Annotated in this window: 48 protein-coding genes, 1 pseudogene and 1 other annotated feature; of the genes and pseudogenes, 9 read left to right on the forward strand and 40 right to left on the reverse strand. The window is 29.6% G+C overall.

All coding sequences use genetic code 11. The features are described from left to right. On the forward strand, window positions 1-131 hold a 131-nt coding region (locus tag QMG30_RS19220), incomplete at its 5' end, for a transposase (protein WP_281818449.1). 168 nt (window positions 132-299) lie between these two features. On the opposite strand, the gene QMG30_RS19225 is transcribed toward QMG30_RS19220, so the two are convergent. The 4 genes from QMG30_RS19225 to QMG30_RS19240 all read right to left on the reverse strand — a co-directional run bounded on the left by QMG30_RS19225 (window position 300) and on the right by QMG30_RS19240 (window position 2834). Then, entirely contained in the window at window positions 300-1001 is a 702-nt protein-coding gene (locus QMG30_RS19225) for a DUF4332 domain-containing protein (RefSeq protein ID WP_281818255.1), read from the reverse strand. A 196-nt stretch (window positions 1002-1197) separates the two neighbouring features. After that, window positions 1198-1719, reverse strand: a complete 522-nt coding sequence (locus QMG30_RS19230) for an SMI1/KNR4 family protein (protein WP_281818256.1) — start codon at window positions 1717-1719, stop codon at window positions 1198-1200. Window positions 1720-1831: 112 nt separating this feature from the next. Next, a complete protein-coding gene (locus QMG30_RS19235; protein WP_281818258.1) occupies window positions 1832-2308 on the reverse strand; it encodes a pyridoxamine 5'-phosphate oxidase family protein in 477 nt (158 codons plus the stop codon). A gap of 121 nt (window positions 2309-2429) precedes the next feature. Beyond that, a complete protein-coding gene (locus QMG30_RS19240) occupies window positions 2430-2834 on the reverse strand; it encodes a hypothetical protein (RefSeq protein ID WP_281818259.1) in 405 nt (134 codons plus the stop codon). Between the two features lie 752 nt (window positions 2835-3586). Between QMG30_RS19240 and QMG30_RS19245 the strand changes: the two genes are divergently transcribed. Further along, the gene (locus QMG30_RS19245; RefSeq protein WP_281818261.1) at window positions 3587-4027 is read left to right on the forward strand and encodes a helix-turn-helix domain-containing protein; all 441 of its coding nucleotides are present in this window, start codon (window positions 3587-3589) and stop codon (window positions 4025-4027) included. Between the two features lie 503 nt (window positions 4028-4530). Here the strand turns inward: QMG30_RS19245 and QMG30_RS25175 are convergent. The 8 genes and pseudogenes from QMG30_RS25175 to QMG30_RS19285 form a co-directional block, all read right to left on the reverse strand. Further along, window positions 4531-4755, reverse strand: coding sequence for a hypothetical protein (locus QMG30_RS25175; RefSeq protein ID WP_309298658.1), 225 nt, complete (start codon window positions 4753-4755; stop codon window positions 4531-4533). Between the two features lie 279 nt (window positions 4756-5034). After that, window positions 5035-6314: pseudogene (locus tag QMG30_RS25180) on the reverse strand (alanine--tRNA ligase); the annotation flags it as partial. A gap of 42 nt (window positions 6315-6356) precedes the next feature. Continuing rightward, window positions 6357-6603, reverse strand: a binding site (T-box leader). Between the two features lie 488 nt (window positions 6604-7091). After that, window positions 7092-8363, reverse strand: a complete 1272-nt coding sequence (locus QMG30_RS19260; protein ID WP_281818263.1) for a site-specific integrase — start codon at window positions 8361-8363, stop codon at window positions 7092-7094. Between the two features lie 93 nt (window positions 8364-8456). Further along, the gene (locus tag QMG30_RS19265) at window positions 8457-8651 is read right to left on the reverse strand and encodes an excisionase (RefSeq protein WP_281818264.1); all 195 of its coding nucleotides are present in this window, start codon (window positions 8649-8651) and stop codon (window positions 8457-8459) included. A gap of 224 nt (window positions 8652-8875) precedes the next feature. Continuing rightward, window positions 8876-9418, reverse strand: coding sequence for a hypothetical protein (locus QMG30_RS19270; protein ID WP_281818266.1), 543 nt, complete (start codon window positions 9416-9418; stop codon window positions 8876-8878). A gap of 63 nt (window positions 9419-9481) precedes the next feature. After that, window positions 9482-10054, reverse strand: a complete 573-nt coding sequence (locus QMG30_RS19275) for a hypothetical protein (RefSeq protein WP_281818267.1) — start codon at window positions 10052-10054, stop codon at window positions 9482-9484. A 136-nt stretch (window positions 10055-10190) separates the two neighbouring features. After that, window positions 10191-10592: a hypothetical protein gene (locus tag QMG30_RS19280; protein WP_281818269.1), complete on the reverse strand. Its 402-nt coding sequence runs from the start codon at window positions 10590-10592 to the stop codon at window positions 10191-10193. 260 nt (window positions 10593-10852) lie between these two features. After that, entirely contained in the window at window positions 10853-10957 is a 105-nt protein-coding gene (locus QMG30_RS19285; RefSeq protein ID WP_281818271.1) for a helicase C-terminal domain-containing protein, read from the reverse strand. A 197-nt stretch (window positions 10958-11154) separates the two neighbouring features. Between QMG30_RS19285 and QMG30_RS19290 the strand changes: the two genes are divergently transcribed. The 3 genes from QMG30_RS19290 (at window position 11155) to QMG30_RS19300 (ending at window position 12828) form a co-directional block, all read left to right on the forward strand. After that, entirely contained in the window at window positions 11155-11355 is a 201-nt protein-coding gene (locus QMG30_RS19290; RefSeq protein WP_281818272.1) for a hypothetical protein, read from the forward strand. Between the two features lie 53 nt (window positions 11356-11408). Then, window positions 11409-12053 carry a hypothetical protein gene (locus tag QMG30_RS19295; RefSeq protein WP_281818275.1) on the forward strand — a complete coding sequence of 215 codons (645 nt, stop codon included), beginning with the start codon at window positions 11409-11411 and terminating at the stop codon, window positions 12051-12053. 262 nt (window positions 12054-12315) lie between these two features. Further along, window positions 12316-12828 (forward strand): hypothetical protein, encoded by a 513-nt coding sequence (locus QMG30_RS19300; RefSeq protein ID WP_281818278.1) that lies wholly within the window; start codon window positions 12316-12318, stop codon window positions 12826-12828. Between the two features lie 163 nt (window positions 12829-12991). Here the strand turns inward: QMG30_RS19300 and QMG30_RS19305 are convergent, their stop codons facing one another. The 3 genes from QMG30_RS19305 to QMG30_RS19315 form a co-directional block, all read right to left on the reverse strand. After that, a complete protein-coding gene (locus QMG30_RS19305) occupies window positions 12992-14212 on the reverse strand; it encodes an IS256 family transposase (protein ID WP_281818279.1) in 1221 nt (406 codons plus the stop codon). 88 nt (window positions 14213-14300) lie between these two features. Next, a complete protein-coding gene (locus QMG30_RS19310) occupies window positions 14301-15170 on the reverse strand; it encodes a hypothetical protein (RefSeq protein ID WP_281818280.1) in 870 nt (289 codons plus the stop codon). A 53-nt stretch (window positions 15171-15223) separates the two neighbouring features. Next, window positions 15224-16483: a hypothetical protein gene (locus QMG30_RS19315; RefSeq protein WP_281818283.1), complete on the reverse strand. Its 1260-nt coding sequence runs from the start codon at window positions 16481-16483 to the stop codon at window positions 15224-15226. A 556-nt stretch (window positions 16484-17039) separates the two neighbouring features. On the opposite strand from QMG30_RS19315, the gene QMG30_RS19320 reads away from it, so the two are divergent. Beyond that, window positions 17040-17519, forward strand: a complete 480-nt coding sequence (locus QMG30_RS19320) for a hypothetical protein (RefSeq protein ID WP_281818284.1) — start codon at window positions 17040-17042, stop codon at window positions 17517-17519. Between the two features lie 205 nt (window positions 17520-17724). Here the strand turns inward: QMG30_RS19320 and QMG30_RS19325 are convergent, their stop codons facing one another. From QMG30_RS19325 to QMG30_RS19350, 7 genes are all read right to left on the reverse strand, one after another. Further along, window positions 17725-18057, reverse strand: a complete 333-nt coding sequence (locus QMG30_RS19325) for a hypothetical protein (protein WP_281818287.1) — start codon at window positions 18055-18057, stop codon at window positions 17725-17727. Window positions 18058-18135: 78 nt separating this feature from the next. Further along, window positions 18136-18675, reverse strand: a complete 540-nt coding sequence (gene ybiA, locus QMG30_RS25015; RefSeq protein WP_309298656.1) for a riboflavin biosynthesis intermediates N-glycosidase — start codon at window positions 18673-18675, stop codon at window positions 18136-18138. A 123-nt stretch (window positions 18676-18798) separates the two neighbouring features. Beyond that, the gene (locus tag QMG30_RS25020) at window positions 18799-19002 is read right to left on the reverse strand and encodes a hypothetical protein (protein ID WP_309298657.1); all 204 of its coding nucleotides are present in this window, start codon (window positions 19000-19002) and stop codon (window positions 18799-18801) included. A gap of 143 nt (window positions 19003-19145) precedes the next feature. After that, the gene (locus QMG30_RS19335) at window positions 19146-19589 is read right to left on the reverse strand and encodes a DUF6678 family protein (protein WP_309298659.1); all 444 of its coding nucleotides are present in this window, start codon (window positions 19587-19589) and stop codon (window positions 19146-19148) included. Window positions 19590-19869: 280 nt separating this feature from the next. Next, on the reverse strand, window positions 19870-22194 hold the full coding sequence (locus QMG30_RS19340) for an ATP-dependent DNA helicase (RefSeq protein WP_281818291.1): 2325 nt from the start codon (window positions 22192-22194) through the stop codon (window positions 19870-19872). A gap of 488 nt (window positions 22195-22682) precedes the next feature. Continuing rightward, window positions 22683-23084 (reverse strand): hypothetical protein, encoded by a 402-nt coding sequence (locus QMG30_RS19345; RefSeq protein WP_281818293.1) that lies wholly within the window; start codon window positions 23082-23084, stop codon window positions 22683-22685. Between the two features lie 344 nt (window positions 23085-23428). Further along, window positions 23429-23971 (reverse strand): DUF1492 domain-containing protein, encoded by a 543-nt coding sequence (locus QMG30_RS19350; protein ID WP_281818295.1) that lies wholly within the window; start codon window positions 23969-23971, stop codon window positions 23429-23431. A gap of 165 nt (window positions 23972-24136) precedes the next feature. Between QMG30_RS19350 and QMG30_RS19355 the strand changes: the two genes are divergently transcribed. From QMG30_RS19355 to QMG30_RS25330, 3 genes are read left to right on the forward strand one after another with little or no spacing between them, the layout of a single operon-like run. Further along, window positions 24137-24568, forward strand: a complete 432-nt coding sequence (locus QMG30_RS19355) for a helix-turn-helix domain-containing protein (protein ID WP_281818296.1) — start codon at window positions 24137-24139, stop codon at window positions 24566-24568. A 30-nt stretch (window positions 24569-24598) separates the two neighbouring features. After that, window positions 24599-24886 (forward strand): ImmA/IrrE family metallo-endopeptidase, encoded by a 288-nt coding sequence (locus QMG30_RS25325; RefSeq protein ID WP_281818298.1) that lies wholly within the window; start codon window positions 24599-24601, stop codon window positions 24884-24886. Window positions 24887-24916: 30 nt separating this feature from the next. Next, window positions 24917-25108, forward strand: coding sequence for a hypothetical protein (locus QMG30_RS25330; RefSeq protein ID WP_434784577.1), 192 nt, complete (start codon window positions 24917-24919; stop codon window positions 25106-25108). Window positions 25109-25325: 217 nt separating this feature from the next. On the opposite strand, the gene QMG30_RS19370 is transcribed toward QMG30_RS25330, so the two are convergent. The 18 genes from QMG30_RS19370 to QMG30_RS19455 form a co-directional block, all read right to left on the reverse strand. Further along, window positions 25326-28409 carry a type I restriction endonuclease subunit R gene (locus tag QMG30_RS19370; protein ID WP_281818300.1) on the reverse strand — a complete coding sequence of 1028 codons (3084 nt, stop codon included), beginning with the start codon at window positions 28407-28409 and terminating at the stop codon, window positions 25326-25328. A gap of 15 nt (window positions 28410-28424) precedes the next feature. Then, window positions 28425-29624, reverse strand: a complete 1200-nt coding sequence (locus QMG30_RS19375; protein WP_281818302.1) for a restriction endonuclease subunit S — start codon at window positions 29622-29624, stop codon at window positions 28425-28427. A 2-nt stretch (window positions 29625-29626) separates the two neighbouring features. Then, window positions 29627-32200, reverse strand: coding sequence for a type I restriction-modification system subunit M (locus tag QMG30_RS19380; protein ID WP_281818304.1), 2574 nt, complete (start codon window positions 32198-32200; stop codon window positions 29627-29629). A gap of 873 nt (window positions 32201-33073) precedes the next feature. After that, complete coding sequence (locus QMG30_RS19385; RefSeq protein ID WP_281818305.1) at window positions 33074-34072, reverse strand: TIR domain-containing protein; 999 nt, start codon at window positions 34070-34072, stop codon at window positions 33074-33076. Next, window positions 34072-37170 (reverse strand): ATP-binding protein, encoded by a 3099-nt coding sequence (locus tag QMG30_RS19390; protein WP_281818308.1) that lies wholly within the window; start codon window positions 37168-37170, stop codon window positions 34072-34074. The genes QMG30_RS19385 and QMG30_RS19390 overlap by 1 nt, the downstream gene beginning before the upstream one ends. A gap of 55 nt (window positions 37171-37225) precedes the next feature. Continuing rightward, the gene (locus QMG30_RS19395) at window positions 37226-38191 is read right to left on the reverse strand and encodes a hypothetical protein (protein ID WP_281818311.1); all 966 of its coding nucleotides are present in this window, start codon (window positions 38189-38191) and stop codon (window positions 37226-37228) included. Window positions 38192-38314: 123 nt separating this feature from the next. Next, the gene (locus QMG30_RS19400; RefSeq protein ID WP_281818314.1) at window positions 38315-42055 is read right to left on the reverse strand and encodes an AAA domain-containing protein; all 3741 of its coding nucleotides are present in this window, start codon (window positions 42053-42055) and stop codon (window positions 38315-38317) included. 186 nt (window positions 42056-42241) lie between these two features. Next, complete coding sequence (locus tag QMG30_RS19405) at window positions 42242-42427, reverse strand: hypothetical protein (RefSeq protein WP_281818316.1); 186 nt, start codon at window positions 42425-42427, stop codon at window positions 42242-42244. A 329-nt stretch (window positions 42428-42756) separates the two neighbouring features. Next, entirely contained in the window at window positions 42757-42951 is a 195-nt protein-coding gene (locus QMG30_RS19410) for a hypothetical protein (RefSeq protein WP_281818319.1), read from the reverse strand. Window positions 42952-43057: 106 nt separating this feature from the next. Continuing rightward, window positions 43058-43321 carry a hypothetical protein gene (locus QMG30_RS19415; protein ID WP_281818321.1) on the reverse strand — a complete coding sequence of 88 codons (264 nt, stop codon included), beginning with the start codon at window positions 43319-43321 and terminating at the stop codon, window positions 43058-43060. 520 nt (window positions 43322-43841) lie between these two features. Beyond that, the gene (locus QMG30_RS19420; RefSeq protein ID WP_281818323.1) at window positions 43842-44033 is read right to left on the reverse strand and encodes a hypothetical protein; all 192 of its coding nucleotides are present in this window, start codon (window positions 44031-44033) and stop codon (window positions 43842-43844) included. A 370-nt stretch (window positions 44034-44403) separates the two neighbouring features. Beyond that, window positions 44404-44625, reverse strand: a complete 222-nt coding sequence (locus QMG30_RS19425; protein WP_281818326.1) for a KTSC domain-containing protein — start codon at window positions 44623-44625, stop codon at window positions 44404-44406. Between the two features lie 17 nt (window positions 44626-44642). Further along, window positions 44643-46409, reverse strand: a complete 1767-nt coding sequence (locus QMG30_RS19430; RefSeq protein ID WP_281818329.1) for an ATP-binding protein — start codon at window positions 46407-46409, stop codon at window positions 44643-44645. Further along, window positions 46399-47586: an SIR2 family protein gene (locus tag QMG30_RS19435; RefSeq protein WP_281818332.1), complete on the reverse strand. Its 1188-nt coding sequence runs from the start codon at window positions 47584-47586 to the stop codon at window positions 46399-46401. The genes QMG30_RS19430 and QMG30_RS19435 overlap by 11 nt, the downstream gene beginning before the upstream one ends. Window positions 47587-47794: 208 nt before the next feature. Continuing rightward, window positions 47795-53077 carry a DEAD/DEAH box helicase gene (locus tag QMG30_RS19440; RefSeq protein WP_281818334.1) on the reverse strand — a complete coding sequence of 1761 codons (5283 nt, stop codon included), beginning with the start codon at window positions 53075-53077 and terminating at the stop codon, window positions 47795-47797. Window positions 53078-53098: 21 nt separating this feature from the next. After that, a complete protein-coding gene (locus tag QMG30_RS19445; protein ID WP_281818336.1) occupies window positions 53099-54142 on the reverse strand; it encodes a hypothetical protein in 1044 nt (347 codons plus the stop codon). A 1-nt stretch (window position 54143) separates the two neighbouring features. Continuing rightward, window positions 54144-56084, reverse strand: a complete 1941-nt coding sequence (locus QMG30_RS19450) for a hypothetical protein (protein WP_281818339.1) — start codon at window positions 56082-56084, stop codon at window positions 54144-54146. Then, window positions 56077-57645 carry a competence protein CoiA family protein gene (locus tag QMG30_RS19455; RefSeq protein ID WP_281818341.1) on the reverse strand — a complete coding sequence of 523 codons (1569 nt, stop codon included), beginning with the start codon at window positions 57643-57645 and terminating at the stop codon, window positions 56077-56079. Before QMG30_RS19455 ends, QMG30_RS19450 begins: the two co-directional genes overlap by 8 nt. Window positions 57646-57671 lie beyond the last annotated feature (26 nt).

A 57671-nucleotide genomic window follows, 5' to 3' on the forward strand; every position in this document is an offset into this window, starting at 1 on the left:
GTGAATATTTAAAAGAATATTACTGTAAACCCGTATTTTGGAGTAGAAGTTATTGCATTTTAACAACTGGAGGAGCAACAATAGAAATGATTGAGAAATATATTCGCTCTCAAGCAGGAGTTAAAGAATAAAAACCGTTCCGATTCATCTCCCTCCTAGTTAGAGGAGGGAGTTTTCTCGAAATATCTAGATAAAAGTATATTAACATGAAAAGATGATTTAGTCATTAATTTATATTTTTATTATAACATTATGGATTTCCTCTAATGGTATTTCCTTTCTGTACGATATCTTACCTCTTATTCAAACTCAACTTGAATAGGATATATTTGTGACCACATAATATGGGTTGCTAACTCTTTCTTTAATGGTGCCATCTTAGCAACATGCGTATCCTTTACAAAAGCTGTTAGATACTCTCTTGTTTTATCCAAATCTAATCCTATAAATTTTTGCACATAATCAAGTCCTGCTTCATAATAGAGATTTGCTCTAATATACTTGACTCCTGGTAATCTCATAAGATCTGCCATTTTTATGAGCTTTGTTACACAATCTACTGGAACTCCAACTTCTTTCGCTACCTTTTTTCTATCTTCTTTTGTTTTCCCTATTAGAAGAATCTGATCTGATTTTTTATAACCCTTATTCAAAAACTTATTAATCTCTTTCTTACTTAAACTCTCTATTTTCTTTATAGGAAATGGTTTGTATTGATTAAAAGCTAGTAATTTTATTAATGATTGTAGATAAGTGAATTGAATGCTAGTCTTTTGGCATAATTCTTCTAATCTGTTATGGTTGTTTTGAATCTCTAATAATTGATTGGTATATTTATAGCCTAATTCATCAAGTTTATTACAGTAAATTACTGCGTTATCTATTAAATGATAATAACTTTGAGGTATTGTAAGTTCTGTCAATACTATGGGAATCTCTTTGATTGAAAAGTTATTAATAATCATACTATACTTGTATGATGTATTTAGTGACAAATACATCAATACGTTCCTCCTTATCATATTTAAATCAGGACATACATATAAGAAACCAACTCACTTTTATGCCATTATTTCTACTAACTCCATCTTAATATATAATCTGCTATATTGAAATATTTCTCGTCATGTGTTATACCTCTCATTATATTAAAAAAACTAAATTTCTACTTCTTAGATCTGATGAAATGTATAACTCTCAATAAAGAATTTCAGCAAAATCATATAGTTTTGGATTTAGTGAATATCTCCAATAGTTTTGATAATTTAAAGAAATATAATACTCTAAGAAAGTTGAAAAATCATATTCAAAACACATAAATTCATTTAGTGAATATTGATCTCCTACATATAGATATTTTTGGGTTTTTATTTCATTACTATTGACTATGATATAATCATCTAAAATAACTCCAATCGTAAATATTCCTTCCCTATAATTATTTGCTCCTATAAGATCTTTCATTTCTTCAAGACTTAGCAAGTCAAGTTCCCCATTAATTAAAAAAGCCATACCATCAGAAAACAATAGCAGCTCTTTATAATCTTGGGGCAATAGACAACCTGTATCATTTTCAAAAGTTTCTATATCTTCTATCCTTGCAGGTTTCCTAAATTCACAGTTATAATTTTTATATTTTCCTCCGTTGTATACTACCTCTTTTTCTAGTTTCATTTTTTTTAATAGTTGAGTTATTGATGATATATTATTAGAATTCAATAGAAACCCTCCAAATCACAAATAATATTTTATAGTTAATCCAAGTTACGCAACATTTTCTTTGTTTATGAACAAGGTAGTAATACAACTGGCTTTTATTGCTGGACATAACTTAGGTTACCACTTTATTAATAAAATCAATTTCATACTTCTGTTCACCGTATTTTCTTTCATTGTCAATAATGGTACCTTCTGTAAGTGTGACACGCAAGACGATTGAGTCCGGATTGTCCTCATCGCCAACCTCATCAAACCAATCAAAGATTTTTTTGAACTCTGCTCTGATTTTCGCATTCTTCTCGTCCTTTACCCAACCGAGATTTTCAGCCGTGCCCTGGAAAGCATACCAATCCAACCCGCCTACAGAAACCTCGTTGTTCTTCTCAATTTGCAAAGTTTTATTTTTTTTTACGTCTGTGGAAACATAAAATACACCGTCTTCATAATAAGCGCAAACCATGCGGACAGCAGGACGGGGATTACCGGCAGCGTTCGTAGATAATGATATTGTCGCAAGTGCAATAATTACTTCTTTACCATTTCCACAACGCTCTTCCATTAGTTTGATTGCATCATCGTATTTACTCATTTTTTTAAATTCCTCCCATTTTATTGTTTTTCCTTTATCCTAAATTCAACCTCATATTAAAATCACCTTCTTTGAGGTTAACTTATGGAGAATTTAGCAAACAATCTTCTATTCAATCCTTTTATTCTTCAAGTAGTTTATTTAAATAATTTTTTAAATAAGAATATTTAATACTTAACTTATAATATCGATTTTTAAACTTGCAATATGCTATCTCTTCGTCTTCTAAAAACCCTAGTATAGATTCATTATTATCTGAATAATGCAGTATCATATAAAATGATGGAGCTAATTCTAAACGCCAATTTTTAACAGTTTTCCACTCTTTAATATCTAAGTAATCAATTATATCTTTTATTACACTTTTATCTCCAGCAGTAAATGATTCTGGTCCGTGTTCTATAGTTATTTTTTGAATTTCATCACTTTTAATTATTTGTTCATCATTTTTTATATTATGAAAATATACTAATGCTAGTATAATTATTAATACCAAGACTCCTACATAAATATGAATATTTTTCATCTTATACCTCACCAAACCTATAATTTATAAACTCTTTATTAATAAACTATTATTAAAAGATAAAGATAGATTAAAATTTCCTGACACAAAATTACTAGCTTTTATTCTATTAAAACTAAAATTGTATGTATAATGTTAGTTAATATGTAAATAAGCTCTCAATCTACTTATTGTTGAATCATATCCTACCTATAAAGATTTTCATTAGCTTACTTCTTTACAATTACAATTATTATAATCTTAATCATATCAGTTTCGTTTAAAATACTCAATGTCTTTTATTATCTTGTATAAATTTTTTCTTATCTAATATATTATTAGTAACTTTACAATAAAAGTAAAAACAACCAATTGTTTGACATCTCTGTAACATTGGATGCAACAGAGACTAAATCTAGTCTCATTCTAGTATGTTATTAATTAAACTTTTTTAAATTCTTATATAATTAAGTTATTAAATAACCCCATTATATTATTTCAAATAAATTTACTGTATCTTTTTTCACGAAAATATGTTGACCTAGATATTGCTAAATAATCTATCATTTTCTTATTACCTCACTCTAGTATATTTGTATGATTTTGACGATATATACGCGTCATATGAATATCTCCGTTTCTAGTGCTTTATCTTGACAGAAACTAATTTCTATTATACTATAAAATAAGAATCATATTTCTAATTTTGAAATAATGATTCTTGTTTATCAAGGATAAATAAGAAATTAATTGCTATGAACGGAGGAATATATATGAGTTTTGGCAATAAAGTCAGAAACCTAAGAGCAGAAAATAAATTAACACAATCAGATTTAGCTTCGAAACTTGGAGTCTCTACAAGAACAATATATAATTATGAAAAAGGTAATCTATTTCCTAAAGATATTAAAGTTATTAAGGGATTAGCCGAAATATTTAATGTAACCACTGATTATATAATGGACGAAATTGACGTAAAAATTATGCCTGAAGAAGAAAGTACTATCATAAATTATGCTAAAGACAATTTTGGATACAAAGGAAAAAAAGAAGCTGAACAACTTATTGAAAAAACTGCTGCTATTTTTGCAGGTGGTACATTATCAGAAGAAGATCAGGATAAATTTTTTGAATCTATAACCAAATTATATTTCAATGCTAAAAGAAAAGCAAGGAATAAGTACGGTAGACAAAGTAATAAATATAAATTATGATGATCTAGGAATATCAATGAGGTCTGTTAGTCATGTAAGAATACAAATCTCATCATAAACGTCAAATAATATTTTGTAAATTGTTGTGTAAAGTACTATAATATAGGCGTAAATGCAAAGATTCTTCACCATTTAGTCATTATTAAAGACAAATTTATTCTGAGCTAGAATCTAGGTATAGTAAGCATTAGAAGTTTTGGGATATTTTTAATTAAAGAACAAAAAAGGAGAATGTATAATGAGTAAAAAATTTCTCGGGAATAGGCCAATGATTTATGTGCATTTTTAATGCAACTATATTTTTCTATACGGTATATCTGATTTTTTTATATTATCACCTTCATTATAAATAAGTATCCATTTATAATTTGTTTCATTAGCTTTTTGCCTACATCATCACATTTTAAAACAAAAGCCCATGAGTGTAAATAAATTCCTCAAGAGCTTTTTTTGACAGTTTATTTATAAATTCCTTACGTATTTATTCTCCTTCAGTTATTACCTTAATCCAAATCAACAATAGCTTTTATTCTTCTTACACCTAAAGAAGAACTTTGCTCTTTAATTATTTTAAAATACCCAAGTTCAGCTGTATTAGAAACATGTGGTCCACCACATATTTCTAATGAATATCCTGGAATATCATAAACTTTAACAATGTCACCATATTTTGATTCAAAGATTCCTATTGCTCCACTTTCTTTAGCATCTTTTACATTCATTTCCATACAATTAATATCAATACTCTCATTAATCGCCTTATTAACAATGATTTCTACCTGACCTATCTCTTCTTCAGATAACTTTCTATGAAAAGAAAAATCAAATCTTAGTCGTTCAGAATTGATGTGGCTTCCTCTTTGAAAAACCGAATCTCCTAGAACTTGACGAAGAGCACTATTGAGCAAATGCGTTGCTGTGTGTAGTCTAACACTGTTACGATTATGTTCTGCCAACCCTCCTTTGAATTTCCCTGCAGCTCCACTTCTGGATTTCTCCTGGTGCTCTTCAAACTTTGCTTTAAACCCCTCTACGTCAACAATGATTTCTTTTTCCCCTGCTAGTTCTAATGTAAATTCAATAGGGAAACCATAGGTATCGTATAATTTAAAAGCTTGTTGACCGTTCAAACATTCACCAACTTGTAATTTCCCAAAATATTTGTTTGCCATTTTCAATCCACTTTGAAGAGTTTTATTGAATTTATCATATTCCTTTTTTAACTCTTCAATGATAGTTTCTCTGCATAACTTAACCTCAGTATATGCTTCTCCATATATTTCAATAACTTCTTGCGCTAATTCAGGTAATATATTCTTTTTAACACCTAACTTATGAATCATGCGAATAGTACGTCGAATAAGTCGTCTAAGTATATAACCTTGCTCTGAATTTGATGGAACAATATTCTTTGGATCAGCAAGAATAAATACAGCAGCCCTAGTATGTTCACATATGATTCTATAAGTCTTTTCATTGCTTTTATCATATGATACCTCACTTATTTCTTCCATTTATTGATTAATGGAACAAATAAATCTGTTTCATATACATTTTGTAGATTATTTGCTAGGATCAATAATCTTTCAAATCCTAAACCCACATCAACGTTCTTTTGCTTTAATTCAGTAAGATTTCCATCTTTATCTTTGTTATATGCCATAAAAACATTATTCCCCAATTCAACATACTTTCCACAACTACAGGCTGGTCCACACTCCTCACTACAATCAGGTAAATCATTTACATAGAACATTTCTGAATCAGGACCACATGGACCTGTTTCTCCAGCCGGTCCCCACCAGTTTTCATCATCTCCATAATAAAAAATCTGTTCTTTACTTAATCCTAGCTCTAACCATGTCTGAGTAGCTTCAGCATCATATGGCACTTTATCATTTCCTTTGTAAACAGTTACTGCAAGGCTAGAAACAGGTATATTAAGTTTCTCTGTAAGAAATTCAAAACTCATAGTAATTGCCTCTTTTTTAAAATAATCACCTAAAGACCAGTTTCCTAGCATTTCAAAGACAGTTAAGTGATAATCATCACCTACCTCCTCTATATCTCCTGTTCTTACACATCTTTGTACATTCACAAGACGTTTCCCTAATGGATGCTCTTTTTCTAAAAGATAAGGAACAAGTGGTTGCATGCCAGCTGTTGTATATAATACACTTGCATCATTTTCAGGCACTAAAGATGTAGCTGCGGCTAACTTATGTCCCCTTTCTTTGTAATATGATACATAAAGTTTTCTTAATTCATTTGCTGTCATAACCATCATCCTTTCTTATAAGATTACATTAAAAAACCCTAAGCTTTAATAGCTTAGGGCGAATTCTTAATTCGTGGTACCACCTAAATTCAGAGATAATCTCTACACTCATCAAGTACAGGCAACTCATATTACCGATACTCTATCCTATGATAACGGTGGATTTCCGTTGAAGCCTACTATTATTTCGGTTCAAGGCTCCGAGACTGCTTCAATATATTGATTGTGAAGATTCGCACCACCCATCTTCTCTCTGAACAATACAAGTATATTTACTACTTCTCTTCTTCGCCTTTATTGTTTATTTCCATAATTTTATCACTGCATATCATTTTTGTCAAATAAAAATATTCTGAGAATTTTTGCTATGGATTTTCATGACAATTTATAATAATAAAAAAAACTAGAGTAACTGATAATTACCAGAGTTCTCGTTTTTCACATCAATTTTCACTATAATTATATAACCATTATAGTTCGATATCATAAAATATTAATCAAATATATTAAAATTTTTGACACCAAATGGCATCAATTCAACACCACAAGCTACGATAACTTACGATACTTTACGAGTTTCAATAATCGCTGTAACCCTCGTAAAACCTAGCTTTCCTCACCAATCTCATCCATAAGGTATGGTGTTTGCTGATAAACATAATAAGAATGTAGAAATTCAAAATTTCTAAAACTCTATCCCTTGTAATTAAAGGCTTTCAAGTCACACGACACCAAAATATGGTTACCTGACACCAATTTTGACACCAACACTATTTTAGACACCAACTAATTTGCCTTAAACAGATAAACACAGTTGTTTTGCTCTTCTTTCTCAGTGAATTTTTTGTACTGATCATCAATCATAGATTCGGAGACATCCATTGTATCATCTAGAACTTTTTCAAGTTTTATCATCTCTTCTTGAGAATGCTCTACTAACACATGAGTATATAAATCCATCGTCATTTGTAGTGTTGCATGTCCAAGGTATTTCTGAACTGTTTTAGGTTTAATCCCTGCTTCAAAACACCTTGTTGCAAAAGAATGTCTAAAGCAGTGAGGTGAAAAGTAATCCATTTGTTCAAGTTCATCACGTAGCAAATTAATTTCGTCAATAATCTTTCGAACAGCTTGACCATAAACCTGTGCATTAAGAGGTGTACCAAACTTTGTTGTAAATAATAGTTTTTCAAAACCTTTTACTGGCTTTGTTGTTCGTCTTGCCATAATCACATTTCTTTGCATAATTTGTTTCTTTAAAGCAAGAGCACACTTTTGATTCATTGGAACTTGCCTTTTACTAGACTTGGTTTTGGGAGGATCAAAGTGAAACATCTTCTTTTTATCTCCTTCAAATTTTTGATAAACCAATGTCTTATTAACATCAATAAGCATTTCATCAAAGTCAATGTCATCAAGTGTCAGACCACAGGCTTCACCAGGTCTTAATCCAGTGGATATCGCTACCGTAAATAGATTGTCATAAAATGATCCCTTACTGCATTCAAAAAAACTTGCCTGTTCTTCAGGAGTTAATACTTTTGGTTCTGCCTTTTCCTTGGTTTTCATTTTGATACCTTTTGCTGGATTTTTTGAAACAATTTCATTAATCATAGCTTTATCAAACATATCCTGTAACAGAATTCTTACCTTATTACGTGTCTCATACTGATATCCTTTAGAATCTAAATTATTCAAGATCTCTAATATCTTAAGTTGTGTAATATTAAGCATTTTCTTTTTTCCTAAGGGTGATGAAATATGCTTTTCATAAATTGATATGTAGTGGCTTTTAGTGTTAGCACAAATAGTTTGATTTTTATAGTTCTTCATCCACTTCTCAAACCATTCATCCAAAGTCATCTTATCATCAGCATGATTCAATTTATTTAAATCTTCATATATAGCAGCATTAAGAAGAACCTTAAGTTCTTTTAAACTTCTGCTTTTCACCTCTGGTCTTCTACCAAAACGATTGGTAAAACGTCCAACATATCTACCGTCTTTTCTTTGGCTAATACCAGTCCCTAGTTCTTTACCATTTATATCTTTACCCATAATAAGCTCCTTCCAAAAAGAACTTTTAATGGGTTATATAATTTATTTTTCTATTATAACCCACTACCAGCTCAGATTTCAATGTTTCGTCAATTACAAATTACCAGAATTTATATCAATCCATTTGTCCAATTTTCTTTTATTTGCATACAGTCTATTTCCAATCCGTATTACATAAGTACACATAGGATTTTTTAATAATTCTCTAGCCTTGGTTTTACCTATTCCTAAATATGTACAGAATTCTTCTAAATTTAACAATGCTTTGTCAGTTTCTTTTATCTTCATCTTCTCCACCCTCTTCATTCAAGTCACAGTCACGATTTATTATAAAGATTGGTACAATAAATAGTCCTGCTACGATAGCATGATAACTGATAATTTTATATATGTTTACTCATCTTCTGATTATAAGTAATTGGAATAACAACTATTATTATTGATTATAGGCGTAAAAAAACCTCAGCTTGTCTGGCTGAAGTTTTTTATTATACTTTATTTAATCTTGCTATTTAGTCTATTTGTTTCCCCTTTTGGAAATATACTATTTTAGGTTCGCTATACCTATTTTGATTGACATAAAATTTGATGAATATACCGTATTCATAGTGAAGATTATTTTCAGTATTTGTATACGCCTTTAATTTCTCAAAGTCATAGTTTTCATTTACTCTGCTGGAAGACTTTTTTATCTCAATTGCAATGAGATTCTTATCGTTTCTTCCTCTTTTATGTACAATAATATCAGGTATAACACTTTTTTCTATTAGAATATCCGCATCCTCTATTATATCTTCATTACTGTTAATGCTTTTGTGATATTCTCTCCATATATCTTCAAGTATCATTATTTTTTTGCCACCACTTACTTGTTCAATATCTTTGTTATATTCACAATCTACATTAAACTCTTTTCCAAATGTATTCTCTAGGTATAGTGCTAATCTATGAGCTATACTTCTTTCACTGACATCATTTTTAAGAAGGTAATTATCATTTACCCTAAGAGTATCCAGTGCTATTTTTATACGTCTTTTTATTTGGTATTTTTTCATGATTTACTCCAATCTGTTGAAAAATATCTTTTTAATTATGTGAGCTTAATTTTATAACAACAATTACCTATTATCATCAAATATCCATCTATCCAATTCATTCTTACATCCTGTCAGTACTATTTTTTCTTCAACAATTAACTCTATTGTATTCTCAATATACACTTTTACCTCTGGATAAAAACTATCAATGATTTCTTCTTTTTCAGTATCATTTAATTCATCCCAATAATCTGAATTAAATTTACTTGGTGGTACAACGCATGTTACTCCATAAGTTATAGCTAACTCATCTAAGAAAGTATATCCTTTGCAATACATATAATAAAATTCTTGGTATATATGAGCTAACTGACCAAAGTTCAAATTTTTATCTAAGCATTTTCCTAGCAATCTTATTAAGTTAATTGATTCAAAAACTCCATAATCTACATATTGGTCAATAATCCTAAGTAGATTTTCTCTAGCATACTTATCTTCATAGTTTATAGATATCAAATCTATATAGTCCTCATAAGATACATATGTCATTATATTATCGTTATAGTAAATCCAATCTTCAAATTTATAAATACTGTTATTATTATAAATAAGATCGTATATCCATTGCTGAAGTTCATTTAGTTCTAATTTCATAGTTGGTCTCCGTTAAATATAAATTTTTGTTGTATTATCATAGAATTAATGGTTTATAGTCCATAGCTATATCATATATTTGTTCTGCTGTTAAATCTCTATCATCCCAGAAAAGATTAACACACATATAATAAATTTATTCTTCAAGTATTTTATTTAAATAATTGTTTAAATCAGAGTATTTAATACTTAGCTTATAATATCTATTTTTAAACTTGCAATAAGTTATATCTTCGTCTTCTAAGAACCCTAGTATAAATTCATTATTATCTGAATAATACAGTGACATATAAAACGATGGTGCTAATTCTAAACACCAGTTTCTAACAATTTTCCACTCTTTAATATTTAAGTAATCAATTATATCTTTTATTACACTTTTATCTCCAATAGTAAATGATTCTGGTCCGTATTCTATAGTTATTTCTTGAATTTCATCACTTTTTATTTGTCTGTTATTTTTTATATTTTGAAAATATAATAATACTAGTATAATTATTAATAACAAGACTCCTACATAAATATGTTTAATTTTCATATTCCACCTCACCTAACCTATAATTTATAAACTCTTTATTTACTATACTATATAAAAAGATAGAAAGTTCCCTGACACAAAATTACTACCTTTCATTCTATTTTAAAAGTAAAATTGAAGTCTAAGTGCTAGTTAATATGTAAATAAGCTCCCAATCTACTTATTGTTGAATATATCCTACCTATAAAAATTTTCATCAGCTTACTTCTTTATAATTACAATTATTATAATCTTAATCATATCAGCTTAATTTAAAATATTCAATGCTTTTCAACATTCATTCTACTGTCTAATATTGATGTAACCCCTGTATCTGTTTCACTTCTTATAAGTCTACCAACACCTTGTTTTAACTTGATAATCATTTCAGGTAATATAACCCATCAATAATAAAGTTTATTCATTTACACAAATAAATTCAATATTTCATCCTTATACCTAGATTCTACATCTCTAAGTTCAAATATAATTAATAAATATTTTTTAAGCTATTACATATTTCGACAGATAAACATGAAGCTGTTTGTTATAATAAAAAAAAATATTAGCAATTATTTTATACTTGACAATGATTTTTGCAAATACTGTATTAGCTATGGAATCAACTGATACCAAATCTGATGAAATAGTTAAAGACGATAAGTTACTTAAAGAATATATTCAACTCGGTAAAAACTTCTTAAATCAATACTATAGTTCTATAGCTGAAAAGAAAGCATTCGACAAATTAAGCTATATACATAAAAATGAATTAAAAAAATAATGTAACCTTACTATTGATGTATTTATTAGTTATAACACATCAGGAGGAAAAAAATGAAAAAAAATAAAAGTGTCTGGATATTACTTATTGTTATCCTATTCATATCAATTGTTTTTATATTAAATAACCAGCATAATAAATTAACTATAAATCAAATAGATTCAAATGATTTAAAAAATCAAATGATTGGTTCTGAGTTGCCAAGGTTGCTATTTTCTGATGAAAATAAAGTGATTTTTGAAAGTGGAGGTATATATATTTATGATTTAATTGATAAGAACGTTACTTTATCATTGGATATAATCTCCTTCAAAAACAAATATTTTTCAGACAAAACATTTAAAGATATTAAACCTTGGGCATATGCAACCAAAGACGGGAATGAAATACTTCTTACATTTATCAATTACGCTAGTGAACCTTTTGAAAAGTATTATAGTTTTAATGTACCAGATAAAGTAATTAAAGAAATTAGTGTAGAAGCTTTTGAAGCTAAAAAGGCAAATATATTTTTATGTGAGTATTTAGATGATAATAATGAATTTTATAGTAAATCGACTAGTATGATAAGTCGTATTGATGATAAGCGATTCGTTTATTTAACATATGATAATTACAAAGTAAACTCAATAAAGATTGTTTTAGTTAATAATAATAAGCCAACAATCTACAATGTATTTAGTGAAAAAAGTAAATAGAGTGTGTAAAAAAAGCTCTCTAAATATGAAAAAAATTGCTTTCTATGATAAGATAAAAATATATGAGGCTATTTTTTATAGCGAAAAAGGGACTTAAAAATAAATCAACTGAAATAATATGCTCATAAATAGTAAAATTATTGGGTACCTAGCTTATCTAAGAAAGTATATGAATATATATTTATATGAATGTAATATACAGTAAATATACATTAAAAAAATAATATATTTAAACTTAATATTTGTTTATGGAGGTATGTCAATGAAAAAATATATAAAATATATTCTAAGTAGCATAGTTATAATATTAATTATATTATATATTAATTGCTTTGCTCCCCAAAATTATAGTAAAGTTTATAATGGTATAATGTATAGGGCTGGAAATTCAAAATATGAAGAGTCTATAACTGTTAAGTTAGAAGGACAATACAATAAGAACTGGTTTGCAAAGAATAAGTTTAAAGGGACAATATATATTAATGATAGCAAACTTCCTAATGTTAAAATTATATGGGATAAAAGCGGAAAAGGATCTATAGATTATTGGATAAATAATTATTTCTATTCATATGGTTTAATTTATATAAGTAAAAATTTAGAGAAAATAATTATTTGTGTTTATGAAACTGATAATATTAATAAATCTACTACACATTGGAATACTGTAGATGGATTAATAATATCAGCACCAGCAAATAATAGGAAAGAAGCATTAATAATTTCTAATGATTTAATTAATCAGGAACAGGAAAATAATATTGTTATATATTGAAGTAGGGGTAACCGAGGGTATAAAATAATTTCTGTAAATTCGCTTTCTATGATAAGTTTTAGATATGGGTACTATAACACTGTACTCATATCTTTTATTTTACTATATGATATATTTTTGAACATGTCAACAAAACCCTAAACATTTAGGATTTTAAATTGACTTATAAACGTCCCTCAAACATAATTGAGAGTTCTCCATAAACTTTTCCCCAATACCTGATTGGCATATTCCATTTTTTAGTTGCTTCAAATGTTGCTAAATACAGAGCTTTCAACAATGCTTTATCACTAGGAAAAACACTTCTTGAACGGTTAAGTCTACGATATGTACTGTTTAGACTTTCAATAGCATTTGTTGTATATATAACTTTACGTACATCAGCTGAAAATTTAAATATTGGGCTGATCACATCCCAATTGGCTGACCAACTTTTCATTGAATTAGGATAGCTTTTCTCCCAGAATTCTGTAACTTCAAGCATTCTTTCATGAGCTATTGATTCTGATGGTGCCTGATATATGGTTTTTAAATCGGTTGCAAATTTCTTTTTATCTTTGTACGATACGTATTTTAATGTGTTTCTTACTTGATGGACTATACATCTTTGGTATTCTGTTTCCGGAAAGGCTACGTTTATTGCTTCTTTTATCCCAGATAAACCATCAGCACAAAGAACTAATATATCCGCTACTCCTCTGTTTTTCAATTCATTTAATGTTCCAAGCCAATATTTGCTACTTTCATTTTGTCCTATTTGAAGACTTATAACTTCTTTCATTCCATCTTCATATATTCCTAAAATCAAATATGCAGCAAGCTTTTTTATTACATTATTATCTCTAACAGAAAAATGAACAGCGTCTATATACACAATAGGATAAACCCTTGATAAAGGTCTGTGTTGCCAATCTTCAATCTCTGGCAGAAGTTTATTGGTTATATTAGATACCATACCTTCACTTACCTCAAAACCATAAATATCATCTATTTGGTCTGATATTTGCCTGGTTGAAAGTCCTCTAGCATACATAGCTATGATTTTATCTTCTATTGAATTTATTTCCTTCTGACGTTTCTTTACTATTTGTGGTTCAAAAGAAGAATCTCTATCTTGAGGTACCCTAATATTCATTTCTCCATATTTACTACGAATATTTTTGGATTTATGTCCATTACGAGAGTTGGTATTATTTGTTCTTTCATAGGGGTCGTAGCCTAAATGATTGTCTAATTCCGCTTCTAACATGCTTTGGATTGTACCACCAAGTAAGTCTTTTAATGCATCTTGAATGTCCTCTGCTGACTTGATATCATACTCTTGTAAAAGAGCAGCAATGATATTTTGTTTTCCTTCAGATAATGTGTTTTTTCTTTTACCCATAAAAATAGCCTCCTATATATTTATTTTATCATAGAAAGCTATTTTTTCCATGTTTTACAGAGTTTTTTTCACACACTCTTATCAATAATTATGCTTCCACTTCATATGTACGATATATAATATTCGTTATTTCGTTATTAATATCATAATGCAAAATAATATAATAACTCGAACTGTCTTCAATTATTACGTAATTATCTTCTTCATTATCACGATAACTTTTATTAAGTGAAGTTACAGATTCATATACATTATCTCCAACATGAAACAATCCATTAATTGTAATATTTTTATCTGATGTTGATATATAATTAATAACCATATATGTTGGATCAAAAAACACCCTTGTCTCTCCTTCGTCCCCGTTCCTAAATGTAGCAATTAGATCCCTAGAATATTCACCTGATTCACTGACGGTATAATCATATCCCATGATATTAATAACATTACTTAATGGTTCACCAATTCTAAAACCATTAATATCCCATTCTGATTCTTTATAGTATCCACTATATTCAACATTATCAATGTATCTGCTATCGATTAATCCAAATACATGCTCTTTATTATACTTGACTAGAACCCATTCCTTATTATTAGAATCGATAAAAATATCTATTATCTGCACTATCTCATTTTCTTGAATAATGTATTCACTACTAGGATTAGTAATAATAATTGATTGCATATTCACTTCTTTATTGATTATCCCTATGCCATATAACTCTTTATCTTCTTTTAAGGACATATTTGTACTAGTTACAGGTATAATCTCATTATCAATAATTTTATCATTATCTTCAATAGTGTTTGATTCTATAATTCTAACTAATTCCTCTTTTGTTTCAGTCACCTGCTCTAATTCCGATTTTAACTCTTTGACCTCAATTGAATTATGGATATATAAAACTAAAATTATTGTTAGTATGATTATAGAAAATATAGTTTTTTTTTTCATTATTCACCTCCCTTTATCTGAACTGTTAATTAGTCACAATTCGTATATGTAATCTAGTAAAGATGATAATACACAAAAGAATAAATATTATCTGAATCTAATGTTTTGTCATACACATCCCAAGTTGTATCATCACCTTTTCTTATGGAAATATGTGTATGTGAGGCAAAATCGTAAGGGTCAGAATTTGCCCCGTATCCACTTTCAGAACCAATAGGGTCATCATATGAGATAGGACCAGATGTGATACGATCGCCTACATGTTGTAAAGAAACTGTATATTTATATGAACCAGTACCACATACGTATACAATTCTACCATAATATGCTTTAGAAATTTTCAAAGTAGCATCTCCTGATATTGAAGGATCGTCACTAAAGGTTGCGTAAACGGTTGAACCCCTACCATAATCAAAATCAATAGCTTCATGAGGCCACTTTCTGCTATTTGAATAAGACCCCCACATGCTTTCTGAAGAATATGATTCAGTTGTATTATATAATTTTTGAAATAAAACATTAGCTCTAGCTCCATATGTAATATTATTGTCACCCCTATGCGTGTTTGTGTCTTCCAAGAACCAATCACATTTATATCCTGAAACATTACACCAATAATATTTTAAATACGTAACACCATCTCCACCTACTTTCATTGTATAAGTAGTTGAGTTGTCAGGAGGATCATTAATTGGTCCTCTTGAATTAAATTTGGATATAATAAGTGGTTCTTGTACTACTAAATTTTTTGCTGATTCCAAGTCACTTAAATAAATTTGCTCTAAAGCATCTTTTATTTCATCATTACTTCTATCTAATATAGCCTTATATGACCCATAGGTAGATTTTAATCTTTGAGCATCATCTACTTTTAACCCTTTTTGGGATAATTCAATTATTTCTTTATCCGTTGGCAAATATTTTTTCATTGATTGCTCTGTGTCATATTCATAATATTTTCCATAAGTCCAATTATCCAAATCACAAACATCTAATTCTGGATACAATTTTAATATTTCACTAATTGTATCTTTTCTCAATAATTGATTATTTTTAATATTTCCTTTCGTATTAATTTCTTCTTGTTTACTTCTTATATATGCTTCCATATTAATTTTAGGAACACTAATGTCCATGGATGATTCTTGTAATAAATAATCTTCCCCTTCAGTACCTAATTCATCTAAAATACTATTAGCTCTTTCAATCAATAATTTATCATCATTGTTGTAATCTTTTGCATTAATATTTATTACAGTATAACTACATATTAAAATAATAGATAACATCACACTAATGATAGTTTTTCTCATTTCTATTTCCTCCTTTTTTAATTATAATATTATTTAAATATTGTTTTTATATTAATACTGCAGCATCAATAGCAAATTATTTTATTCACCAAAACTTTTTCCACTTTTTCTATTTATTATACACCATTTTCTTCTAAAATTAAATATTTTTTCTAATTTATTGCTAAATTAATTTAATATTTTATAATATATAAATTTATAAATTAAATATATTTAAAACTTTATTTTGTAATATATATGATTTTTTAAATCATGTATATTTCTATCAATATGACTAATCGTATTATAATCTTATACTAACATATATTATATTTTTTAATTTGAAATTACAAAAAAAATTATACTTAAATGATTTTTGTAAAATATCCTATTCTATATATACTTAGTTAGCACAAAATATTTAAAATTATTATACTATTTATATGGACTTTAAATTGAATGGAATATCAAGTGATGTGCTAACACTCATACTTTCTATCAACTTATAATGATGCACTTTTTTAAAAATTTATATTTACAGGTTAGAATAAAATAAAATTCGCCTACAAAAATTAAGATGAAAACTTTTAAATCCGATACAGATAATTGTGTTTACAATAGTAGTGGAGATTCAATTGAAGAGTTAATTAGTAAAGCAGATGCATGCATTATAGGAACTGTTACAGATGAATATGATTTAAGCGATTTTTCAGTAATTCAAATAATTAATGTAGATCAGACTATTAAAGGTAATAATATTGATAGTCAAATTAACCTGTTAAGAATGAAAGGGCACCAATTAGAAGAAGATATAACATACACTCTTCTTATCGCAGAACGTGGATTATCAGAAACTGATGATATTTACTATGTTCTAGGAGGTTATGAAAGTCTTATTTTCAAAGAAGAAAATGGAACTCTCACTGCTATGAATAATAGAATAGATCAAGATTTAAAAGAGGTATTACAACAGAATAATATAAATACATTTAATCTTGATACTAAAGAAATATCAGATACAGAAAAACTTATTAATTATATACAAGGACTAAATTAATTTTAATAAGAATAAAGTATAGAAGACAGGTATATTAAGGGAATTTTTCCATCTTAGCAATTATAAGCTTGGGTGGTTTTTTATGTTTCCAGCATTTATTCTACCATTTTTTTCTATTACAAAACATATTTTATTTTCGTCAAGATTTATTGAAATTATATTGTAAAAGATATAGTATAAAAATCATTCAAAAATACTATATAACTTATCCTTTACAATACATATAATAAAATTCTTGGTATATATGAGCTAACTGGTCAAAATTCAATTTTTTATCTAAGCATTTTTCTAGCAATCTTATTAAGTTAATTGATTCAAAAACTCCATAATCTACATATTGGTCAATAATCCTAAGTAGATTTTCTCTAGCATACTTATCTTCATAGTTTATAGATATCAAATCTATATAGTCATCATAAGATACATATGTCATTATAGTATCGTTATAGTAAATCCAATCTTCAAATTTATAAATACTGTTATTATTATAAATAAGATCGTATATCCATTGCTGAAGTTCAATTAGTTCTAATTTCATAGTTGGTCTCCGTTAAATATAAATTTTTGTTGTATTATCATAGAATTAATGGTTTATCGTGATTTTTTTCTACTTCAATTAATCAAATTGCTTATGCAATTTTTCATAATCTATTTTATTCTCATTTTCACATATCCTAATAAGTTCATCCCTTACTTCCATTAAGGCAAAACCTAATAAATTTTGTCCCTTCCATAACACAGGATTATTTGCATTATCATGATCTGCTGATAGACCTATCCCCCATATCTTATCATATGGACTTGCTTCTACAAGAATCTTATCCTTTGTTTCCATTAAAAATTGTTTTAAATTTTCATCTTGTATAAACTTTGCTAGGTTACCATTTAATATAATACTTGGACTGTATTTTTCCCATTTGGTATTATCAAATCCCCTTACTTGTCTTCCAAGTTCTTTTATTTGCTTAGGACTTTTATCTTTTAATATCTTATCTAATATTTCGTGGTCATTAAATAATCTAGCCTTTTCTGCCATCATATATTGCTCCATACAACAATATGTATCTGTTTCAATCGCAAATGAACTTTTCCACCATTGGCTCATGCAACTTTTTATAATTCCATCTGTAGCGGGCTGATGCCCCCAAAAAAACATATATTTAAGCTTTTTACCTTTTCTAAAATCTTTCTGTATTCGCTCAAGATTATATTTTAATTTACAATCCTTATTCCATAAAAGTATGTTGTTTTCATAAACATCTTCATGTGTATCATTGTACTACCCAAGCCATCCCTTTGGTTCTGGAAACATACTTTCATAATTATTTTGTTCAATATCACTTAAGCTTGTATACCACTGATAAAAGTTATAAACATAATCTTCGCCATATCCCATACGCCATCCTATACTGTATCTGCTTATATGTGGATACATAAGCCATAGTGGTGGCATAGGGTTGTTTAAACTGTATGTTTGTTCCATTGTCTTGCACTCCTTTTCTCTACTAAAAGAGGACATATTGATTTCGCTTTGTCTATCTAATTATCGCTTTTACTCCATTGTATATCTGCATTGATTCTTCATCTAACTCAATCACAACAATTTTCCTATAAAATTTTAATAAATTAATTGATGTTTCTATCACTCGCACATCTATAGCCATATATTAGAAATGCCCCATCTTGTTCATGATAAAATATATTGAATTTATGTAATAACGCAATGAAATCTTTCGTTTCATCAATTATCTGATCCTCTACATATTTACCAATTTTCTTAATATATCTGGGTCTGACTTTTACCCATTCAATAGCGTAATATGGTCTCATTGTCTCTTCACTCCAGTCACCCCAATAACATACATCACTATTAAATCTACTATCTTGTGATTCTTCTAGAACATATTTCATCTCAAATGGCGGTGGAAATAATAATTCTCCAATACCTTTCCGTAATTCAGTCCATTTAGTATTATTCATATAAGAAATCATTTGCCTTCTATTAATTTCTTTTATTACTTTTTCCTTGTATTTACGGTTTTGGTCATTGATATACATTTTTTCTCCCATCACTAACACTAGTACCTTCTATAATGGATATAAGGTATTCGTATTTACTGAACTCCTTAAAATATCTATTATGCATTTCATTAATCTAACTGAAGATAATATTAATACTATATAACACAAGTAATCAATTGTATAATAGCACAAGGCAATATCCAATAAATATTATTATAATAGAACTGACTTGTTTACGCAATTCATCCTTCTGAATTTACTATTCACTAAAATTCCTCCAAATAATCACGTATAATTTATCATATGTATAAGTAATACTACTTTATCTTCATTTGAAATACTCAATGCTTTTATTATCTTGTATAAATTTTTTCACATCTTCTATATCATTAGTAACTTTACATTCAGGTAATGCATTTATTACTCTACTATAATAATCTTTTTTAACATTCATTCTACTGTCTAATATTGATATAACACCTGTATCTGTTTCACTTCTTATAAGTCTGCCAACACCTTGTTTTAACTTGATAATCATTTCAGGTAATATAACCTTATCTTTATATTCATGAAAATCCTTATAACATGTTTGTTCATATTCTGATAAAGGATCAGGTACAGCAAATGGAAGTTTAACTATTATAATCGACGATAAAATATCACCACTTATATCAATTCCTTCCCATGCTGCACCTGCTGCAAATATAACTCCATTTTTACTTATTTTAAATTTGTTTAAACAATTATTATATCCCTTTCCCATTTTGATCATTGAGTGCTTCTTCACTAATTTTGTTATTCTATTGTAGACTAATTCCATTGTTCTATATGAAGTGAATAAAACCATTGCATGACCATGAGTTGCTTTTATAATCCTTGCTATCTCACTAGTTATTGAATTAATATATTTTATATCTCTTGAATCAGGAAATGGTAATCTATCATTGATATACATTATGGTTTTTTCATTATAATTAAAAGGAGAGCTTTTACTTACTTCCTGTAACTTTGCTCTCCTTTGATTATTTGGTATACCAACTAAATCAATACCTGTTTTATGCTTAAAATATGTAAATGAACCTCTTTCTGATATTGTTCCAGATGTCAATATAATAGGTATTCTATTCATCCATAAATCACTATATATAATTTTATTAAGTTCTTTTGGCACCCAACATATACTTAATTTATTTTTATCTTTGTTTTCTAACTCCATCCAATATGTTATCTGGTTATTGTTAATTAATATATCTAGCTTTTCTTTTGTTTCCAGCAATAAATTAATTGTATATCTAGTTAATTCATTTTTATATTTTAATTCATTTTTATCAAGATTGTAGATAATGCTGTTAATGTTATAAATGATTCTTCTTATTAATTTTTCTGTACTTGTCTTAATTATAATCCTGTACCTTTCTGTTTCTTTTCCCTCATCATTTATGATAGTTCCTAATAGATCACTATATAGCCATTCAACTCTGCTCTTTAATTTTTTTGTATATTCTTTAACTATATGATCTTTTTCCTTATTGAATCTAATCTTAGTTATTAAATTAATTAGCCTATCAATTTTTGCTTTTTCTATTTTCATTCCATATATCTGTCTAGCTGCATTAATTATTTTATGACTTTCATCTATAATCACTATTGAATAGTCTGGAATTATTTCAGATTTATTTTCACTCCGTTTTTTAATATCAGCAAAATAATAATTATGATTACATATCTGGATATCATAATTGAATGATTTTGCATTTTTTAAAAATCTATTATATCTACAATATTGATATTGGGGACATCTGTTATTGCATTTATCTGTTACATTTATCCTGCTTTTAACGTATTTATTTATTTCATCATATCTATCAAGATCCATACCATTAACTCCAACATCTAATAATCTACTTAATATTTTAAATTCCTTTTTATCCTTTTTAAAAGGAATTGAATCTACACAATCTTTTAACCTCTTATCACATATATAATGACTTTTTCCTTTTCTAATAACAGCTGTTAAATCTCTATATAATATTCCCTCTGTTTTAAGAATTCTAGAAATAAGCGGTATGTAATCTTCTTTTATTGCCTTTTGCAGTGTAATACTTGATGTTGATATAACTATAGGTAATACATTGGTTACATAACTGGAAAATCTACTTATTATAGCTGCTATTAAATATGAAAAAGTTTTGCCAGTTCCAACTTCTGCTTCACATAAAGCAATCCTATTGTTTTTTATAGCATCATACATAGTTAAAGATAAATCTATCTGGCTTTCTCTTATTGTGAAACCATACTTAGGTAAAATAGTATTAAAAATATATCTAATCAACTCTTTATTTCTTTCAGTATCTTTAACACTATTATCTATTACAATATTGTCTTGCTCTTTTATTATAGATAGTGACAGTAGTTTTTCTTTTACATCTTCATATTTTTCTTCACTAAGTTGTTTTTTACTATGATATAAATGCTTAGATTCATTAGTTATTACATTAATAACATTATAACTATAGGATTTACCTGTATAAAATTCAGATAGTATAATGTTATCAATCTTAAATCTTATCTTTGAATCTTTTTTAATTATTTTCTTATTAATTAAATCATCTCTTATCTCTATAAATCCGTATTTATCTTTTTCAATATCCATTTTTAGTTCCTTCCACCTCTTTATATTTAGTAACTGACTATTACATCAAAATAATTTGATACATTAGTCAATGGCTAAGTTTTATTAATATATCATAATATTTAAGCAGCAGTTAGGTAATCTGCTCATAAAAAAATCTCTATATTCTCTCTCAAACATAGATATTTATTTTCCAGTATCTAAACTAGCTACCCTCCATAGGATGTCTTAGGACTAGGTAGAAGTATCATTATTTTCCCTTATGAGTCATTGCAAATTATTCTTCCTAAAAATAATTTCAAGGCAAAACTTATCGCTAGAGTGTATACTCATTATTGCGGTTTTCCTCGTGTCGCTTTCCTTACGGTCATAAGGTAACGTACTTAAATATAACTTATAGATAAAACAAAATACGCTCTATCTTTTTTCAATGTTCAGGTGAAGGAGAATACCCCTTCACCCTTTAGGACATAGAGAGCATATTTTTACGGAAACTTTTTATTATTTATTTAATTATTTTTTGTTAATTCACAATTTATGTATTTATAGATTCTTTCAAGCTTATATTGGATAGAACTAACAGGCATATTATATTTGGTTGAAAGCTCCTTGTATTTTAGTTCATTTACAAAACGATCTTTTATTAGTTTTTTATCAAAATCTTCTAAACCTATTAGTAATGAATAAAGTCCTTGTAAATAAATATCCTCAATAACTTCATCTTCTATAGAACTCATATTCAATAACTCAAGTACTTCCATTCCCTCAATTAATATAGCATCCCATAATATTTCTTTTCTTCTGTTTTTCCTTTTTCTAGATTCTTCTTCTCTTTTAAGTTCGTCTAAACATCTTTTAATTTCTTCTTCTACTAAAATTTCAGTACCTTCATAATTAATTTTAACTTTCATCTTCCATAACCTCCGATTTTTTTGTTTTAATTAGGTAAAAAAACAAAGGTTATGGACTACGGCATCTAATTTTCATTTTTTCTCCTTTCTTAAAAAAGGGCATAAAAAAAGAGCCACACGTAACTGTGCGACTCAATTTCATAATTCCTATAGGTCTTATGATTTTAAAAATGGGTATAAAAAAAAGCTCCTCAAATTATTAGTTATAGAACTCTGTTTATACCCCTATATTCAAAATTTATTTAAATAAATTTTGTTATAACAAGTATATCAGTATTAAAATATTATGTCAGTACCAAGCAAGTCTAAATCTAGTCTCATTCTAGTTCCATTATAGTCTCATTCTAATATGTAATAAATCCCACTTTTTTTAATTCTTCAGCTAATTGAGGTATTAAATAACCCCATAATATTGTTCCAAGTAAATTTACTGCTTTCTTTTTTTCACGAAAATATGTAGACCTAGATATTGCTAAATAATCTATCATTTCATCTGTAGTACTTTTATATTGTGCAATATAGGTTTTATATAAAATATTATAATATCTCTCACCAATATTAGGGTAAGATTTTACCATTTTCATAGCTTTGTTAATTAAATTCACAAGACTCTTACTGTTTTCTATACTTCTTAATCTATTATCTAATCTTGATCTTGAAACATATAATTCTACATCAACTAAACTATCTATAAAATTATCTAAATTTTTATGAACCTCATATTCACATTCCTCTTTTATCAACTGGATATCATTATTAATTCTCCATAATACATTTTCATAAAGAGAGAGAAGAAGTTTAGTATTATGATATACATTTGTATTTATCTTATCCTTATTACCTAACTCTAGTATATTAGTATGATTTTGATGATATATATGCTTCATATGAATACCTCCATTTCTAGTGCTTTATCTTGACAAAAACTACTTTCTAGTATACTATAAAACAAGAAGTTCACTTCTAATTTTAGAACAATGATTCTTGCTTGTCAAGGATAAACAAGTAATTTGTTTCTATAAATAAGAAATTAATTGAATGGAGGAATATATATGAGTTTTGGCAATAAAATCAGAAACCTAAGAGCAGAAAATAAATTAACACAATCAGATTTGGCTTCGAAACTTGGAGTTTCTACAAGAACGATATACAATTATGAAAAAGGTAATCTATTTCCTAAAGATATTAAAGTTATTAAGGGATTAGCCGAAATATTTAATGTAACCACTGATTATATAATGGATGAAATTGATGTGAAAATTATGCCTGAAGAAGAAAGTACTTTTATTAATTATGCTAAAGACAATTTTGGATACAAAGGAAAAAAAGAAGTTGAACAGCTTATTGAAAAAACTGCTGCTATCTTTGCAGGTGGTACATTATCAGAAGAAGATCAGGATAAGTTTTTTGAATCTATAACCAAATTATATTTTGACGCTAAAAGAAAAGCAAGGGACAAGTACGGTAGACAAAGTAGTAAATAATTTTCTTATGTTTTATGAGCAGGTGAATTTATGACTAATTATATTGTGAGAGATGTTAATAAATTGATTATGAAATACAAAACAAGAAATCCTTTTGAAATAGCTGATGATTCGAATATTACTGTAAAGTACAATGATCTAGGAACACTTAAAGGATTTTATTTTTATCAGTCTAGATTTAGATATATTGTGATAAATGAAAATATTAAGAATAGGCTAAAACCTATTATTTGTGCTCATGAATTAGGACATGAAAGGTTTCATCAGAATTTTGCTAAGTCAAAAGCTTTACAAGAGTTTTCTTTTTTTGATATGTAATCCAAACCAGAAAGGGAAGCCAATTTATTTATGGCTGAACTTCTTGTTACAGATGATAACATGATGGAGCTTATGAAAATGGGGTATTGTTATGAATTTATTGCTCGTGAAATTGGGGTTCCCGTGCAAGTTGTTGATTTTAAGGGTCAGATGATGAGGAAAAAATGCTTTGACATAAAGCCTTTTGTGGAAACTAGTGCTGATTTTTTGAGATATTATTGATGAAGCTTTAATCAACTAAATATATATAATCGAGTGTGTAAATTTCAAAAGCTTACTTATAATTTATTATAATAGCAATATATCTAAATAAAAAAATTAATTCCATTCTATTTATCATTAAAGTAGTTTACCTATTAAAACCAGTTTTAAAGTAAAGGTATAATGACCAAGAAATTTTATTTTCTAGGTCATTAAAGATATTTTTTTTGATAACGTTTTAAGCATATTTTTGTTTCATCTCAACCATTAACTCTGGTAACTTACACGTTAATGTCATCATATGTTTTAATTTGTTACCTGCTGATTTATCTGTTGCCTTATCATAATCCACACTTTTTGTTAATTCATCTATATAAGGTATCACTTTAGCTTGTGCTACTGAGAATGCATTCACAGATTTGAAAAGCCAATCTTTATCAATTCCCCATCTGTCTGCTAAATCATCAATATCAGCTTTTAATTTATCCTTTTTCCAAATATCATAAGCATCATCAAAATTCAAGTTATAAGACAAGTTTCCAGGTACTAATTCAGTATCTACAAACTCCTTTAGCAGATGTGCTTTATTATCCTCACCCATATCACTTAGTTCTTGAATCTGCTCATGAATTATACGTAGGATTTCTTCATCTACTGTTTGTATACCATCGACATTACTCACTTTTGAACCAATCAATCCAATTATATGAGCTGCATCTATTACTTGTGTTCCTGCTAACTTTGTTTTCCCAACAAGTGGTTTAATAATATTTATCACAGGATCATCTGGTCCTTCTTTTCTTGTTAAATTTTTATATGCACCTACATATTTTAACCAAGTGTGTTCGTCAATACCAAATGTATCATCTTTCCATTGGTATTCATAATACTGTTCCACCAAATTCAACTGTTCTGCTGCATCTTTGAAAGAAATAATAAACTTATCTTTCCCTTCTTGGTCATCTTTTAATTCTTCCCATTTTGAAGGATCTGGCAGAGATTCAACCATTTCTAGAACACTTATATTAAATTTTTCGACCGCTACAATGTATGTATCAACTATTGCTCTACTACTACTTCCACCACTACCATATAATTTTAACGCATTCTCTACTGTTTGTTTAGTCAACCTTGGATACTGAAAATTAACAATTGTTCCAAACTCTTTATTCTTACCTAATACACGGTTTGTCCTAGAATATGCTTGGATTAATCCCTGCAATTCCAAAGATCGATCAACATACAATGTATTTAATCGTTGGGAATCATATCCTGTTAGTAATTGATCTGCTACAATCACCAAGTCGATGTTTTTCTTATTACGCTTGCTTCCACCACGAGTTGCACGTTCCACTACGTCTTCAAAATATGCGTCCTCTCCATGTTTTTTATCACCCACTATAAATTCAATACCTGTAAACTCAGAGTAATCCTTGAACATCTCTTTAATAATTGCTGGAGAAATATTATCAGTATCATTTTCGTTACCAAAACTAAATGTCATGGTGACATTTAGTTTTTCTCCACGCTCATTTAATTGTTTCTTGAATTCATTGTAAAATGCAATCACTCGCTTTTTGTACGCAACTGTTAAGATAGCATTAAATTCTCTTCCCTGAGACTGAGTCTCCCAGTTATTTAATATTTCCTCAACAACTCTTGGCATATGTGTCTCATCTTGATATGTTAAAATATTTCTTTTACTAGCCTGTAGTTCCACATCTGCTTCAGACCATTCTTGTACCTTACGTTCACTCTCTCTATCCCCAAGTTCAGGGTGCTCTTCTTTAATTATTTCTACTAACTGTTCTCTTAAATCGTCATAACTTTTAAATTCACCTGTATTGATATAATCTACATAAAACCCTAATACATTACCATCTGAAATTGCCTCATCAATGGTATATTGATGAAGTATCGGTCCAAATAACTTCTCAGTGGTATTAATTACTTCACTTTTTTTATTTATTTTCCCTTTAATATTATTTTCATCAAATAGAGGTGTTCCCGTAAATCCATAGAAAAGACCATTTTTTTTAAAATATTCTTTGATAACTCCCATCATCTGTCCCATTGTTGTTCTATGGGCTTCATCTACAATAAATACAATTTCTTTATCTGCCAAAGTGTTGTCCTTAGCTTCTTCTAATTCCTTTACAAGTGCATTTAGTTTAAATGTCGTTGTAACTATGATTCCTGATTTATGTAATTTAAGTTGTTTTTTTAACTGATATGTATGTTTTGTATCATCAACCGTTACTGGCTCATAAGCTGCATATGCCTTAAAATTATCGCTAGTAGTTCTATCTAACGCTCTTCTATCAACCAAAAATACTACCTTATCAAATCTAGCACGCGTAGATAAAAATAATGCTGTCTTAAAACTAGTAATTGTTTTTCCAGAACCAGTTGTATGCCAAACAAATCCTCCATGTGCTATTCCTTCATTATCCCACCCAAAGGCAGCACCTTCTATTGCTTGCAATGCGTAGACTTGATACGGACGCATGAGCATATGCTTCCTGTTCTCTTCTTCTTTTGCTTCATCAATCACTAAATAATCTCCAACCATTTGATGTGCCATAGGTATCATCAAAAAATGCTCAATAACTTTCTGCCAATTATTTACCGTTTTATTCTCTTTATCTGCCCAATGGAAAACAAACACAGGATTAAAATCATTAATAGATTTTGGTGATGCAAAATAACGAGTTTCTATCTCCGTAGTTATTACCATCATCTGTGAAAATGCCATGAAGTTATTACAGTATTCACCATCTCTGTAATATCTGATAAACTGACCGTACGCTTCATCTAATGATTTATCCGTACGTTTTTGTTCTATATTAATTAAGGGTAATCCATTAATTAATAAAACTATATCAAATCTATTATTATTAGGAGTTACTACCTCCCTTGCCACACGATAACTTGAGTCACCGCCACTTACCGCAGCTTTTTTTAAGATAGTTAAAGTAATCTGTTTCCTAGTTATCCTTGGATTATCATCACGATAAATTCCATCAATTTTGCCAGTTGATTCTTCAATTGATAATATTTTAGCAGCTTCATAACTATTGCTAATCTTACCTACCTTAGCCATCACCTGTGCAAATTCATTATCTGTTAACTCTACACCTTCAAGTTGATCCGCATTTATACGATTTAATTCACCACGCCAATGATTAATTAGGTCAGATACCGTTACTTTCTTCTTATTTCCGTTTAAGAAATCAGGAGACTTCCATTTATATTTTACTAGTTCTTTTACAAAATTCTCCTGAAAAGTCCTTTCAGAAGCATTTTTAGGTACATTACTCATAATTTACGCTCCTTTTTAAATAAACATCTCATTTAAGTATGCTTTTTTTATATCTTGTAGTTTATCAAGCTTACGCTGATGAAGGGTGATAAGGTTGTCGATATTTTGAAAATACTCGCCAATTCGCTGTTGTTCCTCAATTTTGGGTAGTGGAATTGGAAAATTAACCAACACATTTTGATTAAGATGTTTAATCGTTCCACCAGTAGCTTGCTTGTCTGCATAATCCAATAAAAATGGTGCTGCAAGATAATGATATAGGTATAAATTACTTATGTTTTTATCCTTTCCTTTAATAACAAACACACCTGCATTTAATGTCGCTGGTTTTTCCATATCCCTTATATATGCGACTTTTCCAATAGTTCCGTCCTTTGTGATTAATACATCTCCATTCTTAACTTGAATGTTTGCGTCTTGACTATATCTTTCTTTATTAATGTAATGACAATTTGTGAAATCAATCTGGCCGTTTTCGAAGTCTGTACCTGTAATAAGGTAGTAATCACCCTTATCGAGAAACTCCTTTTGTGTGAGGCCTTGCCAACCTATACGTGCTTTCATTGTAGCTATCTCATCCAACTTACGCTGTTCCCAATCGTCAGTAAAACCAACAAATCTTAGTTTTGGCTTACATTCTCCTTCAGCAGGAAACATTTCTATAAGATATGCTTTTTTTAATTCTTTCATCTTATCTAACTTACGCTGATTAAGGGTGATAAGGTTGTCGAGAATCTTAAAAAAGACTCCAATAGCTTTTTCCTCGATATCTGTTTTCGGAAAATATATTTCATATTTTGATAATTGAGGTACTGTTAACTGTGGAACCCCTGTGGATTCAACCAGAACTTCATGGTTGTTTATAGCATGTTCTAAAAAGTCAACATCATGCTTAGTTTTTACAGATAACAATCTCACAACTGGCGTAAAATCGATATTTCTTGCCTTTGCATGACCCACATCACCTCTTCCAGTAACTGTTACTGCAGGAGCTTTTATTCGATAATCGTCCTCATAATATCCAACAATTCCATCATTGGTTAATGCATTAGCTAAAACAGGATATTTACCAGAATTAACAATTTTATCTTTATCAATGTCTCCGCCTGCAACTATTTCTATTGCTACATAACCCAACTTATGCTGTTCCCAAGAATCAGCATTCTCGAACTCTTTAAATCGTCTTTTCGGTACATTTTTCTCATTTTCACTCATTATTACACCACCAATTCGTTCTTAAGTGCTTCAAACTCACTCATCAATCTATCTATTTCCATATCTATCTCTGTCAGTGTATTTGCATAACGCTCCTGTATCATTTGTAAAGAGTTTAATTCAACTTCCAATGGAATTTGTACTAAACCTACCATTTTTTCAACGGTACTTCCAAACCATTTTTTATACATAAGCATATCTACTTCATCATCTGTTAATACTAGAATACGTTCCCCAACAGCATCTTTTAGCTCTTTTTCCTCAGATCTGACAGCTTTAGTTAGTGAAGATTTATTGCTTATTAATGTTTCAACTTTCTTAAGTAACTGATATTCTTCTGTATCCTTATAAGCTTTCTTTAACTCTGTCTTTAACAACTTATTGTCAAAAGCATTACCTATTTCATCGTCTTTGTTCTTTTTCAAAACATCATATAATGAGTTATATTCTTTACTATCTTCATCTTTTGCAGCTTCTACTAATTGAGTTAATTCTGTTTCTATATCTCGAATGGAATCTTTTTTATTTTCAATCGCTTTTAATTCTCCATGATAAAGTTCTTGTGCAATCAAGTCATTAGGAATAATACTTCCAACCCATCCATCTTGTTCTTCTCGTTTATTTTTTCCTGAACCTTTTGTTATCATATTTGGTTCTCTGGTACGACCCATCTTATAGAATCCCTCATTAGCAATAAGCTCTATATCATGTGTTAATGCATCTTTCCATATTTCCGCAATGACTTGATATCCATTATATATATCAGTATACTTATAGTCTGATAAGGTGTTTTTAATGCTTTTAAGCATTTCTCCCATAAGATTTGTAATATCAGTAGAACTATCAACATTTCGTAAGATATTCCAATACTTTTCTATATAATCCTTTGTTTTTGCCTTGATTTCATGGGACATATTAGTAATCCGAACATCATTTAGAATCTCGCTTGTTAATTCATCTATTGGTTTTGTAAGTTTGACATATCCAGGACGAATTGTTTGCAAGTAGCGATTTAAGACATCTGGCACTAGTGCTTGTAATACTGATAGATCATCAATATTTTTTTGTGGAATTCCACCCAACAAATGAGCATCTACATCTTGGCTAATTTCTGTATCGATTGATTCAACGTAACGAGGAATATTCATATTATATTCATTTTTCTTGATTTCTTCACGTGTAGCAAGATGACTATATCCTGTTATCTCCGCCTTTTCTATGTACACATCTACTATTTTGGCAATGTCTTTTTCTTGAAGTACGTTCTGTTTTCCTATTTTAATAAAGCTATTTGATGCATCTATAATAAGTACTGGAGCATCAATTTTACGATTCTTTTTTAATATTATTATTACAACTGGAATTCCTGTATTAGTAAATAGATTATTAGGTAAACCTATAATTGTATCAATATAATTCTTATCTAGTAATCTTTTTCTTATTTCTCCTTCTGAAGAGCCACGAAATAAAACCCCATGTGGTAATACAATTGCCATGGTTCCATTGGTTCCTAGGTGATATAATCCATGTAGTAGAAATGCTAAATCACCTTTTGAATCTGGTGGTAAAGTGCCTGCTACTTCAAAACGAGGATCGCTTACTTTTAATCCTGCTTTATTCCAATTTTTTGCTGAATAGGGTGGATTCATAACAACCGAATCAAATTGCACTCCTTCATTGGGGTTTTTGGGATCTTCTGGCCAATCATTGGAAAGAGTATCCCCATTTTTGATTGTCATTTTTTCTGGACGCACTCCATGAAGAAGAAGATTCATACGGGTCAAGTTGTAGGTAGCTGTATTTTTTTCCTGACCATAGTAAGATAAATCTCTTTGCACATTCTTGCCCAAGTGCTTTTTCACTGTTAATAGTAATGAACCAGACCCAACTGTTGGATCATATATTGATTTTATTTCTGATGATTTGGCAACTATCTGAGCCATAACTTCACTTACTTGATGTGGGGTATAGAATTCTCCTGCTTTCTTTCCAGATTCCATTGCAAACTGACCAATTAAATACTCATACGCATCTCCAAGAATATCCCCCTTTTGTAATGCCACCATGTTAAGGTCAGCAAATAGCAATATCAGTGCTTTAATATTTTTGCTTCTTTCATGTAGATTGCTACCTAAAGCAGTATCTGTTAGGTCAAGAGTCGAACTAGAGAATAATCCTATAAAGTCACTTGAATCACTAGAGACAGCTATTGTTCTTTCAAAACTATTAAGGCTATCCGTAACCTTTTGAACTTCAAAATTCCCTGAATTAATATCTTTAATCCATGTTTGATAAAGATATTCTGGCGATACATAATACCCCAACACACCTTGTATCATTTTATTGAGTTCATCTCCATACTCAGTCTTTGCCTTAGCATACTCATCAACTAATTCTTTTTCTGATAGTTGACCTACTCCTGCAGTTATTTTAAAAGTTTCTAATGTTTTATCACTTAAAAACTTGTAGAACATTAAGCCAAGCATATAATCTTTGTAACGACTTGCATCCATGGAGCCTCTTAATTCATTTGCTCCATCCCATAATCTTCTTTTAATTTCTTCTGATGTAATCATAATTTTGCCTCCTAATATTTCATTTTTTAAATTCTATAATATCACCTATATTAACACCTAGTTCCAGCCCTATCTTCATTCGTGTTTCAATGTGAACAAGTTGTATTACTCTCTCTGTGATAATGCTGCTACTAAGATTAGAAAGCTTTTTTAATCTAGGTTTTGTTCATTTTTTATCAATTAATAATTTTTATAGTTTGTTATATGTCATTGGTATCATAACTTGGATTTTATCATGAATAAAAATCCTAATCTTTATTATATCATGATATCTCGAAATATTGTACAAATTTCCCATGCCCACATCCAACAGGGTGGCTAAATCTCTTTGGGAATGTCCTACACAACTAAATTTTATATTTAGTTGTTAAAAGTGAAGCTAGTGAAATTTTAGCACAGCATCCTCTACTGTAATTGATTACAAATCTTTAGTATCCATTGAGCATAAACATATTATCACTTTTTATATCTTCAATTGTTTTTTCTAACAAAACAATGTCATTATTTTTACTACTACATCCCGTTATTAATAAGCATATATCCATCCATATTTTCACTAAAAAGAGCAAATTGATTACTCACCGAGCTACTAATTATAGAAATTATGGCTTGTACTAATATGATAATGGGAAGTTAATAACTATAGATATTATCTGCATCCTTAGTATAATAATATTACTAATTAAGTTATTGTATCTTAATTAGTAATATATTATACCTCAACTTCCTTTGTATCAATATTTAAAATACGTATTCTAATATTCGACTTTGATATGTATTTAGGTTCTCGAAATATTAATACAATAGGAAATTTGGATATATATTGTATAGTTTCTATAAAAATGATCTTTCTATCTATTTTGGTTTATCAAATCATTTTCTAATCCAATTTACAATATCCTCAAAATCATTTTCTGCTAACATAGCAAAGCTCCTTCCATTCTCATCTGATAAGAAATCAAGAAACTCTCCAACATCATTTCTATAGATCTGCCCTATCTCTTTTAAATCATTTGCTGCGTTTCTAGTTGCTTCATAATCATCAATCTCTTTTATCATCTTTTCTAAGCATTTGTACTGGTTTTTCCAATAGTTCACATACTCTAATCTTGCCAATGGTCCCCCGTAAATATTGGCAGCTATTTTTTTAGGTGCATTTTCACCATAATACTTTCTCTCATTCTCTCCTAATACTACAAATAATAACTTCTCCCTATAATGATGGTCTTTTATTGTTTCACCTACCTCATACATACATGCCTGTGAACGCAAATAAGAATCGCTTACCACACTCAAAACAAAGTCATGAGCCTGAATACTGTTCATAAATTGTTTAAAACTTTCTTTATATGTAATTTGCGTATATCGGGATATTTCTATTTCATTATCCATTTTATCTCTTATGACACCTTCTAGTAGGTCAACAATTGGTGCATCACATTCCCTATAAGAGATAAATAGTTTTGGGTTTTCAAATCTTTTACTATCCTCTACAATTTCTATTGAGTTGTCAGTATAGAGATAGTATTTTCCATCTGAAGATACTTTCTGCTTTGTTTTACCTACTTTTATTACAAAAACATTTTTACTGCCTATACGTACATTTCCATAACTCTCTAACGGATCTTCTGACAACATATGCTTAACGTTTTCCATTATTTCGCCCATATTGAATGCTTTTAGAAAACCTTTGATACATATTTTCCCATCACTAACTTCTGCACCTATCATTATATACCCACCAGCTACATTCGCTAATCCTGAAACACACTTAGCAAGCATTCCTGGGCGCATTTCAAGAACCATACATACAAGGTTTTCTTTTTTATTATTTTCAATTATTTTCACTATATAGTCTATATTTATTTCCATTATCTAATCTCCTTTATTCTCGTTAATGGAATTCTATTAATACCTGTAAGTTTTATCATTCTTCCAAAGGTAATCTTCTCAGGCTCATTTTTTCCATCTTCAACCCAAAGTTCCCAATCTTTAGAATAGTCTAAAACATCCTTTTCTGTTTCATAATATAGACGAATTTCTCCTCCATCAGAAGGTCTTGTCAAAAGATATATTTCCTCTTTCCCTTTTTTTATTATAAATACAGTCCGAGCTACCTGCTGAAATTTGGATAAGTCGTAATCATCTTTGTGACTAAGATATTTAATAATCCTATTCTTGGAGCGCTCAAGGATTTGTCTTACATACTCGTAAACTGAACTACCTTGTTTTGTTTCTCGCACAAAATTATCCGCAAACATCTTATTACTAAATGCTTTGTTCAATTCGTCCTCTGAATCAATACCACATTGAAGTAACACTTCTTCTGTTACTTCTTCTTTTGGCTCAACAAAAGCTTCATCACTATTAATTTGGCTCTGACAGATAATGTCTTCCAACACATCAGGATCCGATATATCATATTTTTGCATAAGAATATCAAATGCTTCTGCCTTCCTTATATTCTCAGCAATTTCTTTGTCATCATATAAATAATACTTCTTATCATATAACTCTTCAAAAATTACCTTTGCTTTATCATCATTATCATTTATCCACACAAGTAATTTACTAAAACATTTTTTTACTACTTCCAAGTTACTTCCCTTGTGTTTCTTTACATATTGGGTAATACACAAAGACAAATCTTCATCTCTTTTTGTACGGTTCTCTGGTAACTTTAAATAAATTTCTTTAGCAAGCAATTCTTTCCTCACATCATATCCTGCAAATTTCGCCAAATCCTTTAATGTATCATCCATTTCATCATCTAAGAACAGATTATCTTTTACAACGAAAACACCATTCTGATTAGGTAATATAGGTTTTGTACTTTTTTCAATCAAGTTCCCATATTCATTTGCAACTGCAAATTCAATAAAATCAGAAATCCAATGCAGCATATTTTTATTTTCTCTTCCCACATGCTGGGCAAGGTTATCTATACTTTCACACTCACTAATATAGTCAGCAATGCTTGTCATGATATATTTATATCCATTTTCTAAGAGCTTATCAGAAACAATTTCCACATATTTAATAGAAAAATGCGCTTTAAAAATTACTGAAGCATACTCAATAATTTTTTTCTGTTGCTCTATTCCTTTATAATTGGAAGTAGACAGTTGGATAATATTAAAATAAATCTTCTCTAAGTGCCCTTTATCTGAATTATCTACATTATCTTCTATCGCTTTTAATATATCGGAGTTGTGATAATATTTGCATGAAAACCACGCTTGATTTGGTAGTTGCAAATGTATCAGCGACTTCTTACAATCCACACCAAAAAAATTCAAAAGTTCCTTATACTCAATCAATACATTATCATCAATAGCTAATTCAGATAATAGACAAAAATCACCGTTTTGATTAGGAACAACAGCAACTTGATTGCTGGTTATCACCTCTACAAATTCTTTATTGCATCCTGCCAAACGGTAATAATTTTCTAACCACTCACTCCATTTGGTATGACCTAAGAGTGCACAAAGCTTGGCTATATTACCTAATCCATTTAATCTATTTGTCAACTCATGAAATGTGAAATTTCTACATTTATTCCACAAGGAGTTATACCAATAATGAAACTCTTCATAACATGGAATAGCCTCTGGATATAAAACACTACCCAATTCCCATAATTGTGTCCTAACTAAATTATCACAATTTGAAACAATAAGTACCTGCGTGTCCCCAAACCTATCATTAATTTCTATCCGTTCCTTTTTACAATTTTCTATGATAGGAGTACTTAATATTGTTTTTTTACACGCATCAACAATTTTATCTTTAATCCACTTATCATCATACCATTCCTTTATCTCATATCTGTCCAATTTGGTAATATTATATATTCCATACCAACCATTTTTAGATACGTATTGTAATAAGCACTTATATAATTCGCAACCCTTAACTAATATTTGGCGATTTTCTTTTATCTCTTCCTCAATTTTTGACTTACTAGTAAGAAATATCCCATCACGTGGTTCGGTGGGATTAAAGTATGTAGAGTTAATAATAACAGGAAACGGAAAATCATCTGTTCCCACCAATGGAAAATCGCAGAAAATCTTTGGTTGTTCTTTATCATATGACTTAATAAATATATTACCTTCTTTTTTCTCAAACATAATAGATATAGTTATATCTTCTTCTGTTAAATTTAATATATAACTTTTATGTTTTTCACCGTTAATCTGACTTTCGATTTCATAAACAGCAGCGTTTTCTAATAAATAATTATATTCCATTTTATAGGCATATACTTCTCCAAATGGATCAATTCTAATCTCTTCAATTTCATGCAGCATAGAGAGTACATACGGAGCTGAAATTCTTAAATTTTTTAATCCCTCCATAGCAACCTCTAGTCCACTATCATCCAAATCATATTCAAATACAGTATTATAATCATTTTCATCAACAATTTCACAACCATCTATGGGTTTACAGTCACGCAACTGCTCAATTGAACGATGGATAGATTCTATAATCTCTGACTTTTTTCTTCCAGTTCTGTCCAATGTAATACAGAAACGAGCCAAATCTTTATTTCTATCAATTACTAAACCTGATATTTTCACAGTCTCTGATAACAAATGTGTTGTTAAAAAGCCAGTCCCAAATTTTCCACTTTTTCTGTCATCACCCTCTAGTATACGATCTTTAGTCGAAACCTGTTCAATGAGATACACAAGATTCTCTGTTGTAAAGGCTTTTCCATTATGGCGAAAAAATACTTTTTTGTTCTCTTTATCTAAATATATACTTATTTTTACTTTTCCTGTAGAATTGCATACATCCTTTGCATTCTGGCACAGTTCCCAAATCCACCGTTTTGCACTATTTTCATTATTACTAAAACGCAGTTTTTTTAGCTGATCAATTATTTTATTTGCCACGTTTGTTTCATATGCTTCCTGTCTTGCATTTTCAACGCTATTATAAAATTCTGTTTTTTTCATAATTTATTCCTCACTTTAGCAATGTTCATCTCAAAAACCTATAGAATAGTATATTTTAATAAAAATCAGATAAGTGTTTCTCATTCATATCAAACTGTTGATAATAAATAGGTATCTTATAAATATGTCTGATATGTTGAATATAAGATATAATAATTCTACTAGGTTTATATTTCGTAACAATAACCAATTTATCAGCTTTGTTTTTATCAGGATAATGGCAGTACTCTAACAATTGTCCTATAGCTAATCTTATTGCATTTTTTACATCACATGTTTTAAGTTCATAAAATATTGTTTCTCCAGTGATTGTCTTAACGGTTATATCTACTTTATCTACCTCACTAGTAACAGATTTATTATTACTATCGCTATTTAAATATTCTACCATTGCATTTTGCAACTCATTATGATGTAAGACTTTTACATAACTTGATGGAGATACACTCACTATCCCCTCTTGTCTTTTCTTTTCCTCAAATTTAATATTATCATTTTGTTGTAACCTCTTTAATACATATTGTTTATTAAACTCACTGTTTAACATATTAATACCTATTTCTTTATGCCTTTTAATATACTCATCTATAATTGGTTTTTCCTTATTTAAAAAGCTTTGTAAACTATCCAAAAAGTAAACTTCTTCAGGATATTCATACCACCATTTTGTTTCTTTTATATGACAAAAATCATTACCTGTCCTTTGATTTAATATATGTACTAATTCTTCTAAATACTTAACTTTATTTGCATTGTCTTTTGAGCTTATTGATATGAAACATCTACCATTAGATTTTACTCCCCAAGCGATATTATGTATTTTTTCTATAGTATCACTACCATCCCAAAAGGATATGTCTAAATAATCATCATTACCAAGAAAAAAGTATCCTTGTTCTAATCTATTTAGATTGTTAATTTTTCTTGGTGCAAAGTAAAAAGTTTTATCTATCTTTTGAATATTTATTAAGTAATCCCAACATTTTGCGTGCATTTCAAGTATATTATTACTATATATCAAGTACATTACCTCCTAATATTAGATTCTTCTACTAATTATCTTCATGTATATTTGCAATAAAATATTCCCACATTAAATCACTCAGAAACATTCCTTATACTTAAAAATTCTCTGAACTTTTTCTTATAGACATTTCATAATTTCACTACGTACATATTGTATCATACTCTCATCTTCAACAATACAACTTAACTCATCTGGACTATTATGTCCTAAACCATTTTTACATAACCAATTGTGAGATCCAATAACCATATATTGATTATTAATAATAAGAATTTTAGTATGCATAGGTGGCTTATATACTAAATTTTCTCCAATAGCTCTTTGTATTGACATTATCATCTCAACTTCATCTTCAATCTTATTATCAGTAGTAGCATATCTTGAATCCTTTTCTACAATCCTTCTTATCTCTTCTCTTGATGAAAGGGTATATTTAGTTTTTTTATTACCAAAAAATATTTTGTACTTCTTGCCTGTTTCTACATAGCTTTGAATTTTCTCAATATAATCATTTTTAGCAACTACCCTATTTATCCATGGGCTACATACTTCAATACTTTCTGTTGTTTCAAATAAACTATTTAGTAATTTGTAATGTTCATCGTTGGATAGTAAACCTTTAACAGCTTCAAATTTTGCAAAAATACGGTTATATTCTTCATTCTTTATCAAACTAAAAGACATAATTCTCTGCATTTGTTTGTAAACTTCCATGTTCATTTTAAACTCATCATGAAAAAATGAATACACATTACCATGTGTACTAATCGTTTGTTTTAACTTTGATAAATAATGACTTCCATCCAAGATATCATAGTTACCAACAATAATTAACTGTTTCTTGGCTCTGGTTAATGCTACATTCAAAAAATTAGGCTCAGCTCCAAGGAAACTTAATCCTTTTTTGTCTTTTATTGAACTTACAACTAGACTTATGATTATTATATCTTTGCCTTTCCCCTGAAATCTATGAACTGTACCACATTCAATATTAGTACTATTAATATTATATTCCAATAATTTTTCCTGATTTTTATAAGGTGTTATTATCCCTATTTCACTGTTAGGACTAGTCTTTTTTAATTCAGCCACAATAGCTTTACAAATATTGACTTCAGCATTATTGGTGTAATCCTTATTTTTGATTCCTCTTACATCTACAAAAGCAAGATTGGTGCCCAACAATTCTTTCGTTTCATTCATCTTCACTATCTTCATTCTATTACTGTATACGTGATCATTAGAGAACATTACTATATTGTTTTCACAGCGCCTATGTTCTTCAAGTATAATACCGATTTTTTTATTATCCAGTAATTCATAATAGTCTGTAACTCTGTTTGCAAAACTCTGAGCACTCTGATTATCCAAATTATATATGTCATTTAAACCATATTGCTTTTCATATTTTTCAAATACTTCTGGATATACTTGATTTCTTACTGGATTAAGTTGTAGTACATCTCCCACAATAATTGCTCTACGTGATCTATACATTGGTCCTACTAGATAATGAGGCATTACTTGACCAGCTTCATCTATGAGAAGTAGATCAAAAATATTATCTATCATATGAAAACTCCCTTTATGTAAAGAGTGCAATGTTGTAGTTATCACTGGAAAACACAAAAAATATACTTCCCATAATGCTCTCAAATCCTTTTCTACTGATTCCTCATATATATATGTACTCCTATAATACTTACTAAATAGTATACCAACTGGTTCATTAAGTATTATGGTTAGATCTTCGGTAATTTGTTTTCTGTATTTAATGATGTATGCTTCATTAATAAATAATGCCAATTGAAACAGTCTACTTCTTTTCATCCGCAATGCTTCACAATTACAAATTTTATATCTTGATTCATTGACATCTAGATTAATGTTATAATTATTCATTAATTGTTTGAATTCTATATATCTAGATAAATATCTACTTATAACTCCTGTAACTAATTTATTTTTATTTAATATATCATTCAGTTCTATATTCTGTTGTTTAATTTTATTAATTTCCTTTTCATTTTTTATTACCTCATTTGATAAAAACAAACTAGAATCTCTGTAACCACTAAGTTCTTTGTTTGTATTTTCAGTTTTTATATCAAGTTCAGTAATTTCTTTACTGACAAATAATAAATAAACTCGTCCGATAACAGGGATGGACTTAATATTATTGATTGATTCTTGTCTAGTTTTAATGTTGTCTAATTCATTTTCTAAAGTCCCTATTTTCTTATTATCTTTTACAATCTCATGTTGATCATCGTTTATTTTAGACTCAAGTGATTTAATAATTTCTTTATTAGTACAGATATCATCATTAATCTGATTGCTTTTTTCTTGTAATTCCATATCTATTTGATTGACACTATCATAATCAAATACATTAATTCCTACACTTTCAAGCTCATCTTTAACATTATCAAACAATGCTATACTTTCATTAAATTTTTCAATATCAATATATATATTTATAAATTCTTTGTTTAATGATAGATCTTCATTATATTCTTCAATATCATTCAATGTTTGAATTAAAGGTAAAAAACATTCTTTAATAAAAGTTTCAATGTTATCCTTTTTACCCATTTTTGCACAAAAAGTACTTTTTACTCTACTCAACTTACTTCTATTAAACAGTTTTATCTCTTTGGCTAATTCATCTCCCAAATTATCTACTGCATTATTATTTGTAGAACTAATAAGGATTGAATAATTATTCTCACCACCAAGAGGTGATTCGTAAACCCCACTTTTACACATAGTCCAATCTTTATCCCATACATCAATTAATGCTTTTGTCTTTTTAACAAAATTATCTGCAATAATCTCTTTAAGTACAGTAGTTTTCCCAGTTCCTGGTGGGCCTGTAACAGCCAGCATATTACTATTTTGACTTCTATCAATTATTGACCATTGCTTTTCGTTAACTCCATATTTGGGAAGTGATTCCTTTATATAATCTATTTCAAATGGATAACTTCCATGATGTGATATTCTAGACATTGACAAATGGTATTCTTTGGATGTTTCATTTATTAAGTATTTATTTAATAATATAGATTCTTTACTTTGAAGATTATGTTTAACCAGCAACAATTCTTCTTTAAAAGGAGCAACATATTCTGAGAAACTTCCATCTATAGCAATCTTAAAGTGCTTCTGTTGTTTTGACTGTAATATCATTTTCGACTTAGGTATTTTTTTATAAATCTCTTCTAAAATAATGTCTGTCAATTCAATAATATTATTGTTATCATAACTATTAATGGAACGAAAAAAATTTTGTCGATCTTTTTTGCTATCAAAATACGCATCAATATCATTATCATAACCCATGATACCCAAAAACAGTTCTTCCGTAAATGTATATTCTAGTATTACTACTTTGTCATCGTTGTAAGTGCAATGATAAGTACACATTGGAATCAATGTTGATCCAAAGTTATACACTGGATACATTAATAAAAAATCATTTTGTGATATTACTTCTAAAATATCATTTTTCTGTTTTTTGATAAACTCTTTTTTTTCGGATGTATAAAGCATGTGAAAAATCTCATCAACACAACTTTTTATTTCTTCTGATGCAATAATATTTTTAGTGTAAATTAAATTCTTTAGTTTTTTTCTAACATTTTCTTTCTTCTCATTATCCAGTTTATTTAATTTCCAATCAATTATTTGTAATGCTTTATTATATTTTCGTGCTGAAACAACTTCTATAATTTCTTTTGGTTTAGTTACCTTGTCATTTTTCAAATCAAGTTTAGATTTGATATTTGCAATACTATGTAAGATATTGTGACCTTCATATTCAATAAAATAATCTATTGCCTCTAACATTTTCATATATTAACTCCTATAATTCATATTGTCTATAATATACTTAGTTGAAAGGTTATAATAAAAATCACCATTATTTATATTATAGTTCATCATTAGATAATCCTAACTTTAACTTAATGCTATTCTTTAGTCATTCATCTTTCAACTTCAGATATACTATATACACTATATGTAAATATACCACAATTATTATACCAGACGGCATGGATGAATAAGATGGCTGGCTTGCATAAGACATCTCTTGATTCTCATGAGTTTCAGGAATGGTAATTGATTTATGTGCAAAATAATCTTCTCTGTCATGACATTTCCAACATTAATTTTTTCCAAACAATAAGGGCAAGTATATGTACACCCACTAAATGCGTTGGGCATAAACTTTTCTTCCATATCCATCTATGCCATATTCTTCTTTCTTTCTTTACGGTTTGTTTTCATAATTTTAAATATACTTTAATTTCTATAAGCTAATACAATTTACCTTGCTAATCCTTTATGTATGTTTACTAACATATTTTCAACTTTTTACCAAAGTATATTCTAGTTCCAATTTCAACACAACCATCATATGTAAAGGTGCTTTTTCCTCCCCATATTGCAAGTCCTTTTACACTTTTGACCATTAATATGAACTTATTATAATTTTGAGGAAATAATATGAGTTCATGGTTTCCCTTTTTACCACTTATCTAATCCGTTAGCAATCAAATTCTCCTATCTTCATACTTTGTAGTTCGTTGTCCAAAAAGTATCTTTAATAGAGATCGCTTTACTGTTTCCAAATTTACCAATATGGACAATAACATTCTTCCAAGATGCATAAACATTTTAGCTCTATCTGATTTAGAAATCCTCACTCCATAACCTGCACCTGAATCATTGTAACTCGATTGTTCCATGTCGTTACTATCATATCTTATCCTGACAAATATAACAATCAGTATATATTGATAATGATAAAATAATATATTAAATTTTCCTTTTAAAATTTTTGATGTTATTTTCCTACTTTCTGGATGTATTCGTGCAATTCTCTTTGAATTCTCTAATTTTTACTAATGCATCTACTTGACGCCCACCTTCTATAATTCGTTTAACACTTGATACTCTTGTCGATGTTCCCGTAATTCTTTTATCTGTTCCGTCTTCAAATATTAGTAATACTAACTCTTTATTTTCACCACAAAAATCAGCAATCATTTCATAATACTTGGCTATAAACCATCCCCCTGCTGATGTAAAAGCGTCAATAAATTGCTTATCATTCATGTGTCTGCTCCTTTCATTATCAATTTTTTTAGTTTCTCTTATAGCTACCTTTAAAAATTAGCCTAATTGGAAGTTAAGTTAGGACACCATATTGCTATAATTGGCATCCTACCATACATCTCTTTTTTAGCCTAATGCTTATTTGGTTTAACTTTACCGTATATGAATAATGTAAGATATGTGTATGCTCTCACGTATGTCATACGCGGATTACATAGAAGATTCTTAAGATGCAACCTATGGAGTAATTTCCCTCTATAAAGTTGGTCATACACTTACTATTAACTACAATCTCATGTATATCGCCATCTTGTTTTAATCAAAATAATGATGATTTCTTCATAAAGTTCCTTTGCAATATTAATCAGATCCTTTATCAGCTATGCTTTTCTTTAACTCAACCCTTGTTTCCAATGAAAGTAATTTTTGCGCTGTAAAAATATCTGATGAAAAGCCAAACATATTTTTAGGATGTTTACTCTTACTACTACTTTCAAAATTAAATACAGCTATCTTTGGCTTAATGAGTACTATTTATCATATCTGTTTCGTATGTATAAGTTATTGTGCCTTTCTCTTCATTAACAATTACATGATCTGAAATCCAACTGCCCTTAAATGAGCCATTATTCGCATAACACTTTCCTCTTATGACCAACCCCTCAAAAGCTTGCTCAAAATAATCTACATAATAGTTCGGATTGTTATCCAATCCGCGATAACACCCTACCCATTGCCCCTTTAAATATGAATTTTCAAAATCATATTTTTAACAATAGGTACTGAGCTAAATAATAAAAATTCTATAAACTTAAATACTAGTCTGTACGTTCCTACTGAAACTGTCCCTCCCTATAATATACCCTACATTGGGTCGTCTTCCATAATAGGAAATATAATCCCCCATAAAAAAATAATATTATTGTTGTTAATGTAAACACTATTGATTTAAAAATACTATAAGTTTTCATTAGATACTCCTTTTGGCCTACAGGTGACAACTCTACCCAATTTTCTAATATCCCTAAACTGCAACATTTCAACCACTAAATTATAGCCTAAATCAATATTGTTTTTTATTATTAACCTACACGATATCCATTTGGTGTAAATTGTTTGTTAATATTTGCATGAAAATACTTTCCTTTGGATTCTGCAGATTCAAATTCATACCACATATACTCAGGAAAATCTGGGTATTGCCATATAACGTTATTAGATTTAAATTCAATTTCTAATATTCCTGATGGAAAATCATATCCTATACTTTCAATCGCTTCAGATTCAACATACTTTCTATCCATTACTTTCACTCTCCTTATCAAAGTTTTTGTTCACGTATTTTTGTGACGACAGACTTATAATCTTCAGGATCAGCTGTGAATGTTTTGCTCCAACATTCAATTAGTTTTGGATCCGCACTGTCTGGTCTTGGATTTTGCAGTGGTAATCTAATTCTTGATGGAATTCTTATTGCTTCCCCCACTACCACTGCTTCTCCAATTCTTAAAGATGGTAAAAGATTAATAAGACTATTCATATTATCTGGTGCTAAAGATTTAACTATTGATTGATCCATTGAATTAGTTAAGCGTAATGCTATAAATGTTCCGACTTGTGCAAGAATGGTTTCCGAAATCTCAGAAGGTCGTTGCGAAATAACCATTGCTCCTACTCCAAATTTACGCCCCTCTTTAAATATACGTTCAACAGCAGTCTTAGCATATGTTATGCTCTCACTTTTACCAAGATAAGTATGGGCTTCGTCGTAAGCTAATAACAAAGGTCTATTTTTACCAGTATAACTTTCGTATCTACCCCAAAACATACTATCATAAATAAAACGAGTTATAAGTCCCACTGTAATATCCAAAACTTCAAATGGAACATTGCTTAAATCTAATATTGTAAGACGTTCTGGTCCGCCGATCCATTCACGCAATAAATTATGCAAATCTTTTGAAGAATTTTCATCTTTATAATCACCAGAATAAAAGAGAAAATCATATCTACTATCTTTTAATCGACTTAACAATTTTTTTTCATATGAATAGTATTCTTGATGTTTACTTTTATAAGGTGCTTGACTTCCCATAGCATATGGTTTAAACTCCGCTGGTCTAAGAGTTTCAGCTTCTCCATGACTAGTTTGACAAGCTGTTTCTTCATTTTGAACGTCTTTACTCTGATTAGTAGAAAAACTTGCATTCAACCACCAATTCATAGTATGCCAAAGTTCTCTAGAGCTAAATGGTATTGGGGAATCTGCAGTTATAAAATCAGGATTCACGTTTCCAGACTTTAACTTATAATGCTTCTTTTTTAAATTCGTAATCAATTCGCGAAACAGTCTATATTCAGGACGTGAATCGTCTGTTGTTTTGGCTCCTACCAGAAAAAAGGCAAGCTCATCAAAATTCATAAGCCAAAATGGAATATACAGGGGGCTACATTTGTCATTAATGCGTAATACCTTAGCCTCAGGAAAAGCAGATCCGTATTCTCCATGAGGATCAATTAATACGACTCTTGAATTTGAGTATTCCGAAACAATGCGTTTTACAATGGCGACTGTCGAGTTGGACTTTCCGCTACCAGTAGAACCTAAAATAGCAGAATGTCTTAACACTAACTTATGTAAATCAAGATATACATCTAAATTATCTGATGACGAATGTTTTCCAATGGCAATTAGCCCATTATCAGATTCGCCATAAATATCTTTAAGATCAGATTCAACAACAATGTGAACTTCATCATTTATTGTTGGGTACAATCCAATTCCTTTTTCAAATTTTTTATCTCCAATTTTTTCACCAATAAGGTTGATTGTTAAATATCTGCTATACAAATTTTGCTGATTATCAGAACTAATTTCTTTGCTTGGCATATTACTGACAGATTCAACTATCCCGTATGACACAATATTTCCTACTGGTATTTTTACAAACGTTCCAATCTGACCAATTTTGTAAACCTTCGCCCCAATAATTGGACTTGATGATGGAATACTATCGCTAATTTGTACTTCAATCGTATTTGAATCTACACGTATTATTTTCCCAAGATATGTGATTTCATTTTGCATGTATGGCCTCCTCAATGATAGACCGTCTACCTGAATTCTCAATTAAAAAATCAATCAGCTTTTTAAAATCTCCCAATGTGAAATTCTTATCAATTTCATTCCAGTAAAATTCTGATTTATCATTATCGTCTTCTGCATCATCGAATGACCATTCGCAAAGGTTTCCGTTCACAATTGCTTTAGTTGGTCCCATTACACAGAGATTTAAATATGATTTGCCGAAGTCTTGCATAAATTCAACTTGTTCATCGGAAAAGCATAAAACAACTGCGTATAATCTGGCATTTTGCCGTAGACAATTAAAAACAACATCATTGATATGTTGATCAAAAAATGAATAACCAGAAAAAATAAAAAGTAATTCACCGCGAAGAAGATAGTTTTTTAATCTATCAAAATATGCAATAAATGGCTGCTTTCGCGATAAATTATATTTTTCTTTTGACGGGTAAATCAGAATCTCATTTTGAGGCTCATCAATTTTCCCAGCTCGAATAATTTTTAGGGGCTCACCATTTAATCCACCTTTGGATTCCCAGTTTAATGAACCATGAATTTTCCACAACCGAATCCAATTACCCGTTAATTCAGAAACAGGCACAAATTTATCAATGCTTTCAGGCCAAAAGAAAGGTTCATACGAACCAACAAAACCATCAAAATATGGAATGCAGTTTACTTCCATTGCCTTTTCTAAAAGCATATCATAATTTGTTGTAAAAATTTCTTTTACATAATTTCTATTAGACGTATCATACCAAGCAAGGAACTTCTGAATATCCGTAATATCTGCATTACCTTCTTTTCCTTTTATAATATCAAAAATACACCTACAGATAGCTAAATCAAGCTGCTTTGCATTAACACCAGAAATCCCATCATGTTCTCTGTCATCTTTTTCATGCGTAATGTCTCTTATCTGGCGAATATAATTTAGAATATCCTCTATAGTAATGATTGATTTTCCTATCAATTGGGTTAAACTTTCCCTAACCTTAATAAATTCATCTTTCAATGAAGGTTCTAAAGAGTCTTCAACTCCTTGGGTCAGGTTACTTATATTAGGAAGACCAAATGCGCAGGAAGTTCCAGCTCCAAAGAAAAACCCAATATTTTTAGAATATGACAATATTTTTTTCAATTCATTCATTTGGTGTAATACATTTATTTTCTCCATGTTATTATCCTCCAATTAATTTGCAAACGTCCAATGTTACATTCTTGCTTTTACAATTTCATATTATATAGCTTTGTAAGATGCCTTGCCAACTACACATTATAGACATAATATACATATATAATGTAAATATAATCCATGAATAATAATATTGTTTATTCCTGTTTTTATCCATTACTATTATATAGTATCTAATATTTTAACTCATTTATAATTGTTGACGTATACTCTGCCAGATTTCTGAAATAGCATATTTACACATTCTATCAGATAAGCAAATCTTATTCTTTATATCAAGTACTTTCAAATTACACATGGCCGGATAAATAATAATTTCTTTTTCACCATCTCTAGTTTTTAAATAGAACTTATTATTTTTTTTATCAATAATTTTATGATACCTTTGCATTTCTGCTATCCTAATAATTTGATTAAAATATTTTTCTTGCTCCTCTTTTTCAACCGAAACCCTTAACTTTCCACCTCTCATAAATTCTAAGAAGTCACTTCCTAAGAATCTATCTAAATTACACTTCTGCCTCTGATTCCAGAAGTGTTGCAGACAATTTGGGCAAGAGCCTGAACAATCACAATCTACAAATATTTCATTCATTTTATTCAAAACAGAATCTATCAGTCTTGAAACTCTTCCTGCATATCCTGCTCCTGAACTTAAGCTATCATAAAGATAAACATCTGCATATGTGTTATTTCCTACGGTTCTTATACGAAAACCACTTTTCATGTCACCGAATTCAACATCTAACTCTATACTGGCAGCCACCGCCAATGCCTCAGTAAAAGTAGTAAGCGCAGGTATTAACCAAACTGAAAATGGGGCTTCTAAATCCAATTTGCTTTCGTCTAGCTTCAATTCTAATACCATCATATCGGTATTAAACTCATATCCAAGATAGACGTTTGAATAATTATGACTACACTTCATGGAATCATCTTTCATATATGGAATCTTATATGGTCTCTTTCTATTATTTTTCTCTGTAGAATTACCAATATTAGGCTCAATAGCTCCACATTTTCCACACAGTTCAAAACCTTCTTCCTCAGGCCCCTTATTTATAATAACAAGTTTCTGATTATCTCTATTCTCCATCTTGATATATCCGGCAACCCCCACTTCTCGCATTTTCGCACCAGATGGCATGGATGAATAAGATGGCTGGCTTGCATAAGACATCTCTTGGTTCTCATGAGTTTCAGGAATGTTTCTTCCTTCTCTTGCAGCAAATCCCCATGGTTTAATCATAGTATGTGATTCTAAAGTATCGTTGCACAGAGGACATTTCTCATATTTTTCATTAACACCAAACCACCCACAAAACGGATTAGTACAACAAATAACTCTTTTATTATATTCATCCTCCAATTCAAGCCATGCCTCGGCTGCCTTAAATCTTTTATCTTTTTGGAATTTTGTATAATAATCAAATAGTCCACCCGATATATATGTCTGCTTATTTACAACAAGTGAACGACCTGGTGCATATTCACTTAACGCAATATCAATACTTCTTTCTGGACTCTCTTTTACTACCCCATTTAAATCTTCAATCCAAAAGTGCACTATATTTCTTGGAAAACTATAGTTTGGTAGCATACCTTCTGAAAATAATACATCCATTAATCGATATGAATTAGAGCGTGAGTCATCTGTTTTCACTGGTGGAGTATACATAAAAGGAGCTTCTTCCACCTTTGAGGCAATAATACAAATGTTATCATCTAGTTCTTTAATATAAGTCTTCCAATTGAATTCTTTTAAAGGAATTAAAACATTTTCTCTTTTTCTTATTGATGCAATATTTTCTTTAGCCCAATCAATGAATGACAAATAATTCAAATTTTCTCCAGTATCAAAGAAGTTGATAGTATTAATATCATCCAATCCCAGCTGCCCTGTTCTTAAGTATTCCTGCAACAAAATTAGATTAATATGTCGTTTCACTAATTTCTTATTTGTTGCATCAATCCATGGTATTCTTGGCGTACCAGATATTATTTCACTTGGATGTTTAAAATACCAAGCATCATGTGGTCCATTTTCTGTATAAGTAACAATCGAAGAAACAGCTGCACCTGCACGACCTGCACGACCTGCTCTTTGTTGATAGTTTTCACGCATAGGTGGAACATTACGCAACCCAACACTTGTCAAAGAGCCTATATCAATACCAACCTCCATTGTAGTCGTACAACTCAACACATCTATAGGTTCTTCATCTTCTTCAAGTGTAATGTTTCTAAATGCAAGCTCATGCTTTTCTGTGGTTACCCATATATTTTTCTTTGTATCCTTGTATGACAATTGTGCTGTATGCTCCTCAGTAGTAATATTCCTGATCTTCTCTCCGGCAATTGCATTTAAAACCGGCATTCTCCATAATGAGTATCGATTTAGATGTTCCTCATCTATAAGATGCACATAATCTTTACTTCCACAATAAATACAATGACCCCATAAAGTATAGGTAGAAACACCTGCACATCGATGACACTTATACCATTTTGAATTTTCAGCCGTCTTTAATTCCAATCTTGATCCAAATACATATTTTCTGTTATGGTTTCTTCCAGATGCCTGTAATATTTCTGTCATGAAATCAAATTTATCAAGTAGTATCTGTACTTTATCACCAGTCACGCCGTACTCGCTTAATATTGCATTGATAAACTGTGGAAATTTGGCTATTTCATCAATTCCAAATCCTCCACGATCATATGCCAAAATATTGTTTCTGACATCATCACCTATCTCAGGAAAAACAGCAATTTTTCTGACTAACAAATATTGAATCCAAGTATTATAAATTGCTCTTATATCTTCTTCACATATCCCCGTAAGTAATTCAGCTTTTCCTAAAATTTCATATTCTAAATCTTCACCGGCATCACCTGATTCAGCCAACACCACTTGTCCAAGTCCAAGATTATTAAATGAACGGTAACTATCACTTATATTTTTCAGTAATAGTTGGTAAAACATTTGTGGTGGATTGCCAATTTTTTTATCCATGTTATTAAATCTAACACGAGAACGTAAAGAATAAAACTCCTCATACTTTTTCAAATGGCTCTTAAATATATCCTTTTCTTCCCCATAAAAAAAATTGAGCTTATTGTCGTATACAACTTTCAAAAATGCATAATAAAGCAAATCAAGCGTATTATCACCTTCTCGGCTATCATCTAAAAGTTTTTGAGCCATAAAGATAGCTTGTCTACCTGCATCACCATCTGATGAGATTGTCATATCTCTTGCTAACGTAGCAGCTCTTTGCCTACTATCTGAGAAAAGCAAAACTTTTTTACCTTCATTATTCAGACTCATATCCTTACTTACCTGAGACTCAAACTGTGCTTTAACAATATTGGCAAAAGGTTCATTACCTCTAGTAATAAATGGTGTAATCCTATTGTAGTCTTTACCACAATTCGGGCAAGTTGAAAAGGAATATGCTTCATTCTCTTTGCTAAAATAATCTGAAATTAGAACCTTTAAATACCCCTCTTCACCTGCATGAGATTCTTCTCTAAAAAGCAAACCTGTCTTTGAATCTAAATAGCCCACTACAGATTTATCTTTAGCTTTACCTCTCTTCTTATTAATTTTAAAAAGGTCAGTTCTATTTTCTGGCATAATCCACAAATGCATTTCATGTGGTGCTTTAATAATTCGATTATGCCTTGGCCACAGAAAATCAAAAGGCTCTACATTACGCATTTCATCATCTATAAAAACTCTAATATATAATGTTCCACATTTTCTATCCATCATTAGTTCAAACATTCTACCTCCACAATGTGGACAGATTTCGATATTCTTATCCGTAATGTATCCAAGCTTTATACCCATTCCTTCATGACTATGGGTACAATTAGGATTTACACAAGCAAAAAGTCCTTGTAGCCCCTTAAATAACATATGTACTTTTGAACCAAGCAAGACCTTTCCATCATTAGATTTTGCCATTGTCCCCAATTGCATAAGAATTTCTAATGCCTGTTCAGAAATAGAGATAGGCACATCTGCCTCAAATACTTCCTTAGCTATTGTTGAAAATGCTTTGCCTTTTTCACTACATACATGTATTAACTGACACATTAAGCTATCTTCCGCTAAATTTTTAAATAACCAGTGCCCTATTTTATCTGCTTCTATAGGTACTTTTGACCAATTATACATCTCAACAAATTTATTATATTCAATTAATTGTTGCTCAAATTCTCCTTGTAAATTATATAAGGACAAGTTTGCATAAAAACTAGCTTGCTCCATAGTGCCAACTTTATAGTTATCAACTTTCTCCGTTTCTTCTCTAATTATCTTGAAAAAATCATGAGCGGAATCCTTCCCAGTCAAACCACATGCAAATTCTTGCAACTCATTATTCTTATCAGCAGGTATACTGGCACTTGTTAAAATACACTTCATTTTAGAACTATTTATACCCAACTTATCCATTAATCGACGAATAAGTAGTGATACTTCTCCTCCAGATGCCCCTCTATACATATGAGCTTCATCAATTACTAATAAAAGTTTGTTATCTTCTGCCACATTAAGCCACTGTATTGTCTTATTCCAAAAATTATCCTCTATGGGTCTCATCAACATGTACTCCAACATGCTATAGTTGGTTATTAATATATCTGGGCATATCTTCTGCATCTCACCACGAGTATATAGTTCCGCATCTTCTGAGTCTGTTATTTGTAATCCTTTTGATAAGTTTTTATAGAATTTATCCAAGTTTTTTGAAGGTATACGGCCTATCTCTTTAAGCTTATCATGTGCATTTGAGTCTATGTAATTTTTACGAATTAAGCCGGCTAAATTTTTATTTTTATTTATATTATCCTGTCCTGCATATGGTGTTCTGCCTGTATACATACCAAATCTTACTCTTCTTCTTATTCCTTTTCCACATAATATTTTATGAAATGCATCATCTTTCTTACCGATAATATTTCTCATTCTTCCTAACTGATCAGAAACCAGTGCATTCATAGGATAAAGAACCAATGCTCTAATTCCTTCCTGTTTCCATGACTGTTCATTATGATATGATTCGTATATCAAATCTGTAAGAATTGGCCATAAAAAACATTCCGTTTTACCAGAACCAGTACCTGATGTAACCATTATATCTTTTCCCTCATAATAATTCTCAATAGCATTGACCTGATGTTGAAATGGAGTTTTGAAAACGCCTAGTCCAAAATCAATCAAACTTTTTAAAATATCTATTCTTTCTGCATCTAGCTTAGCATTTTCAAAACCATTACTTACTATTTTATAATTCTTAGTAACTTCTATATACGGTTCTTGATAAAGAACTTCTTTTTCTAACAGTAGTTCATCAGCAGCATCCATTAGTAAATCATTTTCTGCTAGATACTGTGCTTTTATATAATCTATCAATTGTTTTTTTAAACTATCATGCGTCTTTCTTATGCCTATTTCGCTCATATGTATTCCTCCCCTTACTTGCTAGCCAACCAATTTTATTCCTAATTTATTAATCTGTTTTTCTACAACCTCCCACAAAAAGCAAGGAATAATTCTTAAGTATTTATTATTAAATGTCATGTATGGCCACGAACAACATGTTATTATTCTATCTTCATAGGAAGGAATCCCTCCACTACATCTTAAGATATAATAATCATCTTTCTTTTTCACCTTGAATTCAGCAGGAGTTCCATTTTTATAGTTTAAAGCATAAAGTATTCTATAAATTTCTTTTTGCTCAATATACCAGGGTTCTAACTCTACTATACGTAATTTACCTTTATTTTTCTTTACTAAAATATATCCTCCGTTATATGCATTGGCCAATCTTATAATACTAATACCTAGTGGTATTTCATTAAGCTTAATTGGTTTCCAACACTTTGAATAACCACCTTTATAACCTAATTTAAAAATCAGATAATTGTCATTAAGGTCAGAATCTTTCCAATTAAATTCCTTATCCATTATGCTATAATAATCTTTACCAGCAACATTGATGATTTTTCTATCAATCATGTAATCTTCTAGATTATCATCTTTTCTCCACTGAGCTACTCCAACAGAATATACATTTTTTTCATTTAATACATTTCCTCTAATTAAGTATAAATTATCAGCATATTTATAAAACGATGTTTTTACGGAGGTAATTCTTCTTGATAATATTTGTGCCAAGTTATAAGTATACATAACTTCCTTGATAATTTGACTTGCTAACGCTCGCGCACGTCCTTCATATCCAGAAGCAGAAGTACTTTTTATCCAATCAAGATTGATATCGAAACATCGTAAATATGCTTCTAGCACTTTTGACAGATGAGTTTCAATGTACATAATATCTGTATTTATAAAACTATCACTTAATTTACTATCAGCATATGAACGTCCATATACCAAAGTCTTAGCCCAAGCCGCTCCAGCTGAATAAATTAAACGTTCATTATACTCACACTCAGATTCATCAGTAAATCGATTTACCTTTAAGTCTCTAGCTAATATTCTAATTAATTTATCCTTCATTTTACCTTACCACACATTCAATTAATTTCTCCGAATACCTATCTTCATTACCTTGGATTAGGTCTACTAATTTATCATACTGATCTTCATCAATAATCCATTTCAACTCTGTTTCAATCAATTTGTATAATGCATCGTCTTCAGAATTATTCTTGTCTTCTGCTAAAAGTTCACACAATACATTACCTCTTGTTACTACATATGAATTACTCATTCCAATATGCTCTAATATCTTCTTTGATAATTTATTCCCCGGTTCTTTCCATGTATATATACGTTTTTTAAATAGTATATCAGCATCAGAATACACTAAACTATGCTTTTTAACATTCTTTCTCTTAGTTGAAACAATAAGTTGAATATAATTATAAAAGTGTTTTTGTAAATATCTTAGGTTTTCATTACTCTCCGCTGTAAAAACTACTATCTTCTCATTTACATTCCGTAAAATAGGCAAAAGGGTATTCTCATTCATTGTACCAAAAGCATCTTCCACTATAACTGAATAAGTTTGTGAGTCAGAAATTGCACTTGCCAACTCATTTATATTATTAAATCCAACCGGAATACTAATAATTTCTGACTTTTCTCCATAACGAGCTGCTGTAAGAGCAAGAGCAAGCTGTCTGGCACCGAATCCACAAAGTAGCGGACACAATCCTGCTCCAATAGCTGCATTAAATGAATCATACATTGTTCCAACTGGCATTTTATCTCCTGCATTAGAAAGATTAGTTTCTACAACATCTATGTAATCCTCATAATCCGTAAACTCTTCAAGTTCTTTAGCTTTATAACCTTTCTGTATATAAAGGGCTCCAGATTTTGGTGTATTTTCACTTGTAGCAGCAATTTCCATACTTCTCTTGCATCCACTTTCATAGAGAAGTGATTCTATTTTATGCTCAATGACTTTTTGATCCATCTTAACAAAATAATCTTCAATATAACCTTCCCACTCTCCAACTTTGCTTTTAAGCTGTTCTTTTTTTGCCTCTAACTCTTTAAACGACTCCTTCATCTCTACAACTATACGTTCTAATTCTATTTTTTCTTTTAACTTTGCTTCATTTTCTTCTTGCCAAGTATTTTCTATTTCTCCGTATATATCTCTAATTTTCATCTGTAGTTTTATAGTAATATCATCCAAGTTTAATTGTGTTTTCTCTAATTTCCTTCTTAAATCTTTTATTTCATTCCCTTTACTTGCAACAATACCTTTCTGCTGTCTCAACTCATTATGTAAATTTTCATTCTCTTCCTTTAACAACACAATTATCTTTTCTTTTGAGTTAATATGAGAATTTAGAGATTGGACTTCTGTCTCAAGTTCTCTAATCTTACTTTTTAGATTTTCTTTTTGAATCGCTATTTCCTTTTGCAACTCATCTTCCTTTTTCTTCATTTCTTCTTTCTGGGTATCTAGTATCTTTTTTCGCATACTTTCAATTTCTTGTATGGAATTCCACTCTTTCCTTATATTTTCTTTCATCTTTTGGGTAACATCTACACCAGAAATTTTTAATTGCAAAAAAAACAAATCTAAATCTAACGATGAATTTGGCGATTTAATTATTTGAATAAATAACTTCTTATAATTGTAAATCGAATAATTCTTTACATCTTCCAACTGAATTTCTTCTCCCATACATTCATGTATGATTGACTCAAGTACCATTTTCATCCTCATTGCCGTAATCGCAAAAAACTTCAAATAATTCATATCACCCTTTTTGTATAATTTAAAAGCAAATTTAGGCAAATTTTTCTGAACTAAAATAGACTTTTTATCCATTCTCCCTAACTGAGATCTATATTGAGAATAGTGTTTCTCATTACGTTTAATTGGCTCCAACATATCATTTAGGTCTGCATTTTTACATAATGTCTTAATATCTTTATCTGTCAAACCATTAAGTATTTTCAAATCTACATTACTCATCTTTAAGTACCTCCTTGATTGAATACAAATATTTTGCAGCTGCGAATGGTATTTTCTGCTTTTGTATCCATGGCAACATGACCCTATACAATTTCCCCGAATTCTGTCTTGCATACTCAAAAACTTGTAAAATTTCATTAGGTATGGGAACAGATATTGCATTACAACAATACAAATATTCTACTATATCATTAATATATATTTTTCTAATTTCTTTTTCTTTATTCATAATCGGTTTAGATTCTAGCCATATTTTACCGAAAGCTCCCATATCTACAACTAATACTCTATTTCTTTTTAGATTCGCAACTATTCTTTTTGAAGACATTTCAACATAATTTTTTTTCAAGATGCAAATGGTAATCTTAGTATCTGTATCAAAGAATATTTTTTTTGCTTTCAATATTTCATTTTCAGCAACTGTTAGTAGTTTTAATGTGCTCTCATCCGTTCTCCACATTATATTGGGTTTATATAACTTATCATTATCAAAATTATTTCTGGTCTGAGTTAGCATATATCTAATCTCATTTGAAAAAATATTGAATTTATGATCTGACAACAATAAAGTTTTATTGTTTGTTCTAGTTTCAAATATATTTTCATTTTTTTCAATATTTGTTATGCCATATTCACTCACATTAAATATGCGTTGATCAGCCCATTTACCATGAAATAAAAATGCTTCATTCGAGTGTCGTCGGTATATTAACTCTTTACCCTCAATAAGAGCTGGCGGCCACATAGGTATTATTTCATCACTTTTCCCAATTAATTGATATCCTTTATTTTGAACATACGAAATCGCTTCATCTGTTATACTGTTAACGGTCATTGCATATATTGAAAATTCTTGCTTATCATACCAATTATTAAGACTAAGACATCCCTTCCTTTCGAAGCAAACTCCTTTTATCGAAGAAATAAAGTTATTTCTTATTACAATAAGGTACTCTTTTCCAACCACAATATTGGAATGCAATGCCACCCGAAAACCTCCAGCATAGTGGGAATGAAATATATCTTTTTCACAATCTAATCCCCGAACGCCCCATTCCCATTTCTGTTGCACTTCTGTGATAGGATGTTTTAATACTTTACATTTGACCTTTATCCAGTCAACTGTTGTTTTCAATCTATAAAACCTTATATTACTTGCAGAATATTCTTTTTTAGCTCCACCTTCAGTGACAATTACTTTTGTTCCCCACTCTTCCAAACTATTCATATTAGATTGACTTAATGGAGGAAAGTAAGCATTTAATTGATATTTTTCATCTCTGAAAATACCTAAATATAGTGGTAATCCCCCGTTAATTATATATACTTTATCGACTTTTCCCTCAATCTTTTTATAATTTACAACTCCTTTATATCCTGGACAGATTCTCTGTAGAGGTGTTCTGTTTTTAATTGGTTTATGGGCAAAATAATTTCCATTACGATACCGTACTATAATTTCTTCCAAACAGCAAGGGCAAGTATATGTGCGCCCACGAACTGCTTGCCTAGGATAAACTTTTCTTCCATATCCGTCTATGCCATATTCAATTGATGCCATATACCTCTCCTCTTTCTCTACAGTTT

The sequence above is a fragment of the Vallitalea longa genome (genome assembly GCF_027923465.1).
Lineage (GTDB): Bacteria > Bacillota > Clostridia > Lachnospirales > Vallitaleaceae > Vallitalea > Vallitalea longa.

Coding starts and splice junctions, on each gene's coding strand:
- QMG30_RS19430 (WP_281818329.1), bottom strand. CDS start 46,409: ATGCAAAATGAAATCACATATCTTGGGAAAATAATACGTGTAGATTCA.
- QMG30_RS19265 (WP_281818264.1), bottom strand. CDS start 8,651: ATGAAGATAAAAGAAACTGACAAAGCATTGTTAAATTTAGAAGAATTC.
- QMG30_RS19335 (WP_309298659.1), bottom strand. CDS start 19,589: ATGGGAGAAAAAATGTATATCAATGACCAAAACCGTAAATACAAGGAA.
- QMG30_RS25325 (WP_281818298.1), top strand. CDS start 24,599: ATGACTAATTATATTGTGAGAGATGTTAATAAATTGATTATGAAATAC.
- QMG30_RS19405 (WP_281818316.1), bottom strand. CDS start 42,427: ATGCCCAACGCATTTAGTGGGTGTACATATACTTGCCCTTATTGTTTG.
- QMG30_RS19225 (WP_281818255.1), bottom strand. CDS start 1,001: ATGTATTTGTCACTAAATACATCATACAAGTATAGTATGATTATTAAT.
- QMG30_RS19390 (WP_281818308.1), bottom strand. CDS start 37,170: ATGAAAAAAACAGAATTTTATAATAGCGTTGAAAATGCAAGACAGGAA.
- QMG30_RS19350 (WP_281818295.1), bottom strand. CDS start 23,971: ATGAAGCATATATATCATCAAAATCATACTAATATACTAGAGTTAGGT.
- QMG30_RS19235 (WP_281818258.1), bottom strand. CDS start 2,308: ATGAGTAAATACGATGATGCAATCAAACTAATGGAAGAGCGTTGTGGA.
- QMG30_RS19445 (WP_281818336.1), bottom strand. CDS start 54,142: ATGAAGGATAAATTAATTAGAATATTAGCTAGAGACTTAAAGGTAAAT.
- QMG30_RS19385 (WP_281818305.1), bottom strand. CDS start 34,072: ATGGAAATAAATATAGACTATATAGTGAAAATAATTGAAAATAATAAA.
- QMG30_RS19325 (WP_281818287.1), bottom strand. CDS start 18,057: ATGAAATTAGAACTAATTGAACTTCAGCAATGGATATACGATCTTATT.
- QMG30_RS19315 (WP_281818283.1), bottom strand. CDS start 16,483: ATGAGAAAAACTATCATTAGTGTGATGTTATCTATTATTTTAATATGT.
- QMG30_RS19415 (WP_281818321.1), bottom strand. CDS start 43,321: ATGAATGATAAGCAATTTATTGACGCTTTTACATCAGCAGGGGGATGG.
- QMG30_RS25020 (WP_309298657.1), bottom strand. CDS start 19,002: ATGGAACAAACATACAGTTTAAACAACCCTATGCCACCACTATGGCTT.
- QMG30_RS19400 (WP_281818314.1), bottom strand. CDS start 42,055: ATGAAAATGTTAGAGGCAATAGATTATTTTATTGAATATGAAGGTCAC.
- QMG30_RS19305 (WP_281818279.1), bottom strand. CDS start 14,212: ATGGGTAAAAGAAAAAACACATTATCTGAAGGAAAACAAAATATCATT.
- QMG30_RS19320 (WP_281818284.1), top strand. CDS start 17,040: ATGAAAACTTTTAAATCCGATACAGATAATTGTGTTTACAATAGTAGT.
- QMG30_RS19260 (WP_281818263.1), bottom strand. CDS start 8,363: ATGGGTAAAGATATAAATGGTAAAGAACTAGGGACTGGTATTAGCCAA.
- QMG30_RS25175 (WP_309298658.1), bottom strand. CDS start 4,755: ATGGAAATGAATGTAAAAGATGCTAAAGAAAGTGGAGCAATAGGAATC.
- QMG30_RS19275 (WP_281818267.1), bottom strand. CDS start 10,054: ATGAAATTAGAACTAAATGAACTTCAGCAATGGATATACGATCTTATT.
- QMG30_RS19370 (WP_281818300.1), bottom strand. CDS start 28,409: ATGAGTAATGTACCTAAAAATGCTTCTGAAAGGACTTTTCAGGAGAAT.
- QMG30_RS19440 (WP_281818334.1), bottom strand. CDS start 53,077: ATGAGCGAAATAGGCATAAGAAAGACGCATGATAGTTTAAAAAAACAA.
- QMG30_RS19355 (WP_281818296.1), top strand. CDS start 24,137: ATGAGTTTTGGCAATAAAATCAGAAACCTAAGAGCAGAAAATAAATTA.
- QMG30_RS19245 (WP_281818261.1), top strand. CDS start 3,587: ATGAGTTTTGGCAATAAAGTCAGAAACCTAAGAGCAGAAAATAAATTA.
- QMG30_RS25330 (WP_434784577.1), top strand. CDS start 24,917: ATGGCTGAACTTCTTGTTACAGATGATAACATGATGGAGCTTATGAAA.
- QMG30_RS19280 (WP_281818269.1), bottom strand. CDS start 10,592: ATGAAAATTAAACATATTTATGTAGGAGTCTTGTTATTAATAATTATA.
- QMG30_RS19300 (WP_281818278.1), top strand. CDS start 12,316: ATGAAAAAATATATAAAATATATTCTAAGTAGCATAGTTATAATATTA.
- QMG30_RS19345 (WP_281818293.1), bottom strand. CDS start 23,084: ATGAAAGTTAAAATTAATTATGAAGGTACTGAAATTTTAGTAGAAGAA.
- QMG30_RS19285 (WP_281818271.1), bottom strand. CDS start 10,957: ATGATTATCAAGTTAAAACAAGGTGTTGGTAGACTTATAAGAAGTGAA.
- QMG30_RS19310 (WP_281818280.1), bottom strand. CDS start 15,170: ATGAAAAAAAAAACTATATTTTCTATAATCATACTAACAATAATTTTA.
- QMG30_RS19455 (WP_281818341.1), bottom strand. CDS start 57,645: ATGGCATCAATTGAATATGGCATAGACGGATATGGAAGAAAAGTTTAT.
- QMG30_RS19425 (WP_281818326.1), bottom strand. CDS start 44,625: ATGGATAGAAAGTATGTTGAATCTGAAGCGATTGAAAGTATAGGATAT.
- QMG30_RS19450 (WP_281818339.1), bottom strand. CDS start 56,084: ATGAGTAATGTAGATTTGAAAATACTTAATGGTTTGACAGATAAAGAT.
- ybiA (WP_309298656.1), bottom strand. CDS start 18,675: ATGTTTTTTTGGGGGCATCAGCCCGCTACAGATGGAATTATAAAAAGT.
- QMG30_RS19410 (WP_281818319.1), bottom strand. CDS start 42,951: ATGGAACAATCGAGTTACAATGATTCAGGTGCAGGTTATGGAGTGAGG.
- QMG30_RS19380 (WP_281818304.1), bottom strand. CDS start 32,200: ATGATTACATCAGAAGAAATTAAAAGAAGATTATGGGATGGAGCAAAT.
- QMG30_RS19340 (WP_281818291.1), bottom strand. CDS start 22,194: ATGGATATTGAAAAAGATAAATACGGATTTATAGAGATAAGAGATGAT.
- QMG30_RS19295 (WP_281818275.1), top strand. CDS start 11,409: ATGAAAAAAAATAAAAGTGTCTGGATATTACTTATTGTTATCCTATTC.
- QMG30_RS19270 (WP_281818266.1), bottom strand. CDS start 9,418: ATGAAAAAATACCAAATAAAAAGACGTATAAAAATAGCACTGGATACT.
- QMG30_RS19375 (WP_281818302.1), bottom strand. CDS start 29,624: ATGAGTGAAAATGAGAAAAATGTACCGAAAAGACGATTTAAAGAGTTC.
- QMG30_RS19435 (WP_281818332.1), bottom strand. CDS start 47,586: ATGGAGAAAATAAATGTATTACACCAAATGAATGAATTGAAAAAAATA.
- QMG30_RS19240 (WP_281818259.1), bottom strand. CDS start 2,834: ATGAAAAATATTCATATTTATGTAGGAGTCTTGGTATTAATAATTATA.